The organism is Variovorax paradoxus NBRC 15149 (genome assembly GCF_001591365.1).
Classification (GTDB): Bacteria; Pseudomonadota; Gammaproteobacteria; order Burkholderiales; family Burkholderiaceae_C; genus Variovorax; species Variovorax paradoxus.
This window is the reverse complement of the sequence record NZ_BCUT01000001.1, coordinates 2,229,847-2,286,699: the sequence shown is the minus strand read 5'-3', so window position 1 is coordinate 2,286,699 and position 56,853 is coordinate 2,229,847. Positions and strand designations below refer to the sequence as shown.

Here is a 56,853-nt window from a genome sequence, read left to right as displayed (position 1 = left end):
CGCGCCCGATGTGGCGCTCCAGCTCGCTGGTCATCTCGCTGGCGTTCCAGTCGGCGACGCGCTCCTCGATGTAGCGGCGGATGTCCTCGCGGTAGCGCTCGATGGCCAGCGGCGCGGCCGCCTCGATCTGCTCGTTGATCCAGCGGCGGATCGCGTCGTCGGCCTGCAGCCGCGTGCCGAGCGCGCCCGCCATCGCTGCGATGCGCTGGCGGATGGTGGAGTCGCCGCGGCCCAGGTCGTCGTGCAGCCAGGCCAGCAGCTCGCCCCAGATGCCGTGCAGGTAGTCGCCGAGCGCCGGATGCGCGATCAGCTCGGCGCGGATCTGCTCGCCGCGCTGCTGGAACTCGGGGTCGAGCTTGAGCCGCACCACGAAGTCGTCCACGAAGTGGTCGAAGCGCCGGCGCATCGGATGCTCGGGCTCGGCCGCGAGTTCGGCGATGGTGCGCGCCACGGCCGCCACGATCTTGCGCGTGGCGAGCTTGGCCGCCACCTGGTCCAAGCCCACGTAGCGCAGCGTCTTGATCTCGCGCGCAATGGCTTCGGTGATGTGCGCCTGCACCTCCTCGCCTTCGAGCAGGCCAGCCACCTGCTGCAGCACGTCGTCCAGCAGCGCCTGGTGGCGCCCGCCCGCCGTGAGCGCGTCCAGCGCCTGGCCCATCAGCCGCGAGAGGTCGATCTTCTGCAGGCCGGCCGCGGCGGCGCGGCCCATGAAGGCGCGCACGCGCTCGTCGTCGAAGGCCGCAAGCCCGTAGCGGGTGGCCGCTACGCCCCATTCGCCGAGCTTCTGGCCGCTCGCGGGCCGCGCCAGCCAGTCGGCGATGCGACCGGCCGCGTCGAACTCGCGCAGCTTGGCGAGCACTTGCCCGGTGCCGAGGAAGTTGTTGCAGATGAAGCCGGCCAGCTTGGCGCCGATGCGGTCCTTGTTGCTCGGGATGATCGCGGTGTGCGGGATCGGCAGGCCGAGCGGATGCCGGAACAGCGCCACCACCGCGAACCAGTCGGCAATGGCGCCGACCATCGCGGCCTCGGCAAAGGCCGCCGCGTAGCCCCAGGCCGGATGCTCGCCGTCCAGCGCACTGGCCAGCGCATAGAGCAGCGCCGCCGCGCACAGCAGGCCGAGCGCGACGCGCTTCATGCGCTGCAGCGCGCCGCTGCCGTGGCTGTCTTCAGCCAATGGTCGGCGTGGCGGCAAGGCGCTGCATGAACAGTTCGCAGCGCGCCAGCTGCTCCAGGCTCACGAACTCGTCGGGCTGGTGCGCCTGCTCGATGCTGCCCGGGCCGCACACCACGGTGGGGATGCCGGCGTTCTTGAACAGGCCCGCCTCGGTGCCGAAGGCCACCAGCGTGGTGCGGTCCTCGCCCGCGAGGCGCTGCGCGAGCAGCGTGACCGGATCCGTAGCCGCACCGAGGAAGCTCGGGATCTCGCAGATGGTCTCGAAGCGGAAGCCCGCATCGGGCGCCACCTTCTTCATCGACGCCTCGAGGCTGCCGGCATAGGAGACGACCTCGTCCTGCATCTTTTTTGCGTCGGCGGTCGGCAGGTCGCGGAATTCGTAGCGGAACTCGGCGTCGCGCGGCACCACGTTGTCGGCAATGCCGCCGTGGAACTGGCCCACGCTCGCGGTGCTGAAGGGCACGTCGAAGCCCTCGTAGCGCGGTTCGCTGCGCTCGAAGCCTTCGGCCATGTCGCGCACCTTGCCGACCACGCGCGCGGCCATCTCGATGGCATTGACCGACTTGGGCGTGAGCGAGGAATGCGCCTCCTTGCCGCGCACGCAGCAGCGGTAGCGGTACACGCCCTTGTGCGCGATGGCCGGCACCATGCTGGTGGGCTCGCCCACGATGCAGGCGAGCGGCTTGATGCCGGCGTCGCGCATGTCGGCGATGAGTTCCTTCACGCCGAAGCAGCCGATCTCTTCCTCGTAGCTGAAGGCAAAGTGCACCGCGAAGGGCGAGTCGCTTTCGAGGAAGCGCCGGGCATTGGACAGCGCGATGGCGATGAAGCTCTTCATGTCGGCCGAGCCGCGGCCGTAGAGGCGTTCGTTCTGCACCGCGGCGGAGAGCGGGTCGACGCTCCAGTCCTGCCCGTCCCACGGTACCGTGTCGGTGTGGCCCGAGATGATCACGCCGGCCGGCTTGCCCTCGCCGAGGGTGGCGAACAGGTTGGCCTTGGTGCGCTCGGCGTTGTAGGTGATGCGGCTCTTCACGCCCAGCGCGGCCAGGTGGCTTTGCGCGAGGTCGATCAGCTGCAGGTTGCTGTTTTCGCTGACGGTGTTCATGCGCACCAGCGTCTGGGCCAGCGCGAGGCTCTGGGGGGAAAGCGTAGGGGACATGCAACACATTGTCCAAGAAGTCGGCGCCGCGCGCCCGCGGGCGCCCCGGCTGTCATGCGCAGCGGGTACCCTGCGCCTCTTTTGGATGGAGAAAAAGACGATGCGCACCGTTCACTTCGCCCTTGCCGCGACCGCCGTCCTTGGCCTGGCGGCCTGCAGCACCACCGGTCCCGCCAACAAGCTGCTCACGCTCGACGGCAACCCGCCGCTGGTCATTGCGCACCGCGGCGCCTCGGGCTACCTACCCGAAGAAACGCTCGAAGCCTATGCGCGCGCCATCGAACTGGGTGCCGACGTGATCGAGATGGACCTGGTCTCCACCAAGGACGGCGTGCTCATTGCCCGCCACGACCCCAACCTGGCCATCAGCACCGACGTGGCCAAACACCCGCGCTTCGCCTCGCGCAAGAAGACCATCAAGGTCGACGGCGAAACCCAGACCGGCTGGTTCAGCAACGACTTCACGCTGGCCGAGATCAAGACGCTGGGCGGCATCTCCACCGACCCCGAGCGCCCGCAGGAATTCAACGGCAAGTTCAAGATCCCCACCTTCCAGGAGATCATCGACTTTGCCAAGGCCAAGTCGAAGGAAACCGGCCGCACCATCGCGATCTACCCCGAGACCAAGAACCCGACCTACTTCCGCGAGCTGGGGCTGCCGCTGGAAGACAAGGTGATCGCCGCCATCAACGCCGCCGGCTGGAACAGCAAGACCGCGCCCATCTACGTGCAGTCCTTCGAGCCCGGCAGCCTCAAGTACATGAAGGCCAAGGGCCTGAACACCCGGCTCATCCAGCTGATCGACGGCGACAGCGTCGACCTGAAGACCGGCGCCGTGACCTTCGCCGTGCCGAGCGACCGCCCCTACGACTGGACCAAGGCCGGCGACAAGCGCAACTTCGACGCCATGGTCACGCCCGCGGGCCTGGCCGAGATCAAGACCTATGCCGACGGCATCGGTCCGTGGAAGCGCTACATCGTGAGCATCAAGGGCAGCATCGGCGCCGACGGCAAGCCGCTGGACGTCAACAAGGACGGCAAGATCAACGACGCCGACGCCACCTCGGTCTCGCCCACCACGCTGATTGCCGATGCGCACAAGGCCGGCCTCTTCGTGCACCCGTTCACCTTCCGCAACGAATCGCGCCGGCTCGCGGCCGACTACAACAAGGACGGCAGGAACGAGTACGCGGTCTACTACAAGCTGGGCGTGGACGGCGTGTTCACCGACTTCACCGACACCGCGATCGCCGCGCGCGCCGACTACCTGAAGAGCATGGGGCGCTGAGCGCGACCTGGGGGTTTGCCCGGCACGGTCTTTGCGGAGGTTTCCGCAAAGCCTAGACTGTGCTCCATGAAACTCATCGACTCGCTCGTCACGCAGGCGGCCGGCATCGCCGCCGTGCGGCGTGACCTCCACGCCCATCCCGAACTCTGCTTCGAAGAAGTCCGCACCGCCGACGTGGTGGCAGGCAAGCTCACCGAATGGGGCATTCCCATCCACCGGGGCCTGGGCACCACCGGCGTGGTTGGCATCGTCAAGAACGGCACCAGCACTCGCGCCGTGGGCCTGCGCGCCGACATGGACGCGCTGCCCGTCACCGAGCTCAACACCTTCGCGCATGCCAGCAAGCACCACGGCAAGATGCACGCCTGCGGGCACGACGGCCACACGGCCATGCTGCTCGCGGCCGCGCAGCATCTTGCGAAGAACCGCAATTTCGACGGCACCGTCTACCTGATCTTCCAGCCGGCCGAAGAGGGCGGCGGCGGCGCGCGCGAGATGATCAAGGAGGGGCTGTTCGAACAGTTCCCGATGGACGCCGTCTTCGGCATGCACAACTGGCCCGGCATGAAGGCCGGCCAGTTCGCGGTGAGCCCGGGGCCGGTGATGGCGTCGGGCAACAAGTTCTACGTTAACGTGATCGGCAAGGGCGGCCATGCCGCGCTGCCGCAGACCGGCATCGACCCGGTGCCGATCGCCTGCGAGATCGTGCAGGCCTTCCAGACCATCCTCACGCGCAAGATGAAGCCGACCGACTCGGCCGTGATCTCGGTCACCACCATCCATGCCGGCGAAACCAACAACGTGATCCCCGACAACTGCGAGCTGACGGGCACGGTGCGCACCTTCTCGATCGAGGTGCTCGACATGATCGAGTCGCGCATGCGCCAGATCGCCGAGCACATCTGCGCCGCGCACGACGCGACGTGCGACTTCCGCTTCGAGCGCTACTACCCGCCCACCATCAACACCGAGGCCGAGGCCAACTTCGCGCGCCGCGTGATGGGCGGGATCGTCGGCCCCGAGAACGTGCTGCGGCAGGAAGCCGCCATGACCTCCGAAGACTTCGCCTTCATGCTGCAGGCCAAGCCCGGCGCCTATGCCTTCATCGGCAACGGCGACGGCACGCACCGCGACGTGCACCACGGCGAAGGGCCCTGCACGCTGCACAACGCGAGCTACGACTTCAACGACGAGCTCATTCCGCTGGGCGCCACCTGCTGGGTGCAACTGGCCGAGCAGTTCCTCGGCAAGCCCGGGGGAGCTGCGCCTTGATCGGCATCGGCGAGGCGTTTTCGCCGCGCTATGCCCAGGCCCGCCAGAAGTTCCTGCAGGCCTGCGTGAGCGCGGGCCTCGCGGCGCTGCCGCATGCGCATCCGGGCAAGGGGCGGGACGGCGAGGAGCTCTCGATGGACGTGGCGCTCGACGGCGCCGCGGACGCCGAGCGCCTGCTGATCGTCTCCAGCGGCTGCCACGGCGTGGAGGGCCACTGCGGCAGCGGCGTGCAGGTGTTCGCGCTGCACGACGCCGAATGGCGCGAGAAGGCCAGGGCGCAGGGCGTGGCGGTGCTCTACGTGCATGCGCTCAATCCGCACGGCTTTTCGTACGGCCGGCGCGTCACGCAGGAGAAGGTCGACCTGAACCGCAACTTCGTCGATTTCTCGAAGCCGCTGCCGGCCAACGAGCCCTACGCCAAGCTGCATCCGCTGCTGGTGCCCGAGAGCTGGCCGCCCACGCCCGAGAACGAGGCCGCCATCGAGAAATGGATAGCCAAGCATGGCGCCGAGGCCTACCAGGCGGCCGTCACCAGCGGGCAGTACCAGTTCGAGGACGGCCTGTTCTTCGGCGGCAAGGCGCCGGCCTGGAGCAACAAGACCTTGCGCGGCGTGCTGCGCCGGCATGCCGCCAGCGCGCGCCGGCTGGCCTGGATCGACCTGCACACGGGGCTCGGGCCCAATGGCCTGGGCGAGCGCATCTTCGCTGGCCGCGACGACAAGGCCGCCTACGCGCGCGCCAATGCCTGGTGGGGCACGCCCGCGGCGCCCGTCACCTCGATCTACGACGGTTCATCGAGCGCGGCGCTGCTGCGCGGCCTGATGTGGGACACCGCGCACCAGGAGTGCCCGCAGGCCGAATACACCGGCATTGCGCTCGAATACGGCACGCTGCCCATGCTCGAAGTGCTGGCCGCGCTGCGCGCCGACCATTGGCTGCACAAGCACCCCGAGGCGCCGGCCGACCTGGCCGACGGCATCCGCGCGCGCATGCTCGAGGCCTTCTATACCGACACCGACGCCTGGCGCGGCCAGGTCGTGAGCCAGGCCAGGCAGGCGATGTTCCAGGCCGTGGACGGCCTCTGCAGCTAGGTCCGGACCCGCCCGTCGCCCGTCAGCATCGACAGCTCGACGAACTTCGATGCCACGTGGTTCTTGGCCGAGAACGACACCTCGAAACCGCCGAACTGCTGCCGGTCGATGCTTTCGAGGCCAGTGATGAGGCCGTCGCGCGAGGCCTTGCCCGGCGCGCGGCGCAGGCCCTCGGTCAGCACCTTGGCGGCAAGGTAGCCTTCCAGGCTCGAGAAATTGGCGCTCGCGCCGGCGCCGGCCTTCTTCACCGCCTCGCTGAATTCGCGCGTGATCGCATTGGCCGCGTTGTAGGGCGAAGGCACCACCTGCGTCACCATCACGCCCGCGCCCTCCTTGCCGAGTTCGTCGGCCAGCGCCTGGGTGCCCACGAAGGACACGTTGAAGAAGGTGCCGCCGTAGCCCGCCTTGCGCGCCTGGCGGATGAAGGCCGCGCAGGCCTTGTAGGCGCCCACCTGGACCACCGCGTCGGGCCGCGCCGCCGTGATGCTCTTCACCGCCGCGGCCACGTCGACCGAATTGCGCTCCACCGTGGCCAGCGCCACCGGCTTGAGCTCCTGCTGCGACAGCGCGAGCGTGACGCCGTCCAGGCCCGCCTTGCCGTAGGCGTCGTTCTGGTAGAAGACCGCGATCTTCTTCAGGCCCAGGTGCGTGAGCTGCTTCACGATCAGCGCGGTCTCGTCGTTGTACGAGGCGCGCAGGTGGAACACGTTCCTGTGGAAGGGTTCGCGCAGCGACATCGCGCCGGTGAAGGGCGCGATGAAAGGCACCTTCTCCTTCACCGCGAGCGGCAGCGCCGCCATGCTGGTGGGCGTGCCGATGTAGCCGAAGAGCGCGAACACGTCTTCTTCGATCAGCTTTTGCGTGTTGGCGGCGCAGCGGTCGGGCTCGTAGCCGTCGTCCAGGTTCTTGATGACCACGTTGCGCCGGCCGGCCTGGGCGTTGTACTGGTCCAGGAACAGCTTGGCGCCCTGGTGGAACTGGATGCCCAATTGCGCGGCCGGGCCGGTGAACGGTGCCGATTGGCCCAGCACCAGCGGCACGTCGCCCTGCGCCCGCGCCAACTGGAAGCCGCCGAGCGCGGCCGCGCCGGCGCCCAGGGAAAAATGTCTGCGATTGATCATGTGAAACCTCCTTTGCGCCTTGCCGCGCCTCTGCCTGGAAAACTTTAGACTTGCCGGATGGTCGATGCCCCGGTCTCTACAACTGCTGTTCTCCCCACCAACACTTCCACGGTCCTGGGCGCCTGTCCGCACGACTGTCCGGACACCTGCGCCCTGGTCACCACCGTCAAGGACGGCGTGGCCGTGAAGCTGCAGGGCAATCCGGCCCACTCGCACACCGCTGGCGTTCTCTGCACCAAGGTTTCGCGCTACATCGAACGCAACGACCACGCCGAAAGGCTCGTCCAGCCGCTTCGGCGGACCGGTCCCAAGGGCAGCGGCCAGTTCGAACCCGTCAGCTGGGACGCCGCTCTTGACGACATCGCCGCGCATCTCCGTGCATTACAGACAGATCCGGAAACAATTGTGCCTTATAGTTACGCAGGCACGATGGGCCTGGTGCAGGGCGAGTCGATGGATCGGCGTTTTTTCCACAAACTGGGCGCCACGCTGCTGGACCGCACGATCTGCTCCATGGCCGGCGGCGAGGCCATGGTCCATACCCTGGGCGCCAAGGCCGGCATGCGGATCGAGTTCTTCGCCGAGGCGAAGCTGATCCTGATCTGGGGCAGCAACTCCATTGCCAGCAACCTGCATTTCTGGCGCCACGCCCAGGCCGCCCGGCGCGCTGGTGCGCGGCTGGTGTGCATCGACCCGCGCAAGACCGAAACCGCCGACAAGTGCGACGAGCACATCGCCCTGCTGCCCGGTACCGACGCTGCGCTGGCCCTGGCGCTGATGCACGAACTCATCGTGCACGGCTGGCTCGACCACGACTTCATTGCCAACCACACGCTCGGCTGGGAGCCGCTGAAAGAGCGCGCACTGCAATGGCCACCCTCGCGCGCGGCCGCCGTGTGCGGCGTGCCCGAGGCGCAGATCGCGGCGCTGGCGCAGGCCTACGGCACCACCCGGCCGGCCGCGATCCGCCTGAACTACGGCATGCAGCGCGTGCGCGGCGGCGGCAACGCGGCGCGCGCCGTCGCCTGCCTGCCCGCACTGGTGGGGGCCTGGCGCGACCGCGCGGGCGGGCTCCTCCTGAGCAGCTCGGGCCACTTTCCGGTCGACCGCGCCGCGCTGCAGCGCCCCGACCTGCTCGCGGGCCGCCAGCCGCGCACCATCAACATGAGCACCATCGGCGACGCGCTGCTCGACCAGGCAAGGCCGGTGAAGGCCATCGTGGTCTACAACAGCAACCCGGTCGCGGTGGCGCCCGAGTCGGGCAAGGTGGTGGCGGGCTTTGCGCGCGAGGACCTTTTCACCGTGGTGCTCGAGCAGTTCCGCACCGACACCGCCGACTACGCCGACTACCTGCTGCCCGCCACCACCCAGCTCGAGCACTGGGACATCCACACCAGCTACGGCCACACCGACGTGCTGCTGAACCGGCCCGCGGTGGCGCCGCGCGGCGAGGCGCGCAGCAATGCCTGGGTGTTCCGCGAGCTCGCGCGCCGCATGGGCTTCGACGAGCCCTGCTTCTCGGACGACGACGAGGCACTGTGCCGCAGCGCCTTTGCGCCGGGCGCCATCGACTACGCGCAGCTGCTGGAACAAGGCTTCACCAGCCTCGCGCTGCCCGAGGCGCCCTTTGCCGAAGGCCGCTTCCCGACGCCTTCGGGCCGCTGCGAATTCTTCAGCGCGCGCCTGCAGGCGCAGGGCATGGACGGCCTGCCCGACCATGTGCCCAACTACGAGGCGGCCGGCAGTTCCACCGAATTTCCGCTGGCCATGATCTCGCCGCCGGCGCGCAATTTCCTCAACTCGACCTTCGTCAACGTGACCAGCCTGCGCGCCATCGAGGGCGAGCCGCTGCTCGAGATCCACGAGGCCGACGCGGCCGCCCGCGGCATCGAGGACGGCGCCATCGTCCGCGTCTTCAACAGGCGCGGCGAGCACCGCTGCCGCGCCGAGGTGTCGCGCCGCGCGCGGCCGGGCGTGGTGCACGGCATGGGCATCTGGTGGCGCAAGCTCGGCCTGGACGGCACCAACGTCAACCAGCTCACCAGCCAGCGCCTGACCGACATCGGCCGCGGGCCCACGTTCTACGACTGCCTGGTCGAAGTGGAGCGTGTCGCTCCCTCTTCCTCTGGGAGAGAGCCGGGGTGAGGGCGGCCCCCGCATTCGCCCTGGCCGGCGCACTGCTGCTGCTCGGCGGCTGCGCCGACCTCGGCTACTACTGGCAGTCGGCCAGCGGGCACCTCGGCATCCTGCGGGTGGCCAAGCCGGTGCCCGAATGGCTTGCGGATCCCGCGGTTTCCGCGCCGCTGAAGGCCAAGCTCGAACTCGCGCAGCGCATCCGCCGCTTCGCCGTGACCGAACTGGCGCTGCCCGACAACGCCAGCTACACCTCGTACGCCGATCTGCACCGCCCCGCGGCGGTGTGGAACGTGGTGGCCGCGCCGCCCTATTCGCTCACGCTCAAGAGCTGGTGCTTTCCGGTGGCCGGCTGCGTGGGCTACCGCGGCTACTACGACGAGGCCGCCGCCCGGGCCGAGGCCGAGGCGCTGCGCGCCAAGGGCCTTGAAGCCGCGGTCTACCCCGTGCCGGCGTACTCCACGCTGGGCTGGATGAACTGGGCCGGCGGCGATCCGCTGCTTTCCACCTTCATCGGCTACCCCGAAGGCGAACTGGCGCGCATCGTGTTCCACGAGCTCGCGCACCAGGTGCTCTATGTGCCCGGCGACATCGTCTTCAACGAGTCGTACGCCACCGCGGTGGAGCGCATCGGCGGCGCGATGTGGCTGCAGCGCGAGGCCAGCGAGGCGGCACGCGGCGAGTACGCGCGCTTCGACGGGCAGCGCCAGCAGTTCCGCGCGCTGGCCCTCGAGACGCGCCGCGCGCTCAACCAGGTGTACGAATCCGCCCAGGCCAAGGCCGGCGACTGGCCCGCGGTCGACGCCATGAAGAAGGCCGCGATGGATGCCTTTCGCGAGCACTACGCGATGCTGCGCGCGCAATGGCAGGGGCCGCGGCAGGGCGCCTACGACCTGTGGGTGGCGCGCGCCAACAATGCGGCTTTCGGCGCCCAGGGTGCCTACGACGACCTGGTGCCGGGCTTCGAGGCCCTGTTTGCGCGCGAGAATCGCAACTGGCCGCGCTTCTACAAGGCGGTGCGCCGCATTGCCGCGCTACCGACCATGGAAGAGCGGCGCAACGCATTGCAGACGGCCACGGGAATGCTGCAGACGCATTCCGGCCATGGCGGCAACAACGACAACAACAGCAGCAGCAGAAGCAACGGAGGCCACGGTGCCTGACATCCATATCGAAAGAAACCATGCACTCGGCATTGCCGGCGCCCGCGAAGTCGCACGCCAGTGGATCGAGCAGGTCGGGCAGGACTACGGCCTGGAATGCACCTACACCGAGGGCGAGGCCTGCGACGTCGCGCAGTTCAGCCGCGCAGGCATCGACGGCACGGTGGAGGTCACGGCCGACACGCTGACGCTGGAGGCGACGCTGGGTTTCCTGTTCAGCAGCTTCAGCGACCAGATCGAGCAGAAGATCTCGCGCAAGCTCGATGCTTTGCTGGCGTCGCCCGGCGGCGGCGGTGCCCGCTTCGCCTGAGCGGCCGTCAAGTCACACGATGGTGTAGCCGCCGTCCACCGGCAGCGCCGCGCCGCTGACCATCGAGGCGCCATCGGAGAGCAGGAACAGGATCGGCGCCACCACTTCGTCGACCTGCGCGAAGCGTCCCAGCGGAATGTTCCGGAGCGCCGCCGCGCTCTTGGCCGGATCGGCCCAGGCCTGCTCGGCCATGGGCGTGAGCGTGACGGTGGGGTTCACGCTGTTGACGCGGATGCCGTGCGGTCCGAGTTCAAGACACAGCGAGCGCGTGATGGCGTCCATGGCGGCCTTGGATGCGCAATAGCAAAGATGCGCATCGAGCGCGACCAGTGCCGCCTGGCTCGACACATTGACGATGCTGCCGCGCACGCCGGCCGCGATCATCGCCTTGGCGCAGCGCGAGGCGACCAGGGCTGCTGCGCGCGCGTTGACGGCCATCACGGCGTCGAAGCTCTCGGCCTGGACGTCGAGCGCCGGTTCGAGCAGTGCGATGCCGGCGCAGTTCACGACGAGGTCGAAGGCTGGCAGTGCTGCGAGTGCCCGTTCCAGTTCGGCTGGGTTGGCCACGTCGACGGTCAATGGGGTGCAGCCGGCTTCTGCGTGCAGTGTGTCGAGCGCGGCGGCGTTGCGGCCCACGGCGGTCACGGCTGCGCCTGATTGCGCGAGCCGCACGGCGACTGCACGGCCGATGCCGCTGCTTGCGCCGGTGACCAGTGCGCGCTGGCCTGAAAAATCGAAAGTTGTTGTCATGGTGTTGCTGTCATGGGTTTTGGCGACTTGTGTTCGGGGCGCGTGCACAGATCACCGGGTACTCCCCTCCGCGAATGTCCCCCGGCCTGCGGCCTCCTCCTTGATTTCGCTGCGGGGAGCACCCGATGCTCTGTGCACCAGGGCACGCCGCTGGTGTATCGCTGATCAACGACTGCTCTGATCACGCTCCCGCTGATGGGGTGCCTTGCGCAGCGAAATCAAGGGGGAGGCCGAAGGCCGGAGGACATTCGCGGAGCAAGGTACCCCGTCGGCGGGAGCGCACCCCGAACGCACGACGCGGCGATCGAAAAGCAAGGATTCATTTCAGCCGATGCATCGCATCACGCAATGCCGGATAAAGCGACTTGTAGATCTCGAAGCGCTCGCGATAAACAGCTTGCGCCGCAGCCCCGGGCCGCGCGCGTTCCACCAGCGTGACCCAGCCGCGTTCGGCACTGGCTGCATCGACCAGCCCCGCGCCGAGCGCCGCGAGCATCGCCGCACCCAATGCCGCCTCGACCTCTTCCTCGATGGTGAACACCGGGTAGCCCGTGACGTCCGCCACGATCTGCATCCACAGGTCCGAATGCGCCGCGCCCCCGACCACGATCAGCCGGTCGTCCAGCGGCTGGCCGCTTTGCCGTCCGGCCTCGATGTTGTGCTGCAGCGCAAAGCTCACGCCTTCGAGCACTGCGCGGTACAGATGGGCGCGGCTGTGCGCGAGCGAGAGGCCGATGAAGGCGCCCTTGGCCTGCGCGTCCCAGATCGGGCTGCGCTCGCCCATCAGGTAGGGCAGGAAGACCAGGCCCTCGGCGCCGGGTGGCACCTCGATGGCCTTGCGCTCGATCAGTGCGTGCGCATCCTCGCCGGTGCGCGCGGCCTCGGCCACCTCGGCCTGGCAGAAGGCCTCGCGGAACCAGGTGACGGCCGCGCCCGCGGTGATCGCGCCGCCGAACACATAACTGCGGTCGGCGCCGCGGTAGACGTGCGGCATCGTGATGAGTTTGTGGCGCGCATCCACCGTGGGGCTCACGAAGCCCCAGCACATGCTGGTGCCGATCATCGCCACGTGGTCGCCGCTGCCGGTGACGCCCGCACAGAAGGTGGCCACGGCCGCATCGACGCCGCCGCCCATCAGCGGCATGCCTTCGGCGAGGCCGAGCTTCGCGGCCCATTCGGCGCTCAGGCCGCCCACCACCTCGCTCGATTCGACCAGGCGCGGCGGCATCATGCGCGCCGGAATGCCCAGCATGCCGAGTGCCTCGTGGGACCAGCTGCGCTGCGCCGCGTCGTACACGCCGCCGATGTTGCCGGCCGAACTGTGGTCCACCGCGAGCTCGCCGCTCAGGCGCCAGTTGACGTAGCTGTTGGGCGGCAGGAACCAGCGCGTCTTCGCCCACACCTCGGGCAGGTGCTCGCGGATCCACAGCATCTTGGTGAAGCCGTAGTAGCTGTCGACGCCGTTGCCGGTGATCGCCTGCAGGCGCGCGACGTCGACGTTCGCGTTCACCGCATCGACCTCGGCGGTGGCGCGGCGGTCCATCCAGATCAGGCAGGGGTGCAGCGGCTGCATCGCCTCGTCGACCGGGACGCCCGCGCCGCCGTACAGGCTGCTCACGCACATCGCGGCGATCTCCGTTGCCGCGATGCCGCTCTTCGCCACGCAGGCGCGCACGCTCTCGCACACCGCGTCGAACCACACATCGCAGTCCTGCTGCGCCCACAGCGGCTTCGGCGTGTCGGGCTGGTAGGCCACGCTCGCCTGCGCATGCACCTTGCCGTCGGTGCCGGCCAGCAGGCACTTGGTGCTCTGCGTGCCGATGTCGACGCCGATCACGTATTTCATGATGTTGTTGCCCGCGGCTGCGGCTTGAGCAGCACCTTGATGGAATCGAGCGAGTTGGCCAGTGTGAAGGCGCGCTCCCACTCGGTCAACGGGAAGTCGTGCGTCACGATGCCCTTCGAGGTGACGAGCCCGCGCGCCAGCAGGTCGATGGCAATCGGGTAGCAGTAGGGCCCCAGGTGCGCGCCGCGCACGTCGAGTTCCTTGCGGTCCCCGATGATCGACCAGTCGGCGCTGGTCTCCGAGCCGAACACGCTGAACTCGACGAAGCGGCCGAGCTTGCGGATCATCTCCAGCCCCTGCGTCACGCCGATGGGCGCGCCCGTGGTCTCGATGTACACGTCGCAGCCGTAGCCCTCGGTCAGGCCCTTGACGATGGCGTCGGCGTTCTCGGTCCTGGCATCGATCGTCACGTCGGCGCCAAACTTCTTGGCCAGTGCGAGGCGCTCGGGCACGAGGTCGATCACGATCAGCTTCTTCGGCGTCTTCAGGTGCGCGGCCTGCACCATCATCAGCCCGAGCGGGCCGGCGCCGGCGATCACCACCACGTCGTCCAACTGGATGTCGCCCCGGTTCACCGTGTGGATCGCGCACGAGAGCGGCTCGATGATGGCGGCGTCTTCCAGCGAGATGCCGTCCGGGATCCTGTGCACGCGCGAGGTCGGCGGCAGCCGCATGTAGTCGGCCATGCCGCCGTCGGCCACGATGCGCTGGAAGCCGAAGATGTTGTGCACCTCGCACATCCAGTACTTGCCCGAGGTGCAGAAGCGGCACTTGCCGCAGGGCACGATCTGCTCGGCGATCACGCGGTCGCCTTTTTCCACGCCGAAGTGCTCGGCCGCGCCTTCGCCGAGCGCTTCGACATAACCGAAGAATTCATGGCCGGGAATCACCGGCGCCTTGACCCACGAAGGCTGGCCGTCGCCGCCCCAGAACATCTTCGCGCCCGAGTGGCACTTGCAGTCGGAAGCGCAGATGCCGCAGGCCGCAATGGAGATCAGCAGCTCGTTCGGGCCGATGCCGGGCATCGCGACGGTTTCGAGCCGGTAGTCCTTGGGGCCGTGGCAGACGACGGCCTGCATGGCGGCGAGTTGGCCGATGGCGCCCGATGCGCCGGGCTGGAGCTTTTGATAAGACATGGGTTCCTTGTGGTCAGGGGGTGTTGGAAATTTCTCCCTCCCCTTCCGGGGGAGGGCCGGGGTGGGGGCAAGCGGCGCTTCCAGGCACGCTCTGCCTGCCCCCATCCCAGCCTTCCCCCGGAAGGGGAAGGAGCAAGGCAGAAGAGGGTCAGCGTTTGGCTTCGCGGCTGATGAAGATGGCGAGCAAGACAATGCCGCCCTTGATGATCAATTGCAGGTACGGTGACACGCCGATCATGTTGAGCCCGTTGTTCAGCACGCCCAGCAGCAGCGCACCGACCAGCGTGCCGACGATTGCGCCCCGCCCGCCGGCAATGGACGTGCCGCCCATCACCACCGCCGCGATCGCGTCGAGCTCGAAGCCCACGCCCACGCCGGGCTGCCCGCTGGTCACGCGCGCCGCCTGCACGATGCCTGCGACGGCGGCGGTGAAGCCGCTCAGCGCATACACGAGCAGCTTGTAGCGCGACACGCGCACGCCCGAGAGCCGCGTCGCTTCCTCGTTGCCGCCGATGGCATACACGTAGCGGCCGAAGGGCGCCATGTTGAGCAGCACATACGCCACGAGGTAGGTCGCGAGCATGATGAGGATCGGCACCTTGATGCCCGCGAGCACGCCGCCGCCGAGGAAGGCGAACGAATCGGGCAATCCATCGATCGGATAGCCGCCGGTGTAGATGAGCGCAATGCCGCGCGCGATGCCCATGGTGGCGAGCGTCACGATGATGGGCGGCATGCGCAGGTAGGCCACGCAGTAACCGTTGAAGAGGCCGATCACCACGCCGACGGCGAGGCCGAGCGGCACGGCGAGCACCGGCGGCAGCCCGAACTGCACCATCATTCCCGAGGCCAGCGTGCCGGAGAGCGCCACCACCGCGCCCACCGAAAGATCGATGCCGCCGGTGAGGATGGCTGCGGTCATGCCGACCGCGATGATGGCGTTGATCGACGACTGCAGCGCGATGTTCTGCAGGTTGCCCCAGGACAGGAAGTTGTCGGTCGCGGCGATCATGAAGACCGAGATCGCTACCAGTCCGACCAGTGGGAGGAAGGCGGTCGAGCGGCGCAATTGGGTGAAGAGTCCTCCATCGGGTGCTGGCGGTGTCGGGTGGGTGGCGGTTGCGTTCATTTCAGGTGCTCCATGGCGCATTGCTGGAAGACAGGGGCGCTGTTGTTCTTGGCGCTGTTGTTCAGGGCGTGTGCACAGATCACCGGGTACTCCCCTCCGCGAATGTCCCCCGGCCTGCGGCCTCCTCCTTGATTTCGCTGCGGGGAGCACCCGATGCTCTGTGCACCTGGGCACGTCGCTGGTGTACCGCTGATCGACCAGTGCTCTGTCCAACGTTCCCGTCGATGGGGTGCCTTGCGCAGCGAAATAAAGGAGGAGCGCGAAGCGCGGGGGACATTCGCGGAGCAAGGTACCCCGTCGGCGGGAACGCGCCCCGAAGCGGCAGTCATTGAAGGCTCCCGGACGAAGTGGCGTGCCGCATGATGTCCCCCGAATTGATGGCGTCGCCTTCGAGCGTGGCCACGATGGACCCGCCCGAGAACACCGCCACGCGGTCGCACATGCCCACGATCTCGGGCAGCTCGCTCGAGATCATGATGATGGCCTTGCCCTGCTGCGTGAGTTCGCGCATCAGGCCGTAGATCTCGGCCTTGGCGCCCACGTCGATGCCGCGCGTGGGCTCGTCGAAGATCAGCACCTCGCTCGCGTGGCCGAGCCAGCGCGCGATCACCACCTTCTGCTGGTTGCCGCCCGACAGCGTGGCCACGCGCGTCTCGATGCCCGGCGCCTTCACGCCCACGCGCTTCGAGAGCTCGGCGGCCGATTGCCTTTCCGACTTCTGGCTCACGAGCCCCGCGCGCCTGTGGCGGCCGAGGTTGTTCATCGAGATGTTGAAGCGGACCGTGAAGTCGGTGATCAGCCCCTCGACCTTGCGGCTCTCGGGCAACAGGCCAATGCCGTTCGCGAGCGCCTGCGTCGGATCGTTCAAGCGAACGGGCCGGCCGTTGCGCAGCACCGTCTTGCGGTGCGCGCGGTCGGCGCCCATCATGCCCAGCGCAAGCTCGGTGCGGCCCGAGCCCACCAGCCCTGCAAAGCCGAGGATCTCGCCTTCATGCAGCTCGAAGCTGTTCACGGGCCCGCCCTTGGCGAGCTGGATCTCGGGCACCTCGAGCACCTTGCGCCCGCGCGGCGCGGGCTGCGGCTTGGGCGGGAAGCTGTGCTCGATCCTGCGGCCGACCATCATCTCGACCAGCGCATCCACATCGGTCGCGCCCACCTCTGCATGCCCTGCATTGGCGCCATCGCGCAGCACGCTGATGCGGTCGCACACCTCGAAGATCTCGTCCAGGTGGTGCGAGATGAAGATCATCGCCACGCCCCTGGCACGCAGCTCGCGCATGATCCTGAACAGGTGGCCGGCCTCGTTGGGCGTGAGCGTGGCGGTGGGCTCGTCGAGCACCAGCAGCTTCGCGTCGAGCGACAGCGCCTTGCCGATCTCCACGAACTGCTGCTGCGCCACCGAGAGCCGGCAGATCGGCACGCCAAGGTCGATCTGCACGCCCAGCTCGTCGAACAGCTGCTGCGCCGAACGCTTCATCGCGGCCCTGTCCATCAGCCCGAAGCGGTTCGTCAGGTAGCGGCCCAGAAAGATGTTCTCCACCGCGTTCAGGTAGGGCACCAGGCTGAACTCCTGGAAGATGATGCCGATGCCCGCCGCGATCGCGTCGGCATAGCCCGCGAAGCTGCGCTCGCTGCCCTCGATGAAGATGCGCCCCTCGTCGGCCTGGTAGATGCCGCCGAGGATCTTCATCAGCGTCGACTTGCCCGCGCCGTTCTCGCCGAGCAGCGCATGCACCTCGCCCTTGCGGATCGAGAGGTCGATGCCCGAGAGCGCCTTCACGCCCGGAAAGCGCTTGGACACGCCTTCCAGCCGGAGCATCTCTTCTGGTGCAGAGGAGGAGGTCATGGCCGGCGCCGGTTACCAGCTGAAGGTCTTCGCGCCCTCGGCGTCGATCAGCTTCACGTCCACCGGCACCGCGGCCGGCACGTTGGCGCCCCACTTCTTGGCCAGCGCGATGCCGATCGCCAGGCGGATCTGGTCGCGCGGGTACTGCGCGGTGGTGGCGATGAACTTCGAGCCCGGCTTCTGCATCGCCTTGATGGCTTCGGGCGCGCCGTCCACGCTCGCGAGCTTCACGTCCTTGCCGCTGGCCTCGATGGCCGCGAGCGCGCCCATCGAGCCGCCGTCGTTCACGCTGAAGATGCCCTTCAGGTCCTTGTTGGCCTGCAGGATGTTCTCGGTGACCGTGAGCGCGGTGGCGCGCTCCTGCTTGCCGTTCTGCGTGCTCACCACCTTGATGCCGGGGTACTTGGCCAGCGCCTCGCGGCAGCCCTTCACGCGCTCCAGGATCGGCACCACCGGAATGCCGTCGAGGATGGCCACGTCGCCTTTCTCGCCGATGCTCTTGGCCAGGTATTCGCAGGCGAGGCGGCCCGCGTCGGTGTTCTTCGAGCCCACGAAGGAGTCGACCGGGCCCTGCGCGTTGGCATCCACCGCCACCACGATCAGCCCCGCCTTCTTGGCCGAGCGCACGGCCGACTGCACGCCGGTGGAGTCGGTCGGGTTCAGCAGCAGGATGTCGATCTTCTTCTGGATCATGTCCTCCACGTCGCCGATCTGCTTGGCCACGTCGTGCCGCGCATCGGTGGTGACCACGGTCGCGCCGATGCTGGCCGCGGCCTCTTCGAGCGCCTGCTTCATCGTCACGAAGTAGGGGTTGTTGAGCTCCTGGAAGGTCATGCCGATGCGCAGCGGCTGCTTCGGTGCCTGCGCCTGTGCGGCGGAGGCACCGAAGGCCAGTGCGGCGGCGAGGGCGGTGGCTTTGAGGATGTTCTTCATGGTGGCTGTCTCCTGGAGGTTGTCTCTGTTTGAAAAACGCTGGCAAAGGGTCGCCCCGCGCGGCGCCCGTGCGCCACGCCAGAGACGACGTGGGGGGAACTCGGGACGCGCGCTAAGGCGGACTGGCGGCGCGCGATGCCGCGGCTTGCATGCGATGGAAGTTGCGGAACTTGGTCGGCGGCATGCGCTTGTGCAGCAGGAACTGCCGGTTGAAGTTCGACACGTTGTTGAAGCCCACGTCCATGCAGACGTCGAGCACCGGCTTCTCGCTGCTGGTGAGCAGCTCGCAGGCGCGGCTGATGCGCAGCCGGTTCACGTAGCGCACGAACGACTGGCCCGTGTGCTTGCGGAAGGCGCGCGAGAACGCGCTCGGGCTCTGGCCCACCAGTTCGGCCAGCATCGGCTCGCGCAGGTCGTCGCCCAGGTTGGCCGCGATGTGCGCGAGCACGTTGTTGATCGCATGCGACATGAAGGCCTTGGGGTCGGGCTTGAACGCAGGGCTCGCGAGCCGCTGGCGGTCCTGGCTGTCCGCCAGCAGCTCGAGCAGCGAGAGCAGCAGGATCACGCGGCGCAGCCCGCGCGCCTCCAGCAGCGATTCCATCAGCGGCTTGGCGGCGGCGGCGGTCTCGGCCGGGAAGAGCAGGCCCGAACCCGATTCGGCCAGGAGCGGCGCGATGCGCTCGAACTCGGGAAAGGTGGCCGCCATGTTCTTCGCCAGCCCGGCCGGAAACTGGATCACGATGCCGCGCCGCTCCACGCTCTGGCCCGCGGGCACGTCGCTGATCCAGTTGTGCGGCAGGTCGGGGCCCATGAGCACGAGGTTGCCGGGCTCGAAGTGGCCGACGTGGTCGCCCACGAAATACACGCCCCGGGTCTCGACGATCAGCTGGATCTCGTACTCGGGGTGGAAATGCCAGCGCACCGTGCGATACGGATAGCCGTGCGCCCAGGCGGTGAACGATTCGTCACCGCGGACTTCGACGATTTCCAGATCGGGTTGCATGGACGGTTGGTTCCTTTTGCTTGTCTCGGAGCGCACTGTACGAATCGCCCCGGGCGCCAACAACCAGAGATGACGCCCGAAATTGATACTTTTTTGACCTTTGTGCAAGCCTGCCGGCCAAGGCATTGCATCGCAGCAAAGCCCTTTCTCCTCGGGAGAGAGGCCGTGCCGCGCGGCGATTGCTGCACCGCCGCAAGACCGCCGCGCGCCGCATCAAGAATTCATAGGTGTTTTCCCGCCCCGCAAAGGCCGGGCGGCGGCACGGCACACTCTGGCGCCATGACGAACACCTCTTCTTCTCCCCCGGCCGCGGGCCCGCTGGCCGGCCTCAAGGTCGTCGAGCTCGGGCAGCTGATCGCCGGGCCTTTCGCGGCGCGCACGCTGGCCGACTTCGGCGCCGAGGTCATCAAGATCGAGCCGCCGGGCGCGGGCGATCCGCTGCGCACCTGGCGGCTCTTGAAGGACGGCACCTCGGTGTGGTGGCAGGTGCAGTCGCGCAACAAGCGTTCGCTCGCGCTCGACCTGCGCCAGGCCGAGGCGCAGGCCGTGGTGCGCCAGCTGGCCGCCGAGGCCGACGTGCTGGTCGAGAACTTCCGCCCCGGCGCGATGGAAGGCTGGGGCCTCGGACCCGGCGAGCTGCTGGCCGCCAACCCCGCGCTCGTGATGCTGCGCATCAGCGGCTACGGCCAGACCGGCCCCTACCGCGACCGGCCGGGCTTCGGCGTGGTGGCCGAGGCCATGGGCGGGCTGCGCCACCTCACGGGCGAGCCCGGCCGCGTGCCGGTGCGCGTGGGCGTTTCGATCGGCGACACGCTGGCCTCGCTGCACGGCGTGATCGGCGTGCTGATGGCGATGCAGCACCGCCATGCCACCGTCAGCGCCGAGTATCCGAAGGGCCGGGGCCAGGTGGTCGACGTGGCGCTCTACGAGGCGGTCTTCAACTGCATGGAGAGCTTGCTGCCCGAGTACAGCGCGTTCGGCGCGGTGCGCGAGGCGGCCGGCAGCGCGCTGCCCGGCATCGCGCCGACCAACGCCTACCGCTGCGCCGACGGCGGCTACGCCATCGTCGCGGGCAACGGCGACAGCATCTTCCGCCGGCTGATGGCGTGCATCGGCCGGCCCGACCTCGCGGCCGATCCGTCATTGGCTGGCAACACGGGCCGGGTGGCGCAGGTGGAAATGCTCGACGCCGCCATCGGCGAGTGGACGGCAGCGCGCACGGTGGACGAGGTGCTGGCCGCGCTCGATGCGGCGCAGGTGCCGGCCGGCCGCATCTACACCATTGCCGACATCGCGGCCGACTCGCACTACGCCGCGCGCGGCATGCTGCAGCAGGTGCACATGCCGGACGGCAGCACGCTCGCGGTGCCCGGCTTCGTGCCCAAGCTCTCGCTCACGCCGGCCAGCCACCGGCGCAGCGCGCCCGCGCTGGGCGCGGACACCGATGCGGTCCTGAAGGAGATCGGCCTGAACGCCGAGCAGATCGCCGCGCTGCATGCGCGCGGGATCGTCGGCTGAGCGCTGCGGCTCAGGCGCGCAGCGATTCGATCAGGTCGATGTACTTCTGCTTCGCTTCGTCCGCGCCCAGGCCCTTTTGCGCGGTCCAGGCGTCCCACTTGGCACGCGCGACGATGTCGCTGAAGCTCGGCTTCTTGGCCGTGTTGTCGCCTTCGGTGGCCTGCTTGAAGAGGCCGTAGATCTTGAGCAGCGTGGGGTTGTCGGGGCGCTCCGGCAGCAGCTTGGAGTTGGCCTGGGCGGCTTCGAAGAGGGCGTTGAGGTCGGACATGGCGGTCGGATTGAAAAGCGGGAAACCCGCATCTTAAATTGCGCGGTACCCGCGGGTACCAAGGCGCGGCTCAGTCCGTCAGGCCGGCGCGCGCCAGTTCCACGTCGAGCCGTTCCTTGGCATCCGCCGGCTGCAGCGCGGCGGCCTTCTCGTAGAGCTGCGTGGCCTCGCCCAGGCGCGCGTCGCCGTGCAGCATGAGCAGCGCGCGGCCGTATTCCATGAGCGCGCTGGGCGAATGGGGGTGCAGCTCGAGGCCGCGCTCGAACAGCTCGACCGACATTTCGGCGCGCACGCCGTAGGTCATGCGGCCGACCAGCGCGCCCACCTTGTCGATCACCTCGGCGTGGAAGGCGGCCAGCGCGATGTGCGCGTCGGCATGCTGCGGCTGCAGTTCGATCACGCGCTCGAGCGCCCCCTTGAGCTTGCTGCCGAGGCCCTGCGCCAGCGCGCGCGCCACGCTGATGCCCTGGCTGTAGCGCCCGAGCGCATAGGCCTGCCAGTAGAGCGCGTGGCAGTTGTCGGGCTCGGCGCCGACTTGCGCGGCGGCGCGTTCGATGACCTGGCGGAACATCGAAAGCCGCACCGATTCGCGCGGCTCCAGGTAGTTGGCATAGACGGCGGTGGCCTGGTTGGCCAGCACCAGGCCCTCCGGCCCGTGCGCCAGGCCGAGCGCTGCGGCGCGCTCGAACTCGCCGTTGTGATAGAGCGCCCAGCCATCGGCCAGCGGATGCCCGCTTGGCGGCGGCGGCAGCGCGTGGCCCGCGTGCAGCCGCGGCCAGTGCGGCAGCAGGCTGTGCGCGTCGTAGCGCGGCAGGTCGGCATAGGGCAGCGGTGTCCAGGATTGCGCAGCAGCCGCCGCGGCAACCGGGCTGGCGGACATCAGCGAGAGCGGCTTGAAATCTGGATGGGACATGGCGTTAGCGGGCCTCGGCTGCCAAATCGGCGCTGGCCTGCGCAGGCCGCGCGCTTGCGGAATCATCGCCGCTGTAGGCGTTGCTCAGTGTCAGCAAATGCCGCCGCTGCTCGCCTCCGAGATACGGCGCGAGCAGGTGCAGCGTGTGCTGGCCGCCGCGCATCAGCGCGCCCTGGGCATGCGCCGGCTCGAGCGCCTCGCGCGGATTGCGCACGTACTCGTAGCTGAGCCAGTAGGTCAGCACCACCACCATGCTCTGGGCGAGGGTGTCGACCTCGTGCACGTCGATGTCCAGGTGACCGGCCCGGCTGAGCCCGGCGATCAGCATGCGGATCGCGCGGGTCTTGTTCTTGAGCACCAGCTGGAACTGCGTTTCCAGGTGCCGGTTCTTGCTCAGCAGGTCGTTCAGGTCGCGGTAGAGGAAGCGATAGCGCCAGATCAGCTCGAACAGGCTGTGCATGAAGAACCAGGCGTCTTCCACATCGTGCACGCCTTCGCTGGCATGCAGCAGCTCGTTGAGCTCGGCCTCGTAGCCTTCGTAGAGCTTGTTGATCAGCTCTTCCTTGGCGGGGTAGTGGTAGTAGAGGTTGCCGGGGCTGATGTTGAGCTCGCCCGCCACCAGCGTGGTGGAGACGTTCGGCTCGCCGAAGCGGTTGAACAGCTCGAGTGCGGCTTCGAGGATGCGTTGCGCTGTGCGGCGTGGCGCCTTCTTGGCCATGTCAGTCCCCGTTTTTTATCTCTTGGGGACACTCTAGCCTATGTGCACTGCACCATGAATGCGCCAGCGCAATGTTTTGCGGCGGCGCGTGTTGTGCACCGCCGCAAAAACGGGGCTCCAGGAGGCGTTCAGCCGGGCTTGCTGCTGCTGCCGCGCCGCACGGCCTTCTTGGCGGCGGTGGCGGGTGCCGCGCTGCGGCCCGCGGTCTTGCGGCTCGCGCTGCGCGCCGGGGCGGCGCTCTTGCCCTGGCGGCGCTGCAGCTCGGCCTCGAGCGCGGCCACGCGGGCCTGCAGCGCGGCGTGCTCGGCGGCCGAGGGCACGCCCAGCTTTTCGAGCGCGCGCGCCACGCGCTCTTCGAAGATGTTCTCGAGCTTGCCCCACTGGCCCGCGGCCTTGGTGCCGAACTCGTTCGCGAAGCCGGCCATGCGCGTCTGCGCCTGCGCAAGGGTCTCTTCGGCAGCCTGCTGGGTCTTCTTCTGCAAGCCGGCGCCGTCCTTCACCAGCGCCTCGAAGGCCTTGCTGCCTTCCTGCTGCATCTTGGCGAAGGCGCCAAGCCCGGCCAGCCAGATCTGCTGGGCCGAGTCCTTGATGCGGTCGGAGCCCTTGTTGCCGTCGTCGTCCTGGGTAGCCATGGTGCGAAATGTTCCTGTGAAACCAACGAGCGACTCTAGCCGCTCGGCCCGCTCGTTTTTAGAGCTTTGTATCTACGGTCAGGGCGAGCCTATTGCCCGGCGGCGCGGCTGGCATCGAGGTGGGTCTTGGCGCGCTCCGCCAGCGCCATTTCGCCCGGCGTGCCCGGCACGTAGGGCTGCACCGGCAGCGGCCGGCCGTGCGAGTCGACCGAGACGAAGACGATAAGGCACTCGGTGGTCTTGTCCATGGTGCCGCCCTTCATGTCGCCGCTGCGCACCTCGACCGAGATGTTCATGCTGGTGGTGCCGGTGTAGGCCAGCCGGGCCTCGACCTCGACCAGGTCTCCGATCATGATCGGATGATGGAAGCGGATGCTGCCGATGAAGGCCGTCACGCAGTAGCGCTTGGCCCAGCTGGTGGCGCAGGCGTAGCCGGCCTCGTCGATCCATTTCATGACGGTGCCGCCGTGGACCTTTCCGCCGAAGTTGACGGTGCTGGGCTCGGCCAGGAATCGAAGGGTGATGGAGGACATGCGCCGCCTTTTTGTGTGGGCCGTGGATGGGGTTCCGATTATGCGAGCGAGCGCCCACCGCGGCGCGCGCCGCCGGTCGGCGCGGCACGCACGCTCAGCCGCCGCCGCCGAACAGCTCCGCCAGCGTGCGCCGCAGCCAGGCATTGCCTGCGTCCGCATGGAAGCGCTCATGCCAGTGCTGCTTGACGGCATAGGCCGGCAGCTCGAAGGGCGGTTCCAGCAGCTTCACCGGCTCCTGCGTGGCCAGCACCTTGCCGAGGATGCTGGGCACGATCACGATCAGCTCCGTGTGCGCCACGATGCGCGCCACGCTCAGGAAGCTCGACAGGCTGGCCACCACGTTGCGCCGGAGCCCCAGCCGCGCGATGGTCTTGTCGACGATGGCATGGCCGGTGCCCGACGAAGCCACCACCGCATGCGCCTCGCTCTCGAAGCGCTTGCGCGTGAGCCGCTCGCCGATGCGCGGATGGTTGCGCGCGGCCAGGCAGACGAAGTTCTGCATGAACAGCGTCTGCTGGTAGAAGCCCGCGTCCAGCTGCGGCATGAAGCCCACCGCCAGGTCCACCGCGCCCTCCTCGAGCCGGCGCCCGCTCTCGGTGGAGATGATCTCGGTCTCGATGCGCACACCGGGCGCCGTGCGCCGCAGGTGATCGAGCAAGCTTGGCAGCAGCACCACCTCGCTGATGTCGGTCATGCAGATGCGGAAGCTGCGCGCCGCGCTGGCAGGGTCGAAGCTCGCGCGTCCGCCCTTGGCCCGGTTCAGCCGGTCGAGGATGTCGAGCACGAGCGGCTGGATCTGCCGCGCATAGGGCGTGGGCTCCATGCCGCGCGAGGTGCGCACGAACAGCTTGTCGCCGAAATGCGTGCGCAGCCGCGCCAGCGCGGTGCTAGCCGCCGACTGCGAAAGCCCGAGCCGCTCGGCCGCGCTCGACACGTTGGCCGTCTTGTAGACCTCGTCGAACACCAGCAGCCATTCGAGATCGAGCTGGGCCATGAAACATCTCCTTTTGCAGCCACCACTATCAAGAAACCAGATCGGGCCTATCGCCACGGCCCCATTGCGCCAATAGTAGTACCGGCGGAAGATCAGCGTTCCCCCGGAGACAACCGCCGCACGACGGCCGGAACTGCTGCTGCCCATGAACCCCACCGCCCAGAAATCCGCCGCCCCGGCGCCCGCCAATGCCGCGGAGCGCCGCAACTACTACGAGCGCATCCGCCCGCTGCACCTCACGCCGCTGTGGGAGTCGCTGCATGCGCTGGTGCCGCGCGAGCCCGCCACGCCCTGCGTGCCGGCGCTCTGGCGCTACGACGAGATCCGCCCGCTGCTGATGGAATCGGCCGCGCTCATCACCGCCGAGGAAGCGGTGCGCCGCGTGCTCGTGCTCGAGAACCCGGCGCTGCCCGGCAACTCGTCGATCACGCAGTCGATCTACGCGGGCCTGCAGCTCATCATGCCGGGCGAGGTGGCGCCCTCGCACCGCCACGTGCAGTCGGCGCTGCGCTTCATCGTCGACGGCAAGGGCGCCTACACCACGGTGGGCGGCGAGCGCACCACCATGTACCCGGGCGACTTCATCATCACGCCGTCGTGGGCCTGGCACGACCACGGCAACGAGGGCATTGGCGGCACCGTGGAGCCGGTGGTCTGGCTCGACGGGCTCGACATTCCGATGCTGCGCTTCTTCGACGCCGGCTTTGCCGAGAACGACGACGCCAAGGTGCAGCACGTGGCGCGCCCCGAGGGCAACAGCCTCGCGCGCTTCGGCCACAACATGGTGCCGGTGCGCCACGACCACGCATCGCCCACCTCGCCGATCTTCAACTACCCCTATGCGCGCAGCCGCGAGGCGCTGGCCCTGCTGCAGAAGCAGGAAGCGCCCGATGCCTGGCTGGGCCACAAGCTGCGCTACATCAACCCGCTGACGGGCGGCGCGCCGATGCCCACCATCGGCACCCAGCTGCAGCTGCTGCCCCGGGGCTTCGCGGGCAAGGCGCACCGCGCCACCGACGGCACCGTCTACAGCGTGGTCGAAGGCCGCGGCATCGCGGAGATCGCGGGCCGGCGCTTCGAGTTCGGCCCGCGTGACACCTTCGTGGTGCCTTCGTGGGCGCCGCTGCGCCTTTCGGCGCCCGGCGAGGACGTGGTGCTCTTCAGCTTTTCGGACCGTCCCGTGCAGCAGGCCATGGGCATCCTGCGCGAAGCCTTTCTCGACGAAGACGCCTGAAAACCGTCCGCATTTTTTCTTTCTTTCTTCTCTTGTTGTCTTGACCCTGTGCCGCCGCGCGCGGCAGGAGCCCACATGTCCTTCGTCTTCACGCCTCCTTCCATCGTCGGCCTGCCCATCGTGGGTTCGAGCGAGCTGTTCCCGGTGCGCCGGGTCTACTGCGTGGGCCGCAATTACGCGGCGCATGCGCGCGAGATGGGCTTCGACCCCGACCGCGAACCGCCGTTCTTCTTCTGCAAGCCGAACGACGACGCCTCGGTGGTGCCGGTGGCCGAAGGCGAGACCGGCGCCATTCCGTATCCGCCGCTCACGAGCAACTACCACTACGAAGCCGAGCTGGTCGTGGCCATCGGCAAGGGCGGCAAGGACATCGCGGTGGAGCAGGCGGCCAGCCACATCCACAGCTACGCCGTGGGCCTGGACATGACGCGGCGCGACCTGCAGATGAAGATGCGCGAAGCCGGCCGGCCATGGGAAATCGGCAAGGCCTTCGATTTCTCGGCGCCCATGGCGCCGCTGCGCACGCTGGCCGACGTGGGCGAGATCAATGCCGGCGCCATCCGGCTCGAAGTGGATGGCCAGGTGCGCCAGAACAGCGACATCACGCACCTGATCTGGTCGGTCAACGAGGTGATCGCCAATCTCTCGACGCTCTTCACGCTGCAGCCCGGCGACCTGATCTTCACGGGCACGCCCGAAGGCGTGGGCGCGGTGAAGCCTGGCCAGACCCTCAAGGTGAGCATCGACAAGCTGCCTTCGCTCACTGTCCGCATCGACTGAGCAAACGCAGCGCAGAGGCCACGCGATGAGCACATTCCCCCCGAAGAACCCTCCCACCGTGCTGCTCGTCGGCGGCGGCATCGGCGGCATGGCCGCCGCGCTGGCACTGGCGCGGCTCGGCGTTTCCATCGACCTGCTCGAGCAGAGCGCGACCATCGGCGAGATCGGCGCCGGCCTGCAGCTCGGCCCCAATGCCTTTGCGGCGCTCGACGCGCTCGGCGTGGGCGAGGCGGTGCGCCGCAACTCGGTCTTCACCGACCGGCTCGTGATGATGGACGCGGTCGACTGCGGCGAAGTGGCTTCCGTGCCCGTGGGCGAAGCCTTCCGCGCGCGCTTCAGGAACCCCTATGCGGTGAGCCACCGCGCCGACCTGCACGGCGCCATCCACGAGGCCGTGAAGCAGCATCCGCTGATCCGCTTCCACACCTCGGCGCAGGTCGAATCGCTCGACTTCGGCACAGGCGGCACGAAGGGCGTGGTCGCCACCACGCGCGACGGCCGGCGCTTCAAGGCCGACGCGATCGTGGGCTGCGACGGCGTCAAATCGGTGGTGCGCGCCAGGCTCGTGGGCGACGAGGCGCGCGTCTCGGGCCACGTGGTGTACCGCGCGGTGGTGCCGGTGGCCGACATGCCGGCCGACCTGCGCTGGAATGCGCCCGTGGTCTGGGCCGGCCCCAACTGCCACCTGGTGCACTATCCGCTGCGCCATGGCGAGCAATACAACTTGGTCGTCACCTTCCACAGCCGCGAGCAGGAGGAGTGGGGCGTTTCCGAAGGCAGCAAGGAAGAAGTGCTGTCCTACTTCGAGGGCGTGCATGCGCGCCCGCGCCAGCTGCTCGACCGGCCCAGCTCGTGGCGGCGCTGGAGCACGGCCGACCGCGATCCGGTGGCGCGCTGGAGCGACGGCCCGGCCACGCTGCTGGGCGACGCTGCGCATCCGATGATGCAGTACCTCGCGCAGGGCGCCTGCATGGCGCTGGAGGACGCGGTCACGCTAGGCGCCGCGGTGCAGGCCTGCGATTTCGACATGCCGGCCGCCTTCAAGCTCTACGAGGCCGCGCGCATTCCGCGCACCGCCCGCGTGGTGCTGTCGGTGCGCGAGATGGGGCGGCTCTATCACGCCAAGGGCGTGGAGCGGCTGGTGCGCAACAGCCTCTGGGTGGGCCGCACGCCCGAACGCTTCTACGATGCGGTCGAGTGGCTCTATGCCTGGCGGCCCGAGCATTGCCTGGACGACGCGCCGCAGCCGCTGCGGTGCTCTGTCGCAGTGCCCGACACCGAGGCGGCCGCCTTGCTTTCGCCACACTGACCGGACGGGTTTCTTTCATCATCACCATTCGAGGCCACAGGCCCAGGAGACAAGACAACATGAGCTTTTCACCACGCGCATTGCGGGCGGGCATCCTGGCCCTGGCGTCGCTGGCCGCCGCCAACGGCGCGCTGGCGCAGGCCGGCGACTATCCGAACAAGCCGGTCACGCTGGTCACGCCCTTCGCGGCCGGCAGCGGGCCCGACGCGGTGCTGCGGCTGGTCTCCGACAAGCTCTCGCGCCTGTGGAACCAGCGCGTGCTGATCGACAACCGGCCGGGCGGCGGCGGCTTCATCGCGATCGACCAGGCGCGCCGCGCGGCGCCCGACGGCTATACGCTGCTGCAGCTCGACAGCGAGCACATCGCGGCGCTGCCGCACCTGTACAAGTCGCGCAACTTCGTGACGCTGCAGCACTTCGACCCCGTGGCCTCGCTGTTCCGCACGCCCTTCTTCGTGGCGGTGTCGAGCGAGTCGAAGTGGAAGAACATGGGCGACCTGATCGCGGCCGCCAAGGCCAACCCCGACGCCATCGTCTACGGCTCCTGGGGCGTGGGCAGCCCGGGCCACCTGGGCGCGCAGCAGCTGGAGGCGCTCACCGGCATCCGCATGCGGCATGCGCCGTTCCGCGAGGTGTCGCAGCTGTTCTCCAACGTGGGCACGGGCGAAGTGCCGTGGAGCTTTGCCAGCATTCCGTCGAGCCAGGGCATCTACAAGGCCGGCAAGCTGCGCTACCTGGCCATTGCCGCGCCCAAGCGTATTCCGCAGATGCCCGACGTGCCGACCATGGCCGAGGCCGGCGGGCCGGCCTCGCTGGAGGTCAACTCCTTTGTCTCGCTGCTCGCGCCCAAGGGCGTGCCGGCGGCGGTCAAGGCAAAGATCAACGCCGACGTGGCCAAGGTCATTGCCGACCCCGAGATCCGCGCGCGCTTCGACACCTTCGCCTTCGAGCCGCTGGCCTGGTCGCCCGAGGAGATCGAGCGCAACGCCGAGGCCAAGTCCAAGGTCTATGGCGAGCTGGTGCGCCGCGGCAACATCAGCCTCGACTAGCGGCCCTCATTACCATTACGTTTTTTCACATTTCCTTTTCACTTTCCATGCACGCCACCAAGAGAGCCCTCCTGATCGCCTGCGGCTTGGCCGCCGCCGCCGCGCTGCCGCTCGCGGCCAGCGCACAGAGCAATGCCTGGCCGACCAAGCCCATCCGCCTGCTCGTGGGTTTTCCGGGCGGCTCCACGCCCGACATCGCCGCCCGCACCATCGCCGAGCCGCTCGCCAAGGCGCTCGGCCAGCCCGTGGTGGTGGACAACAAGCCCGGCGCCTCGGGCAACATTGCCGCCGACATGGTGGCCAAGGCCACCGACGACCACACGCTGGGCATCGTGATCAACGGCAATCTCACCTCGTCGAAGATGCTGTACCCGCGGCTGCCCTACGACCCGGCGAAAGACTTCACCTACCTCTCGCTGATTGCCACGGCCCCGCTGGTGCTGGTGGCGCAGAACAACCTGCCCTCGGGCACCGCCTTCTTCGACGCGGCGCGCAAGGGTGGCGACAAGTGGAACTACGGCTCGGTGGGCGTGGGCTCGGTCGGGCACCTGGGCATGGAACTGCTCAAGAGCCGCGTGGCCGGCTTCAATCCCGAGCACGTGCCCTACCAGGGCAACCCGCAGGTCGTGACCGCGATGCTCGGCGACCAGGTGCAGATGGGCCTCATCCCGCCGGGCGTGGCCATGCCGCAGGTGCGCGCCGGCAAGCTCAAGGCGATCGGCCTCACGGGTGGCCGCAGCGCGCTGGTGCCCGAGCTGCCGCCGCTGGCCGACGCCGGCGTGCGCGACTTCAACCTCGAGGTGTGGGTGGCGCTGCTCGGCCCGGCCAACCTCTCGAAGACCGCGCAGGCGCGCATCAGCCGCGAGATCGAGGTCATCATGAAGCAGCCCGAAGTGCGCCAGAAGCTCTTCGACCAGGGCTGGCAGGCGGTGGGCACCTCGCCCGACGGCATGCGCCTGCGCGTGAAGGAAGAGGCGGCGATCATGACCCGCATCATCTCGGCCCGCGGCATCAAGATCCAGTGATGGCCGCCGTCCCACACAAGACCCTGAGCGAACCGGCGCGCGAGCTGCCGGTGTTCGGCGAATACGACGTGGTGGTGGTCGGTGGCGGCCCCGCCGGCATTGCCGCCGCCGTGAGCGCGGCGCGCCATGGCGCCAGCACGCTGCTGGTGGAGCGCTACGGCTTCCTCGGCGGCATGGGCACCGCGGGCGGCGTGACCAACTTCGCGGGCCTCTACGGCAAGCGCAACGGCGAGATGACGCTGCTGGTGCGCGGCGTGGCCGACGACCTGCTTGCGCGCATCGATGCGCTGGGCGGCCTCAACACGCCGCAGGATGGCATGCAGGGCCGCATCCGCGTGCGCTCCTACGACACCTCGGCCTACAAGATCGCGGCCGACCACCTGCTGCTCGACGCGGGCGTGAAGCTGCTGTTCCATGCCTGGGCCGCCGCGGTGGTGCGCGAGGGCGAGCGCATCGCGGCGCTGGTGGTCGAGACCAAGTCGGGCCGGCAGGCGATCCGCGCCAATGCCTTTGTCGATGCCAGCGGCGACGCCGACGTGGCGGCCTTTGCGGGCGTGCCCTTCGAAGTGGGCGATGGCCACGGCAGCGGCCTGTTCCCGACCACCATGTTCCGCGTCGGCCAAGTCGATGCGCAGCCGGCACTCACGGCCGTCGGCGAATTCAAGGCCATCAACGACCTGATGGCGCAGGTGCAGGCACAGAAGCCGGGCGCCTACCGGTTTCCGCGCGAAGGCGCGATCCTGCGGCCCAACATCGACCCGCGCGAGTGGCGCGCCAACGTCACGCAGATCCGCAACGCGGCCGGCCGCGCGATGAACGGCGTCGATGCGCGCGAACTCACCGAAGGCGAGCTCGAAGGCCGGCGCCAGATCGCCGAGTACTTCAGGTTCATGAAGGCCGAGGTGCCGGGCTTCGCGCACTCGGCCATCGTCGAGATCGCGCCGCAGGTCGGCATCCGCGAAACGCGCCGCATCGAGGGCCTCTATGCGCTCACGGGCGAGGACATCCTGTCGTCGGCCAGCTTCGACGACAGCATCGGCATCAACGCCTGGCCCATGGAGATGCATGCCGACGGCCGCATCGAGTGGGCCTTTCCGCGCGACGAGAGCCGCACCTACAACCAGCTGCCCTGGCGCATGCTGGTGCCGCGCAGCGTCGACAACCTGCTGGTGGCCGGCCGCTGCGCTGCCATGACGCACGAAGGCCAGTCGGCCGCGCGCGCGAGCGGCGGCTGCTTCGTGATGGGGCAGGCGGCAGGCACGGCCGCGGCGTCGCTGGGTGCCAGCGCGAAGTTCGCGGATGTCGACGTGCCCGCGCTCCAGAAGAAGCTGGCCGCCGACGGCGCCGATCTCGACCGCTGAGCCGCCGGCGAAGCACTGACCGCCCCGCGACAGCCCGCGGGCGCGGCCTTTGCTATGGTCTGGGGTTGCTTCCTTCGCATTGACGCTCTTCCTCCGATGACCACCGATCCCGCCACCGCCGCCCGCCTTGTCGCCGAACTCGTCGCGCTCATGCAGCTCGAGCCGCTCGGAGGCGACAAATTCCTGGCCCAGAGCGAAGACATCGGCACGCCCGCCGTGTTCGGCGGCCAGGTGCTCGGCCAGTCGCTCGCGGCCGCGAGCCTCACGGTGGGCGCCGACCGGCCGGTGCATTCGATGCACGCCTACTTCCTGCTGCCGGGCGAGCATGCACCCATCGAATACAGCGTGGACCGCGTGCGCGACGGCCGCAGCTTCACCACGCGGCACGTGGTGGCGCGCCAGCAGGAGCGCATCATCTTCGAGATGTCGGCCTCGTTCCAGACGGTGGACGACGGCGTCGAGCACCAGTTCGCCATGCCCGCAGTGGAGGGCCCCGAGGGCCTCGCGAGCGAACTCGACCAGCGCCTCGCGCTCGGCGAGCGGCTGCCCGAACGCTGGCGCATCAAGGGCCTGGAGCCGCACGGCATCGAATACCGCGGTGTCGAGGCCGACGACCTGCTGGCGCCGGCGGTGCGCTCGTCCGAAAGCGCGATCTGGATGCGCGCCATCGCGCCGCTGCCCGACGACCCGGTGGTGCACCGCGCGCTGCTGGCCTACGCCTCCGACCACGGCCTGCTGCGCGCCGCGATGCTGCCGCACGGCCTGAGCTTCATGAGCGGCCAGGTGCGCCCCGCGAGCCTCGACCACGCGATGTGGTTCCACCGCGATTTCCGCATGGACGACTGGCTGCTCTACGTGCTCGATTCGCCCAGCGCGAGCGGCGCGCGCGGCCTGTGCCGCGGCAGCCTGTTCACGCGCGACGGGCGGTTGGTGGCTTCTACGGCGCAAGAGGGAATGCTGCGGGTCAAGCGCTGAGGAAGTATTCGATGCTGCTGTTCAGGGCGGCGCTCCCGCCGACGGGGTACCTTGCTCCGCGAATGTCCCCCGCGCTTCGCGCTCCTCCTTGATTTCGCTGCGCAAGGCACCCCATCGACGGGAGCGTGATCAGAGCACTAGTTGATCAGCGATACACCAGCGGCGTGCCCAGGTGCACAGAGCATCGGGTGCTCCCCGCAGCGAAATCAAGGAGGAGGCCGCAGGCCGGGGGACATTCGCGGAGGGGAGTACCCGGTGATCTGTGCACGCGCCCTGAACAACGGCGCCCGAGCCCAGCCCGTGCAAGCCCTCCGAATCCTTGGCTAAATGCGGGTCTCGCATGAAATGAACCAAGGACCCACATGTCTTCCGAAGCACAGAAAAAAGTAGCCATCGTCACCGCCGGTGGCAGCGGCATGGGCGCGGCTGCGGCGCGCAAGCTCGCGGATGACGGTTTTCGCGTCGCCATCCTTTCGTCATCGGGCAAGGGCGAGGCGCTCGCCGCCGAGCTTGGCGGCATCGGCGTGACCGGCTCCAACCAATCGAACGACGACATCAAACGGCTGGTCGACAAGGTGACCGACACATGGGGCCGCGTCGACGTGCTCGTCAACAGCGCGGGCCATGGTCCGCGCGCGCCGATCCTCGACATCACCGACGAAGACTGGCACCGCGGCATGGACGTCTACCTGCTGAGCGCGGTGCGCCCCGCGCGGCTGGTGGCACCGCTCATGGTCAAGCAGGGCGGCGGCTCGATCATCAACATCTCGACCTTCGCCGCCTTCGAGCCCGACCCCGTGTTCCCGACCTCGGGCGTGTTCCGCGCCGGCCTCGCGGCCTTCACCAAGCTCTTCGCCGACAAATACGCCGCGCAGAACATGCGCATGAACAACGTGCTGCCCGGCTTCATCGACAGCCTGCCCGAGAAGGCCGAGTTCCGCTCGCGTATTCCGATGGGCCGCTACGGCAAGAGCAGCGAGATCGCGGCCGTGATCGGCTTTCTCGCATCCGAAGGCGCGGGCTACATCACGGGGCAGAACCTGCGCGTGGATGGCGGCATCACGCGCTCGGTGTAGTGTGGAGCGCATAGGTAACTTTCCTCAGAAACTGGAAAGGCTCCCATGAACATTCCCGACCCGGCGCGGGAGAACATGCGCCGCACCATCGAGTCCTACGAAGCGTCCGCCCGCGAATACAACGCGATCGTGGCGGGCCACCGGCCGGCCGAAATCGAGGATGCGCTGCGCCGGATGATGCAGCTCGTGCCGGCCGGTGGCAGCGTGCTCGAGATCGGCTCCGGAACGGGGCAGGACGCCGACTTCGTCGAGGCCCTGGGCGGGGCCGTGAGGCGCACCGATGCGGTCCAGGCCTTTCTCGACCTGCAGGCGGAGCGCGGCAAGAAGGGCGAGCTGCTCAACGTCGTCACGGATGCGCTGGGCGGGCCCTACAACGCGATCGTCGCGATGTGCGTGCTGATCCATGTCGATCGCGCGCAGATCGCGCCGGTCCTGCGCAAGGTGTTCGATGCGCTCGCGCCCGGCGGGGTCTTCCTGGCGGCGATGCGCATCGGCGAAGGCGAGACCCACGGCGACTACCAGACCGTCTACTGGGCGAAGGACCGCTTCGCCGAGCAGCTCGAGGCGGCGGGCCTGCGCATGCACTGGGAGAGCCAGTGGATCGGCCGCGGCAACGTGGCGTGGGCCAACTTCCTGGCACGCCGTCCGCGGTAGCGAGCCGGGATCTACACGCCCAGGTAGCGCGCCCACAGCGACCGGTCGGCATCGAGCGCGGCCGAATCGCCCTGCCACACCACGCGTCCGCGTTCCAGGATCACGTGGCGGTCGGCCAGCGGCAGCAGGCGCTGCACGTATTTGTCGACCACCAGGATCGCCTCGCCCTCGGCCTTGAGCGTGGCGATGCAATGCCAGATCTCCTCGCGGATCACCGGGGCCAGGCCCTCGGTGGCTTCGTCGAGGATCAGCAAGCGCGGATGCGTCGACAGCGCGCGCGCAATCGCCAGCATCTGCTGCTCGCCGCCCGAGAGCTGGTTGCCCGCGTTGGCCTTGCGCTCCGCGAGGCGCGGGAACAGGCCGTACAGCGCCTCGACCGTCCAGCGCGGCGCGCTGCCGGGGCGCGGCCGTGCGAAGGCGCGCAGGTGCTCGTCGACGCTGAGGTTCGGAAACACATGGCGGCCCTCGGGCACGATGGCCACGCCGCGCCGTGCAATGGCGTCGGGCCTCATTGTCTTGTGTGGGCCGCCGATCGCATCGCCGCCGAAATGCACGCTGCCGCGCATTGGTGCCAGCGTGCCGGTCAGCACCTTCAGCAGCGTGCTCTTGCCCATGCCGTTGCGGCCGAGCAGCGCGAGCACTTCGCCTGCGCCGATCTTCAGGTCGATGCCGAACAGCACCTGGCTCGCGCCGTAGCCGGCCTCGACGGATTTCGCGTCGAGCAATGTGGTGGCTGCGTTCATGCGTGTCCTTCCGCTTCGGTACCGAGGTACACCGCCTGCACATCGGGATGCCCGCGCACTTCGTCGGCCGTGCCGCTCATCAGCACGCGCCCCTGCACCAGCACCGTGAGCCGGTCGGCCAGGCGGAACACCGCGTCCATGTCGTGCTCGATCAAGAGGATGGCCATTGATTCGCGCAGCGACTCGATCAGCTCCACAATGCGCGCCGATTCGTCGGGCCCCATGCCGGCCATCGGCTCGTCGAGCAGCAGCAGCTTGGGTTCGGCCGCAAGCGCCAGTGCCACGTCGAGCGCGCGCTGCGCGCCGTGCGGCAGGGTGCCCGCGATGCGGTGGCGTTCGCTGCCGAGGCCCACGCGGTCGGCCAGCGCCACGGCGCGTTCCACCAGGCCGCGTTCCGCCGCGCGCGGCGCCATGAAGCGCAGGCTGCTGCCCGCATGGGCCTGCGCCGCGAGCATGAGGTTGTCGTGCACCGTTTCCTTGGCAAACACGCGCGTCACCTGGAAGCAGCGCGACATGCCGGCCGCCACGCGCTGGTGGTCCTTGAAGCCGGTGATGTCCTTCTCGTCGAGCAGGATGCGCCCGGCATCCGCCTTGAGCAGCCCGGTGATCAGGTTCACGAGCGTGGTCTTGCCCGCGCCGTTCGGGCCGATCAGCGCATGCACTTCGCCGCGCTCCACGGTGAGGTTCACATGGTCGGTTGCGAGCAAGCCGCCGAAGCGCTTGACCAACCCTTCGATTCTGAAGAGGCTCATGCTTTACTCCCTCGCCCCTCTGGGGAGAGGGTGGGGGTGAGGGGCAAGCGGCGCTTGTACAAAGCTGCGAGCCCTTTAGGCGCCCACAACGCAACAGCAATCAACAGCAACCCGAGCGGCATGTGCCAATGCTCCGTGTGCTGCTTCAACGCTTCCTCGAGCACCAGCCAGACCACGGCGCCTACCGGCCCGCCCCAGCTGCGTCCCAGTCCACCGATCACCACCATCACCAGCAGCGTGGCCGACTGCGTCCAGTGCATCGTCGCCGGGCTCACGAAGCCATTGCCGCCCGCGAGCAGCGCGCCGGCCAGCCCCGCGATGGCACCAGCGATGGCAAAGGCGACGAGCTGCAGCTTGAACACCGGGTAGCCCAGTGCCCGCATGCGCGTCTCGTTGTCGCGGATGCCCATCAGCGCATGGCCGAAGCGCGATTGCGTCGCGCGGTGCAGCCACCAGAGCGCGAGCGCCACGATGGCCAGCACCACCCAGTAGAAGTTCGATTCGTTGCCCAGGTCGAGGCCTGGCAGCAGCGTGGGCCGGCTCATCAGCGTGTAGCCGTCGTCGCCGCCATAGCGGCGCAGCGAAACCACCACGAAGTACAGCATCTGCGCAACGGCCAGCGTGGTCATGATGAAGTAGACGCCGCGCGTGCGCAGCGCCACCGTGCCGATCAGCGCCGCGACGAGGCCGGCCACCAGCGCGGCCAGCGGCCACATCACCCATGCGGACACCACGCCCGCATCGCTGAGCGCCACCACCGTGTAGGCGCCCATGCCGATGAAGCCCGCATGCCCGAGCGCCACCATGCCGCCGAAGCCCAGGATGAAGTTGAGGCTGGCAGCCGCCAGCGCCACCACGAGCACGCGCCGCACGAAGCCGATGTAGAACTCGAGCCCGAACAGCGGCGCGACCAGCGGAAAGGCCGCGAGCAGCAGGAGGAGGAGCAGCCCGAGGCCGAGAGAGCGTGAGGACAACTTCATGACCGGGCGGAGAAAAGGCCGGAGGGCCGGAAGATCAAAACGACGACCATCAGCGCGTACATCGCGACTTCGGCGAACAGCGGGCCCAAGTCGGCGGCCGTGGCCGGCGGCAGCGTGGCGCGCAGCAGCATTGGCACGAAGGCGCGTCCGACCGTGTCGACCACGCCCACCATCAGTGCGGCCACGAAGGCGCCGCGCACCGAACCGATGCCGCCGATCACCAGCACCACCAGCGCCGGAATCAGGATCGCCTCGCCCATGCCGACCTGCACCGCGACGATCGGCCCCATCAGCGCGCCGGCCAGCGCGGCCAGCGCCGCGCCGAGCAAAAACACGCCGTTGAAGATGCGGCCCACGCGCACGCCCATCAGCTCCGCCATCGGCCGGTCGGACGCGCCCGCGCGCACCCGCATGCCGATGCGCGTGTGGTTGACCAGGAGGTAGAGCGCAAGCGCCACCAGCAGCCCGCCCGCGAGGATCACGAGGCGGTAGGACGGGTAGGGCAGGCCGTCCACCAGATCGATGGGCCCCGACAGCGCGGCCGGCGTCGGCGCCATCACCGGCGACGGGCCCCAGGCCATCTTGACGATGTCGTCGGCCACCAGGATCACGCCGAAGGTGGCCAGCACCTGCGCCAGGTGGTCGCGCGTGTAGAGGCGGCGCATCAGCAGCACCTCGAGCAGCAGCGCCACCACCACCGTGACCGCCACCGCGATCACGATGGCTGCCGTGAACGAACCGGTGCGCGTGTGCGCCTCGGCCGCCACGTACGCGCCCGACATGAAGAGCGAGCCATGCGCGAGGTTCAGCACGTCCATGATGCCGAACACCAGCGTGAGCCCCGCTGCCAGCAGGAACAGCATCAGCCCATAGCCGAGGCCGTTGAGCAGCTGCTCGAGAACGAGGATGCCGCTCACTTGAGGGGACACTTGTCGGCGTACGAGTCGCCGTAGTTCGTGAGAACCGTGTTGATCAGCTTGTTCGTGACCTTGCCCTGTGCGTCCTTGCCGATCACGCGCAGGTAGAAGTTCTCGACCGGATAGTGGTTGTTCGCGTACTTGAAGCTGCCGCGCGTGGATGCGTAGTTGGCCTTCTTGAGCGCGGCCACCACGGCCTCGCGGTTCTGCGCGTTGCCGCCCGATTGCTTCACGGCCGCATCCATCGCCAGGATCGCGTCATAGGCCTGCGCCGCGTACACGGAAGGGTAGCGGCCGTTGTATTCCTTGCGGAACGCGGCCACGAAGGCCTTGTTGGCGGCGTTGTCGAGGTCGTGTGCCCAGTGCGAGGTGTTGAACAGGCCCAGCATCGGTTCGCCCACCGCGCCGATCACGTCCTCGTCGGCCGAGAAGCCGCTGGTCACGAGCGTGATGTCCTTCGACAGGCCCGCGCCCACGAACTGCTTGATGAAGTTGATGCCCATCGCGCCGGGCAGGAAGAAGTAGATGGAGTCGGGCTTGGCCGCGCGCAGCTGCGCGAGCTCTGCGGCGTAGTCGATCTGGCCGAGCTTGGTGTAGAGCTCGTCGGCCACCTGGCCCTTGAACTGGCGCTTGAAGCCGCCCAGTGCATCCTTGCCCGCGGGATAGTTGGGCGCGATCAGCACGGTCTTCTTGAAGCCGCGGTCCTGCGCGAACTTGCCGGCGGCCTCGTGGAACTGGTCGTTCTGGTAGGCGGTGCCGAAGAAATACGCATTGCACTGCGCGCCCGCGAACTGGCTCGGGCCGGCATTGGCCGAGAGGTACGGCACCTTGGCATTGAACAGCGTCGGGCCCACGGCCAGCGCCACGTTGGAGCCGATCGGGCCGCTGAAGAGGTCGATCTTGTCGCGCTGGATCATGCGGTCGACCAGCTGCTTGGCCTGGTCGGGGCTGCCGGCCATGTCGGCCTGCACGAACTCCACGTCCTGCCCGCCGAGCTTGCCGCCCAGCTGCTTGATGCCGAGCGCGAAGCCGTCGCGCGCCTCGGCGCCCAATGCCGCGAACGGGCCCGAGATGTCGAGCGCCAGGCCCACCTTCACGGGCGCGGCCATGGCCGATGCCGCGCCACCAAGGGCCGCGCCACAGAGCAGCAGCGAAAGCAGGGTGCGCGGCAGCGCGGGCGACTTCGGGGACGGGTGGCTCATGGATTCTCCGGCAGAGGAAGGGTGAAACGACGTCCCGGCGCCGCGCCATGCAGCACCGAAGATGTCGAACCGTTGATAGCTAAATACTTTAACCATAAACAATTCGCTGTCAACGGTACTAGCACGAATGGTGCCAATGGTCCGTGCCGCTTCCTGGTGCGCGGGGCCCGTTTCGGTGGGCCTTTTCGCCGGCTTCAGCCGAAGGGATTGGCCGTTGCAAACCACAGGCCGATGCCGGTGGCGATGATGAATGCGCCGTCGGTCACGCCCGCCACCAGGAAGAACTTGGTCTGCAGCGTGTCGACCAGTTCGGGCTGGCGCGCCGTGCTTTCGAGGAACTTCTGCCCGACCAGCCCGATGCCCAGGCAGGAGCCGAGCGCTGCCACGCCGATGAGCAGGGCGACTGCGAGGGGAAGGATGTTGAAGCCGGTCATGGTTGTTTTCTCCTGTGGTTGATCGATGGAGGTACTTTCCCAGAGCGGGTGCGTGCCGTCGATGACGTGGGAGGTCATGTTTGGGATGAATCGGGAGCGTTATGCGGAGCGGTCGTTGATCGGCCAGCACCACGGCAGCGCCCATCGTGCACAGGGCATCGGGTGCTCCCCGCAGCGAAATCAAGGAGGAGGCCGCAGGCCGGGGGACATTCGCGGAGGGGAGTACCCGGTGGCCTGTGCACGCGCCCTGGACAACAGCGCCCTGAACAAGAGCGCCCCGAAACAAAAGCAAGCCCTAAGGCAGCTGCGTCCAGTTCTGGTTGTTCCCCCCATTGCAGGTCCACGTGATCAGCGCCGTGTCCTGCGTCGTCGAGCCATTCGGCACGTCGAGGCACGAGCCCGAGGCGCGGTTGCGCAGCGTGCCGACGGCCAGACTCCACTGCGCCGTGTTGCCCACCGTGCATGCCAGCTGCACCACCGGCGCGTTGGTCGTCGCGGTGCCGTTCTGCGCCAGGCACAGGCCGCTGTGCTCGGCCACCAGCTGCACATAGCCGCCCGTGACCGACGTCACCGTGAACTTCTCGTGGCTCGCCGTGCCGCAGGGCCACTGCACCGCCACCGTGCCGCTCGCCGTCGCCCCGCCCTTGATGTTCACGCACATCGTCGGATTGAGGTCCGAGCGCAGCCGCGTCACCACCGCCGGGGCCGTGTCCAGCGAGCGCACGTACTCGCGCAGCGCCACCACGTCCGCTGGCGGCAGGCTCGAGGCATTGCCGTGGCCGCTGTTCAGCACGTCCTGCAGCGTCGCGGCTTGCCCGTTGTGGAAGAAGGCCGCCGTGTTCCAGGTGCCCGAGAGCGTCGGCGTGTCGAAGCCCAGCCCCGCGAGGGGCTGGTTGTGGCCCTTGCCCGACGAGAGCTGGATCGTGCCCACGTCGTGCCGCAGGCCGTCGCGGAAAGTACCGCCGGTGTGGCAGGTGGCGCACTGCGCGGTGTTGAACACCGTCTGGCCGCGCGCCGCCTCCACGCTCAAGCTGCCGTCCGCCGCACGCGCCGGGCTGCGCATGTACTTGTTCAGCGAACTCAGGTAGGCCGCAAGATCGTCGAGCTGCGCACTCTTGCCGGCCTTGGGCGCGCCCAAGGGGTCGACCGTGGCGGCGAAATCCGCATTCGTCAGAAAGCCCGTGCCGCCGAACTCGTTGCGGATGTCGTTCTCGAAGTCCTGCACCTCGTCGAAGTTGGCGGTCCAGTGCATCTTGCCGTGGCCCGCGCCGCGCCGGCCCATGAGGCTGATGGTGCGTCGGAGGCCCTCGCCGCGCTGCGTGAAGTCCCACACCATGCCGTCATCGCCGCCGTCCGCATGGCAGCTCGCGCAGGAGATGTAGTTGTCCTTGCTCATGCGCCGGTCGGAGGCGTTGTAGAACACCTGCTTGCCGCGCAGCGCCGCGGCCGCCATCGGCTCCTGCGCGACCGTCGCCACGTTCTGCAGGAAGGTCGCCGCCGCCGATTCCGACGATAGCACCAGCGACACGTCGTGCACCGACACCGAGCGCGCAAGGAAGTTGTTGACGAACAGCCGCTTGCGCGCCGCGTCCAGGTACAGGCCGTGCGGCGCACTGCTCGCGTTGATCTCTCCGCGCACGGCCCGGCTGTACGGGTCGACGATGGCGACGCGGTTGCCTTCCATCTGCGCCACGAAGAGGTAGTCGCCGGGCGGAGAGAACAGCGCCGCACGCGCCGGTGCGCGGTCGTCGAAGTCGATCTGCTCGCCGAACACTTCCGCCGCCGCCTGCAGGTCGACCTGCGAGAGGATGGAACGCACGCTCTGGTCGTGCGTCAGGTCCACGCCGTCGCGGAAGCGGCCGCGCACGATGTTGTCCTTCTTCGAAGGCAGCACCGCGCGCCGGCCGTCGGGCGAGATCACCACCTGGCTCAGGTAGTTGGCCACGCCGCGCGCGCGGCTCTCGGTGTCCACCGTGGTGGTGTCCACCGGCAGCGCGATCGTGGGCATCGCGCTCATGCTCTGCAGGTTCACCTTGTGCAGCTGGCCGCCCGTCAGCTTCGACTTGAAGCGGGTGACGTAGGCCACCTGCGCATCGGAGCTCACGGCAATGCCGCGCAGGCTGCCTTCGAGCGCAACCGCGCCGGTGGTGGCGCCGTTGCTCGGGTCGAAGCTCATCAGCACCGACTTGCTCTCCAGCGTCAGCAAGCCCTTCGCGCCGTCGGGCGTGAAGGCCACGCCGTAGGGGCCGCTGCCGTAGGCCAGCGGCACGGTGGCCGAGAGGCTGCCGTCGGCCGCGCTGAGCGCCACCAGCTTGTCCTCGCCCTGCACCGCGACCCAGATGCGCCCATCCGGTCCCACGGCCAGCGTCTTCGGCTCGTCGCCCACGCGCACTTCCCAGCGCTTGGCCAGGGTCTGCGCGTCGACGGCGGCGACCGTGCCGCTGTCGGGGTTGAGCGAGTAGACCGAATTCGCATCGCCTGCGATGTTGGTCGTGTGCGTGGGCGCCCGCGCCGTGACCGGCACGATCACGGTGAGGTTGTAGGTGTAGAAAGTCTCGCGGCCGCTTGCGTCGCGCACCGTCAGCGTCACGGTGTAGTGCCCCGGTCGCGTGTAGGTATAGGTGTAGCGCGGCTGGGTGGAGTAGGCCGTCCGCGTGCCGTCGCCGAAGTTCCAGCGGAACTGCGCGCCGCTGCTGCCGAGCGTGGCCGGGTCGAACACCAGTTGGCCGTTGACGATCTTCGGACCGCCGCCGATGCCGGGGTCGCCGATGATCGCCTGCCCGCGCAGCGTGGCCACCTCGCCGTCGGTGAGCACGCGGCTGTACACGCGCACTTCCGCCAGCGTGCCCTTGAACAGGTCGGCGTTGCCCTGGATCTGGCCCATGACCTGGAACTTGTTCGCGAGCCCCTTGGTGCCGGTGAGGCCCGTGGAGCTGGTCTTCACGCCGTCCACGTACATGGCCTGCGCGCCCGAGGCCGCGTCGCGCGTCATCACCACGTGGTGCCAGTTGCCGTCGTTCACGGCCGCCAGCGAGCGGGTGCCGGGGTTGTTGGCGGCCTTGTTCGCGACCGAGAGGTTCATGAAGCCGCTGCCGTCGATCCAGCCCCAGAACACGTCGTCCGCTCCGCTGGCCTGGTCGCGCCCGAAGATGCCCGGTGCGGTCCATGGGTTCGCGCTGCCGGCCTGCGTGGTCTTCATGTAGAAGCTCAGCGACGCGGTGCCGCCGAGCACGGTGGCGACGCTGTCGTTCTTCAGCGGCACGCCGGCGGTGCGGTTCGCGAAGCTCATGCCGATGCTTTCAAAGGTATCGCCCGACGCCGGCGTGCCGTTGTTGCTGCCGATCGGGTCGGACAGGTTGCCGGCCAGCGTCCAGTAGTGCTGCAGGTTGATGTCGGTCGCGTTGCCGGTGTTGAAGGTCGACTTGAAGTCGGCGCCGATGGCATTGCCCGCATAGTCCTTCACCCCGTTGGCGGGCAGGAACACTTCATAGCTGGTGCCCGGAGAAAGCGGCAGCTCCGGGTGGAAATTGATGATGCCCAGCTGCACGCTGTAGGTGCCCGCGAGCGTGTTGCCGCCCACCGGCCGCACGATGAAGGTGTTGGCGTTCACGCTCTCGGGGCGGATGTTGTCCGTCATGCCCAGGCCGATGCGCGAGCTCAGGGCCTGCTGCTTCGCGCCGTTGGCCGGCGAGACCTGCTTCACCTCGGGCCGGGTGGTGTCCGGGTCCACCGCATGCACGACGAAGCCGCTGCCCGAGCCGTGGTCGTTGCCCACGAAGACCAGGTTGCCGAACATCGCGACCTGGCCGTTGTCCGAATGCGAGTAGTTCGGGTCGTCCTCGCGCAGGATGCTGCCGCGGCCCACCTCCACGTGATTGAGCGGATTGCTCACGTCGACCTTGTGGATGCGCGTTTGCGCGCCCTGGATCACGTAGTTGTCCTGCGTGGCGCAGTACAGCTGTTCGTCGATGACCAGCCGGTTGTCCTCGGCCACGAAGCGCGAGCGGTCGGAGAGGTCGTAGCTGTACATCTTCGCGCCGCTGCCGCGCGTCGAGACGTGCAGGTTCCTGCCGTCGAAGCAGGTGGCGTAGTAGAACGGCGTGGTGCCCACGATGGAATCGAGCACCTTGGGGTTGAGCGGGTCGGAGATGTCGAGGCTCGCGAAGCCGCCATTGCTTTCCATCGCGGTCAGCACCATGTGGTTGCCCATGGTGAAGATCGGTCCGATCCGGAAGTTGCCGAGTTCGCCCGTGGGCACCGGGTTGGGCTTGCCGGCGCCGCGGTTCGCCACCACGGCGTTCGCGGGGTCCGCAGCATCGACGATGAAGATGCCGCGGCCCGCCGAGGCCACGTACAGGTAGGGCGCCTGCCACCAGAGCTGCCAGGCGACGTTCTCGTAGTCGCCCGCGTTGACGCCGGGCAGCGCCAGCTTCTTCACCTGTTTGATGTCGTTGACGTCGGTGAAGTCCCAGAACTCCACGCCGTTGATGCTGGGCAGCACCACGTACGTCTTGCCGCCGATCTTCGCGGTGCCGAAGGAGTGCGTTTCGCGGAACTCCTTGGTGCGGCCACCTGTCGCGTCATCGGGTTCGTAGATCTTCTTGACCAGCCGGATCTGGCGCGGGTTCGACACGTCGTACAGCAGGAAGCCGCCCGGGCCCAGGCCGCTGTCCGGCGCGAAGGAGGTCAGGAAGTAGCCGTTGACCATGATGCCCGCGTTCATGCCGTAGTCCTTGCGGCCCGGGTAGGTGGCGGGCACCTCTCGCGACTCGTAGGCACTGCTGTGCGCCGGGTCGAGCGGGTGCGCGAGGCTCGTGATCATCGACACCGGCTTGAACAGTTCCGCCGATGTGTAGCTGAGGTTGCCCAGGCCCGGCCCCTGCAGCGGGAGCGGGTCGGCAACGGCCTCGGAAACCGCCGTGGCCATGTTGCCGAGGGTGGTCATCGGGCTGACCCCGGTGATGGCCGCATGCGTCAGCAATGTGACGAGCGGGGCCAGGAACGCCATCAGGAAATACCGGATCTTCATCGTCGCCTCCAGGTTGTTGGAAAGTCGCAGGGCAACCCATTGCTCGATCCCTCTCCAGTGCGCGCGCAGGACGCACCCCGGCTGGCGACGGGTGCATCGCCTGCCGTGCTGATTTCTTGTTTGTCTTACTTCGCGCCGTCCGATTCGTAGAGGGCCCAGGCCGCCTCGGCGCTCGCGCCGCGGTGGATCATGGCCATCAGCGCACTCACCACGGCCGAGGGGTTGGCGTGCTGGTAGACGTTGCGCCCGTACACCATGCCGACGGCGCCCTGGTCCAGCAGCACGCGAGAGCGCGCGAACACCTGCTGCAGGTCTTCGCGCCCGCCGCCGCGCACGAGCACGGGGCAGCGCGCGGCCTGCACCACGCGGTGGAAGTCCTTCGGGTCGCTGGTCGGGTCGGCCTTGACGATGTCGGCGCCCATCTCGCGCGCAAGGCGCACCAGCGTGACGATCTTCTCGGCGTCGCCGTCGACCTGGTAGCGGCTGCCGGGCGTGGGCGACTGCATCACCAGCGGCTCGATCATCAGCGGCATGCCGTAGCGGTCGCAGTCGGCGCGCACGCGCGCGATGTTCTGCACGCACTGGCGGAACAGGTCGGGCTCGTTGGGCAGCATGAAGAGGTTGACCACCACGCAGGCCGCGTCGCGCTGCACGGCCGGCAGCACCGGGTCATGCTCGTTCTGCAGCTGGGCCCACATCACGCGGTGCAGCGTGGCGTTGTAGGGGTTGCCCATGTCGATGCGCATCACCAGCGCGGGCTTGTTGCGCCCCGGGCGGTCCTGCAGCAGGTCGGACTGGCCGTAGTTGAGCTGGATCGCGTCGGGGCCGGCGGCCAGGAGCTTCTCCATGACCTGGGGCATGTCTTCCAGGCCGTCGAGGAAGGAGGGCTCGTTGCACACGCCGTGATCCAGGGCGATGTCCAGGCAGCGGCCGTTGGTGAGCAAGCGGTTGAGCCGCGCTGTCTTGTCTTTCGACATCGGAAAGAACTCCTTGTTTTGGGGATCGGAAAAAAGAAGCGAAGCTCAGGCGAGCGCGCCCAGGTGGCGCTTGGCCGCGGCATCGATCAGCCGCAGCGCGTCGCCGCCCAGCGCGACCGCACCGGCGCCGGCGTTCTCGATGGCCTGCTGGCGCACGCGTGCGCCGCACAGCGCGACAGCCACGGTGCCGCGCGCGACGGTCCACGCGATCATCATCTGGCCGAAGGAGCAGCCCAGCTGTTCGCGAAGCGGCTCGAGCGCCTCGAAGAAGGCCTTGAGCCTGGAACGGTTGGCTTCGCTGAAGCGCGGATTGCTTGCGCGCTGGTCGTCGCCCTTGAACTCGCGTGCCGGATCGATGGGCCCCGCGAGCAGGCCGAGCGCCAGCGACGAATAGCCGAGCACCGCCACGTTGTGCTCGCTGCACAGGGGCGCGAGCGTCTGCTCGATCTCGCGGTCGATCAGGCTGTAGCGCTCCTGCGCCGCATCGACCGGGCCGTGGCGCAGGTATTCGGCGAGCGTCTCGGGGCTCACGTTGCTCACGCCGATGGCGCGGATCTTTCCCTCTTTCTTGAGCGCGAGCAGCGCATCCATGGTCTCGGCCACGGGCGTGGTGCTGTCCTGCCAGTGCGTGATGTAGAGATCGATGTAGTCGGTCTGCAGGCGCTTCAGGCTCTCTTCGCATTCATGGAAGATCGATTCGCGGCCGAGGTAGCGGTACACGGGATGTCCGTCTTCCTCGAAGAAGTGCGTGCCCTTCTGCGTGTGCCACACCAGCCCGCACTTGGTGGCGATCACGGCCTCGTGGCGGCGCCCCTTGAGCGCGGTGCCCACGATGCTTTCGGAGCGCCCCAGGCCGTAGGCCGGCGCGGTGTCGATCAGGGTCACGCCCGCATCCAGCGAGGCCTGGATCGCCGCCTCGGCCGCCGCGTTGTCGCCGCCGCCCCACATCCATCCGCCCATCGCCCAGGTGCCCAGGCCAATGGCCGAGCATTCGATGCCCGAGGGGCCCAGCGTGGTCTTCTTCATCTTCATCGCGTCGTCTTTCTCGTGTTCAGGAGGTGGTCGATGGTCACGGCCGCGAGCAAGATGAGGCCCTTGATCACGTCCTGCCAGTAGGGCGACACGTCGAGCAGGATCAGCGAACTGGTCACCACCGAGAGCAGCGCCAGGCCCAGCACCGCGCCCAGCACGGTGCCGGAGCCGCCCTTGAGACTCGCGCCGCCGATCACCGCGGCGGCAATCACGTTGAGCTCCATGCCCACGCCGAAGGTGGGCGTGGCCGCGCCGAAGCGCGCCGTGTAGATCACGCCGGCCAGGCCCGCCGATGCGGAACACAGCACCGTGACCCAGAACTTCACGCGCCCCACGCGGATGCCCGAGTACAGCGCGGCCTTCTCGTTGCTGCCGGTGTAGAACACGCGCCGCAGCAAGGTCGAGCGGCGCAGCACGAAGTCGCTCACCACGACGATCGCCACGAAGATCAGGATCACGGCCGGAACGCCGAACAGCGTGCCCTGCCCGATGAACTTGAACTCCGCCGGCAGCGAGAACAGCGACTGCGGCGTGCCCTGCGTGAGCGCCAGGCACAGCCCGCGCACGATCACCATGAAGGCCAGCGAGGCGATGAAGTGGTTGAGCCCGATGCGCGTGACGCAGCCGCCGATCATCGCGCCGACCAGTCCGCTCGCACCGATGGCCACCAGGCTCGCGATCCATGGGTCCACGCCCATCAGGAACAGCTTGCCCGTGACCACCATCGCGAAGCAGACCACCGAGCCCACCGACAAGTCGATGCCGCCGACGATCAGCAAAATGGTCATGCCCACCACCACGATGCCTTCGATCGAGAAGGACAGCAGCATGGCGCGCACGTTGTCCCAGGTGAGGAAGTAGGGCGATGCGAAGCTCATCGCCACGCACAGCACCGCAATGATCAGCAGCAGGCCCATCTCGCGCATGCTGGTGAGCTTGCTGGCGGGCTTCACGGGGCCGCCTCCCGATGGGCGCGGTGCCAGGCCCGCATCGAGTTGTGCCGGGTAGTTCATGCCATCTCCTCCTGTTCGCAGAGTCCGGAGGCAAGCCGCAAGAGGGCCTCCTCCGTCATGTCGTTGGAATTCAATTCGCCGGCCAGCCGGCCGTCGCGGATCACCAGCGCCCGGTCGCACAGGCCGATGATCTCGGGCAGCTCCGAAGAGATCACGATCACGCCCACGCCCTGGTTCGCGAGCTCGCGCAGGATGTGGTGGATCTCCGACTTGGCGCCCACGTCCACCCCGCGCGTGGGCTCGTCCATCAGCAGCACCACGGGGTTGGTGGCCAGCAGCTTGGCAATCGCCACCTTCTGCTGGTTGCCGCCCGACAGGCTCGACACCTCGATGGCCACGCCGTCCGACTTGAGCTTGAGCCTGGCGCCCAGCTCGCGGGCCAGGCGGTGTTCGGCCGCGCGCTGCAACAGGCCCCAGCCGGAGCTCACGCGCCGCAGCGCCATCGACGAGATGTTCTGCGCGATCGGCAGGTCCAGGTACACGCCTGCCGCCTTGCGGTCTTCGCTGAGGTAGGCGATGCCTTCGCGCAGCGCATCGCTGTACTTGCGGATCGCAAGCGCCCTGCCGTGCAGGCGCAGCGTGCCGCGCGTGGCGGGGCGCAGGCCGCAAATGGTCTCGGCCAGTTCGCTGCGGCCGGCACCCATGAGCCCGGCAATGCCGAGGATCTCGCCGCGCTGGAGCGCAAACGAGATGCCGTGCACGCGCTCGCCATCGGCGATGTCCACCGCCTCGAGCACCGGCCCGGACGATTCGGTGGCCTCTTGCTTGGGCGGGTAGTAGTTGCCGAGGTCGCGCCCCACCATGCGGCGCACCAGCTCGTCGGCGCTCAGGCCGGCGAGCGGTCCGCAATGCACGTTGCGCCCGTCGCGCAGCACCGTGACGCGGTCGCAGTGCGTGAATATTTCAGCCATGCGGTGGCTGATGTAGATGATGCCGATGCCCTGCGCCTTCAGGTCGTGCAGCACGCGAAAGAGCGCGGCCGATTCGTTGTCGGTGAGCGCCGCCGTGGGCTCGTCGAGGATCAGCACCTTGCAGTCCAGCGTGAGCGCCTTGGCAATCTCCACCAGCTGCTGGCTCGAGATGCTCAGCTCTCGCACCGGCGTGGCGGGAGCGATGTCCTGCCCGAGCCGCGCCAGCACCTGGGCGGCGCGCGCGTTCAGGCTGGCGTAGTTCATCCAGGCCTGCCGGCCGGCGTTGATCTCCGGCATGAAGATGTTCTCGGCCACAGTGGCGTCGGCGCACAGCGCGATCTCCTGGTGCACCAGGCCGATGCCCAGGCGCATCGCGTGCGCCGGGCCGTCGATCACCACCTTCTGGCCGTTCAGCAGGATGTCGCCTTCGTCGGGGCGGTGGATGCCGTCGATGATGTTCATCAGCGTCGACTTGCCCGCGCCGTTCTCGCCGCACAGGGCGTGGATCTCGCCCGCATGCAGCGAGAAGTCCACGCCCGAGAGTGCGCGCGAAGCGCCGAAGCGCTTGCTGATGCCGCGCAGTTCGAGCAATGCAGAAGAGCCCACAGCGCTCACTCGCCGATTCCCTTGGTGCCGCGGCGCGCGAGGTACTTGTCCCAGTAGAAGTCGTCGGCATTGGCCTTGCTGACCACCGACAGGCCGTTGTCCAGGAACGGCACCGACATCGGATTGGTGCCGTTGCGCTTGGCGTCGTTCATCGGATCGATGAGCGAGGGGTTCTTGGCCAGGAACAGCATCATCATGCCCATGTAGCCCTGCATGCCCTGGTTCGGATTGATGGCGCCGAACACGTCGCCGGCCTTGATCATGTCGAGGATCTTGGCGTTCACGTCGCAGCACATCACGCGGATGTTCTTCTTCGACTCGATCTTGGCCTGCGCGGCGCCCAGCGCCGAGTTGGCCTCGGGCATGAACAGCGCACCCAGGTTCGGGTTGGCCTGCGCCAGGCTCAGCACCGCCTGGTAGGCCTTGCTCGGGTCCTGGTTGCTGGCGGCGCGGCCGACCAGCTTCATGCCCGCGTGCTTGGTCTTCATGCGGTTGACGAAGGCCGCGATGCGGCGGTCGTGGTTGTCCTGGCCCGGGTTCTCGAGCACCGCGTATTCGCCCTTGCCGCCCAGCGCCGCGGCAATCGCGTCGGCCGCCTGCGTGCCCTCGCGGTCGTTGTCAGACGTGACGAAGGAAGCGCGCTTGGAGTTGGGCGAGTCGGCCGCGAAGGTCACGACCGGGATGCCCATGGCCACCGCCCGGTTGATCGGCTCGATGAACGGATCGGGGTTCATCGGGTGCAGCAGGATGCCCGCGGGCTTGCGCGCCAGCTCCTGCTCGAAGGAGGCCAGCTGCTTGTTCACGTCGTACTCGGGCGTACCGGTGTAGCGCGTGCGCACGCCCAGCGTGCGGCCCAGCTGCTTCATCATCTCGTAGACCGGAAACCAGTATTCGACGCCCGACACCATCACGTTCATCACGTAGACGTCGCTCGCGTTGCCGCGCAATCCGGTGGCGGCGGGCGTGGGGGTGGATTGCGCAAATGCGCTGGTGCCGGCCAGGCCGATACCGGCGGCCGCAGCGGACTTCAGGAAATTTCGCCTCATCTTGTGTCTCCTCGCGTTGACTGGCAGAGCTTGCGACCTGCCTTGGGGGCGCAGATCTTCGGACCTCATTGTCACGACAGTTGTTATGACAGGTAGAATGTAATCGCGGGTTGTTCGCCGCGATAACTAGGGGAAACGCTACTGGCAAGCTGCTTTCAACTCGCCGAAGCTGTTATGACATGAAGTCCAACATATTGATCGGCGTCGACATGGGCTCGAGCAGCCTGAAGGCGCTAGCCCTCGAAGCCGCGAGCGGCCGCACCGTCGCCTTGTCCCGCATGCCCCTGCCGCACGACCGGCTGCCCGGCGGAGGCTGCGAAGTGGGCGCGCCTGCCATCCGCGCCGCGCTGACCTGCGTGCTGCAGGACGTGGCCCGCCAGCTCGGCCCGCGCGCAGCCGAAGTCCGCGCCATGGCCTGCACCGGCCACGGCGCCGGCCTCTATGCGCTCGATGCCGGCAACCAGCTCATCGGCGGCCGCGCCGTCGCCTCCACCGACCAGCGCGCCGATGCCCGGGCGCGCGCGCTGGCCGCGAGCCACGGCGCGCAGCTGTTCGAGGAGGTGGGCTGCAGCCCCTGGCCCGGGCAGCCCACGGTGATCGCGGCCGAGCTGCTGGGTGCGGATGCGGTGCAGCGCGGCGAACTGCAGCGCCTGCTGTTCGCCAAGGACTACCTCGGCTTTCTGCTCACCGGCCAGATCGCCACCGACGCCAGCGATGCGAGCACCGCCGGCCTGGTGTCGCTTGCCACCGGCAGCTGGTCGCGCACGGCCCTCGAGGCCTCGGGCATCGCGGAGCTCGGCGCGGGCGCCTTCGGCCCCATCGTGCCGAGCGGCACCACGATCGGAAAGCTCCTGCGCGCCGAGGCCGCGCTGTGCGGCCTGCCCGCTGGCATCCCGGTGGCCATGGGCGCGATCGACCTGCTGGCCTCGATGACCGCGATCCGCGCGGAAGGGCGCGGCCGCGCGGTGTCGGTGCTCGGCACCTGGTGCGTGAACGCGGTCGTCGGCCCGGTGATGGCGCCCAAGCCCGCCGTCGCGGCCATCGTGAATTTCGGCCGCGGCAACGCGCGGCTCTACATGGAGAACAGCCCGTCCTCGATGGCCAACATCGCCTGGCTGGCCGGCGTGCTCGCGCTGCCCGATGCGCGCGCGGTGGTCGACCTGGCCATGACGGTGCCGCTGGGCGCTGGCGGCCTGCGCTTCCTGCCCTTCGTCAATGGCGGAGGCGGCGTGACGGCCGGCTTCGTGGGCCTCAAGAGCCATCACGCGCGCGCCGACATGGCCCGTGCCGTGGTCGATGCCGTGGCGGCGCTGCATGCGCGGCACACGGCGCGCCTGGCCGCGGCCGGCCTCGCGGTGGACCAGACGACGGTGCTCGGCGGCGGCGCGGGCGACGCGCACCTCGTGCGGCTGCTCGCGGCCTTCCTCGGGCGCCCGGTCGAGCGCTGCGCCGACGACGAGACCGGCGCACGCGGTGCCGCGATCTACGCCGCCATGTCGCAAGGGCTGGGCGACGCGGCGCAGGGCAGCGCCTTGCTCGCGCCTTGCGACGTGATCGAGCCCGATGCGCGCGAGGCACGCGCCCATGCGGATTTCAACGCCGGTTTCAACGAACTGATCGACAGCATGTCACCTGTATTCACCCACGTTGCGGAAAGCGTGCAATGAGCGCCTGGCAACTTCCCTTCGTGCGCCCGGCCTCGCTCGCGGGCCGCCATTTCTCTACCGTGATCGTGGGCGCCGGCATCAACGGCGTGGGCGTGTTCCGCGACCTGTCGCTGCAGCGCGTCGACTGCCTGATCGTCGACAAGGGCGACTTCGGCGCCGGCGCCAGCAGCGCGCCTTCGCGCATGATCCACGGCGGCCTGCGCTACCTGGAGAACGGCAGCTTCTCGCTGGTGGCCGAAGCCACGCGCGAGCGCAACCTGCTGCTGCGCAATGCGCCGCACCTGGTGCGGCCGCTCAAGACGGTGGTGCCGCTCGCGAGCTTCTTCGGCGGCCTGATGAGCAGCGCGCTCAAGTTCTTCGGCCGCACGCCGCCGCAGCGCACGCGCGGCCTGCTGGCCGTGGCGCTGGGCCTGCGGCTCTACGACATCCTGGGACGCCGCCAGCGCGTGATGCCGGGGCACCGCATCAGCCGCGTGCCGCTGGCCGACCGCAGCCTGTTCCGCGCGGCGATCCGCTGGACTGCCACCTTCTTCGATGCGTGGATCAGCCACCCCGAATGGCTCATCCTCGAGCTGATAGCCGACGCCTGCCGCGACCAGCCGCGCTCCGCGGCCGCCAACTACTGCCGCGTGACGGGCTGCGCGGGCAACATCCTCACCTTGCGCGACGAGATCACCGGCGCACTCGTGCGCGTGACCGCCGACACGGTGGTGAACGCCACCGGCGCCTGGCTCGACCGCAGCGCGGCCGTGCTCGGCGGCGCCGGCCCGCGCGTGATGGGAACCAAGGGTTCGCACCTCGTGCTCGACCATCCCGCGCTGCGCGACGCGCTCGACGGCCGCATGGCCTACTTCGAGGCGGTCGACGGGCGCGTGTGCATCGTCTATCCGTTCCTGGACCGCGTGCTGGTGGGCTCCACCGACATCCCGGTCGAAGACCCGGACCAGATCGTCACCGAGCCGGCCGAGGTCGACTACCTGATCGACGTGCTGCGCGAGGTCTTCCCCAACATGGCCTTCGGCCGCGGCGACGTGGTCTACACCTACGTCGGCGTGCGGCCGCTCGCGCGTTCGGAGGCCGACAAGCCGGGCCAGATCTCGCGCGACCATTCGGTGGTGGTCGATCCGCCGAACGCGACACGCGACATTGCCATCGTCGGCCTCGTCGGCGGCAAGTGGACCACCTTCCGCTCGCTGGCCGAGGAGGCCACCAATGAGGTGCTGCAGCTGCTCGGCCGCTCGCGCACCGCATCGACCGAGCTGCTGCCCATCGGCGGGGGCGCGGAACTGCCGGCCGATGCGCCGGCGGCCGATCGCTTCGTCGAGAAGATGATGGCGGCCTGCGGCATGGACCGCAGGCGCGCACTGACCCTGCTCGGCCGCTATGGCTCGAAGGCGTTGCCGCTCGCGCAGCGCCTCGCGGCCTCGGGCGATGTGCCGCTGCAGCATGCGCCCGATTACTCGGCCGCCGAGCTTTCCTACCTGTGCCTGGAGACCGGCGTGCTGCACCTGGACGACCTCGTGATCCGCCGCACGCTGCTGGCCATTCGCGGCCTCGTCACCGACGCCGCGCTTGCCGAGATCGCGGGCGTGGCGGCCGAGGCGCTGGGCTGGGACGCCACCCACGCCCACAACGAGCTGTGCGCTTGCGCCACCGCGCTGCGCGAGCGGCACAACGTGCGGCTGCACGCGGTGGCGGCCGGCGAGGCACCTTCTTTCGATGCATCATTGATGGCCAGCTCAGTCCTCGGCCAAGCCTAAAAGTGAACAGTAGTCCCAACGACATCTCGACCGTGCTCGACCGCAATTCCGAATCGCCGCTGTGGGCGCAGTTCCGCGACGCCATCCGGCTGCAGATACTGCAGGGCGCGCTGCCCATCGGCGCCAAGCTGCCTTCGGAGGCGGAGCTCGGCGAGCAGTTCGGCATCTCGCGCATCGTGGTGCGCGAGGCCTTGGCCGACCTGGTGCGCAACAACCTCATCTACAAGATCAAGGGCCGCGGCGCCTTTGTATCGGCGCGCGAACGCGACGAGGATTTTGTTTCCACCGTGCTCGGCTTCTCCGACGAGATGGAGCGCAAGGGCCGCTCGGTGCGCACGCAGATCCTCGCGCAGGAACTGCGCGCGCCCACCGAGCATGAAGCCGCAGCGCTGGGCCTGGCCGACGACGCGCAGGTGGTGGCCCTCAAGCGCCTGCGCAGCGTGGATGGCGAGCTGCGCCTCTTGGTCGAGACGGCGGTGCCGGCGGACCTGGCGCCCGGCCTGCACCGCGCACGCCTGGAAGACCGCTCGCTCTACGACGTGCTGCGCCGCCAGTACGGGCTGCGCCTGGTGCGTGCCGAACGCTGGATCGACGCGGTGCTGCCCGATGCCGAAACCTGCAGGCTGCTCGACCTGCCGCAGCCCGAGCCGCTGCTGCGCATCGAGTCGATTGCCTACGGTGCCAACGGCCGGCCGCTGGAGCACTACCGCGCGCTGCACCGCTGCAAGACCAGCCGCCTGCACGTGCAGACGACCACCTGATTTCTTCTTCAGGCCTTGGCGGCGCTGCGCGAGGGCCAGAGCACCGAGGCAATGGCCACCATCATCAGCGCGACGGCCACCCAGTCCTGCCAGTGCACCACTTCGCCGAGCCACACCGCGCCGCTGAACACGCCCAGTACCGGGATGAACATCACGCTCAGGGTCGAGGCCACCGGCGGCAGGCCGCGCGCCAGGTAGAACCATGCCGCATGCGCAAAGCCGAAGATCAGCACCGCGTTGTAGGCGATCGAGCCCCAGGTCACGGGACCGGGCCAGCGCCATGGGCCGCGCTCGAACAGCAGCGACAGCACCGTCATCACCACGGCCGTCATCGCCGTCATCCAGAACGAGAGCGTGAGCGTCGGCAGTCCGATGCGCGAGTGGCGCAGCAGCTGCGTGCCCAGCGCCCATGTCGCGGCCGCCACCAGTGCGAGCGCCACGTAGCCGGGCCGCCCCGCCAGGTCGGTGAGCTCGTGCCACAGCAAAAGCCCCACGCCGACCGCGCAGGCGCCCACGCCCACCCATGAGCGCCGCGTGAGCACGGCCGAGAACAGCAGCGCGCCGATCACCGCCGAGAACACCGGCATCGTGTAGCCCAGGATCGCCGCGCGCCCGCCCGAGAGCGCCTTCACCGCGAGGATGATGCAGGCGTGCCAGATGAACATGTTGGTGGCGCCCAGCCACACCAGTTCGGGCCATGCGCGGCGCGGCACGTGGAACGGCACCTTCATCCACGCCAGCGCAAGCCCCAGCACCGGCACGCCGAGCCAGATCGAGATCGCGCGGAAGGCCAGCGGCGGATAGTCCGCCACGCCGAGCTTCATCACGGGCCAGTTGAGGCCCCATGCAAGCGTGAGGAGAACGAGCAGGAGGAACTGGCGCGGCGTGAAGGAAGGCATGGGCCGCGATTGTGGCGCGGCCCGCGCATTCGTGCAGGAAGCGGGCGCGCGCTACAGCAGCCGCTTGAGGTAGCGCCCCGTGTGGCTCGCCTCGTTGGCCGCGATGTCCTCGGGCGTGCCTTCGCCCACCACCGTGCCGCCGCCGGCACCGCCCTCGGGGCCCATGTCGATCAGCCAGTCGGCCGTCTTGATGACGTCCAGGTTGTGCTCGATCACCACGATGGTGTTGCCCGCGTCGCGCAGCTGGTGCAGCACCTTGAGCAGCAGCTCGATGTCGGCAAAGTGCAGGCCGGTGGTCGGCTCGTCGAGGATGTAGAGCGTGCGGCCGGTGTCGCGCTTGCTGAGCTCGAGCGCCAGCTTCACGCGCTGCGCCTCGCCGCCCGACAGTGTGGTGGCCGACTGGCCGAGCTTGATGTAGCTGAGGCCCACGTCCAGCAGCGTGCGCAGCTTGCGCTCGATGGTCGGCACGGCCTTCAGGAATTCGTGCGCGGTTTCCACCGTCATCTCGAGGATCTGCGCGATGTTCTTGCCCTTGTACAGAACCTCGAGCGTCTCGCGGTTGTAGCGCTGGCCGTGGCACACCTCGCAGGGCACGTACACGTCGGGCAAAAAGTGCATCTCGACCTTCACCACGCCGTCGCCCTGGCAGGCCTCGCAGCGCCCGCCCGCCACGTTGAAGCTGAAGCGGCCCGGGCCGTAGCCGCGCTCGCGCGCGGTGTTGGTCTCGGCCATCAGCTCGCGGATCGGCGTGAACAGGCCCGTGTAGGTGGCCGGGTTGCTGCGCGGCGTGCGGCCGATGGGACTCTGGTCGACGTTGATGACCTTGTCGAAATACTCGATGCCCTCGACCGATTCATGCGCCGCCGGCTCCTCGTGCGCGCGGTAGAGCGTGCGCGCCACGGCGGTGTAGAGCGTGTCGTTCACCAGCGTCGACTTGCCCGAGCCCGAGACGCCCGTCACGCAGGTCAGCAGGCCGACCGGGAAGGCGACGCTCACGTTCTTGAGGTTGTTGCCGGTGGCACCCACCACGCGGATTTCCTGCAGGTCGGTTTGCGAGGCCAGGTGCGCCGCTTCGCGCGCAGCGCGCCGCTCGGCCGCGGGGCTCGGCGGAAAGCGCGAGGCCTTCTTGCCTTCGTTGAAGGCCGGCTTCTTCACGACCGGCAGCCAGGCGGTGCGGCGCTTGGGCACTTCGATCTTCTTCGTGCCGGAAAGATATTGGCCGGTCAGCGAATCGGGGTTGGCCGCCACCTGGGCGTAGCTGCCCTGCGCCATCACGCGGCCGCCGTGGATGCCCGCGCCCGGGCCCATGTCGATCACGTGGTCGGCGGCGTGGATCATGTCCTCGTCGTGCTCGACCACGATCACGCTGTTGCCGATGTCGCGCAGATGCTTGAGCGTGCCGATCAGCCGGTCGTTGTCGCGCTGGTGCAGGCCGATGCTGGGCTCGTCGAGCACGTACATCACGCCCGTCAGGCCCGAGCCGATCTGCGAGGCCAGCCGGATGCGCTGCGCCTCGCCGCCCGAGAGCGTCTCGGCGCTGCGGTCCAGGCTCAGGTAGTTCAGGCCCACGTCGTTCAGGAACTTGAGGCGCAGGCCGATCTCGCGCACCACCTTGTCGGCGATGTCGGCCTTGGCGCCGCGCAGCTTGAGCGTCTGGAACCAGGCGAGCGAATCGCGCAACGTGAGATGGCTGAGCTCGAAGATCGCCATGCGCGGCGGCTCGCCGCCGTC

At 68.6% G+C, this 56,853-nt stretch carries 49 protein-coding genes (2 of these 49 cut by a window edge); 19 read left to right on the top strand and 30 right to left on the bottom strand.

What is annotated here, in order from left to right; genetic code table 11:
* Window positions 1-1,174 carry the 5' portion of a DUF445 domain-containing protein gene (locus tag VPA02S_RS10640; RefSeq protein ID WP_244883439.1) on the bottom strand. The gene continues 89 nt to the left of window position 1, outside the view, so 1,174 of the gene's 1,263 nt are visible here — the first part of the coding sequence; the start codon lies at window positions 1,172-1,174; the stop codon falls past the left edge of the window.
* Window positions 1,167-2,333: an acetylornithine deacetylase gene (gene argE / locus VPA02S_RS10635; RefSeq protein ID WP_012745494.1), complete on the bottom strand. Its 1,167-nt coding sequence runs from the start codon at window positions 2,331-2,333 to the stop codon at window positions 1,167-1,169. Before argE ends, VPA02S_RS10640 begins: the two co-directional genes overlap by 8 nt.
* 100 nt (window positions 2,334-2,433) lie before the next feature.
* Here argE and VPA02S_RS10630 point away from each other — a divergent pair, with 100 nt between their 5' ends.
* The 3 genes from VPA02S_RS10630 (at window position 2,434) to VPA02S_RS10620 (ending at window position 5,984) form a co-directional block, all read left to right on the top strand.
* The gene (locus tag VPA02S_RS10630; RefSeq protein WP_012745495.1) at window positions 2,434-3,621 is read left to right on the top strand and encodes a glycerophosphodiester phosphodiesterase; all 1,188 of its coding nucleotides are present in this window, start codon (window positions 2,434-2,436) and stop codon (window positions 3,619-3,621) included.
* Between the two features lie 66 nt (window positions 3,622-3,687).
* Entirely contained in the window at window positions 3,688-4,893 is a 1,206-nt protein-coding gene (locus VPA02S_RS10625) for a M20 aminoacylase family protein (protein ID WP_012745496.1), read from the top strand.
* Window positions 4,890-5,984: a M14 family metallopeptidase gene (locus VPA02S_RS10620; RefSeq protein WP_012745497.1), complete on the top strand. Its 1,095-nt coding sequence runs from the start codon at window positions 4,890-4,892 to the stop codon at window positions 5,982-5,984. The genes VPA02S_RS10625 and VPA02S_RS10620 overlap by 4 nt, the downstream gene beginning before the upstream one ends.
* Here the strand turns inward: VPA02S_RS10620 and VPA02S_RS10615 are convergent.
* Window positions 5,981-7,105, bottom strand: a complete 1,125-nt coding sequence (locus tag VPA02S_RS10615; protein ID WP_012745498.1) for an ABC transporter substrate-binding protein — start codon at window positions 7,103-7,105, stop codon at window positions 5,981-5,983. The two genes, VPA02S_RS10620 and VPA02S_RS10615, sit on opposite strands and share 4 nt — an antisense overlap.
* A 57-nt stretch (window positions 7,106-7,162) precedes the next feature.
* Here VPA02S_RS10615 and VPA02S_RS10610 point away from each other — a divergent pair, with 57 nt between their 5' ends.
* The 3 genes from VPA02S_RS10610 to VPA02S_RS10600 are packed head-to-tail and all read left to right on the top strand — an operon-like array spanning window position 7,163 to window position 10,711.
* Entirely contained in the window at window positions 7,163-9,250 is a 2,088-nt protein-coding gene (locus VPA02S_RS10610; RefSeq protein WP_012745499.1) for a molybdopterin-containing oxidoreductase family protein, read from the top strand.
* Complete coding sequence (locus VPA02S_RS10605; protein WP_012745500.1) at window positions 9,247-10,401, top strand: aminopeptidase; 1,155 nt, start codon at window positions 9,247-9,249, stop codon at window positions 10,399-10,401. Before VPA02S_RS10610 ends, VPA02S_RS10605 begins: the two co-directional genes overlap by 4 nt.
* On the top strand, window positions 10,394-10,711 hold the full coding sequence (locus VPA02S_RS10600) for a polyhydroxyalkanoic acid system family protein (protein ID WP_012745501.1): 318 nt from the start codon (window positions 10,394-10,396) through the stop codon (window positions 10,709-10,711). The genes VPA02S_RS10605 and VPA02S_RS10600 overlap by 8 nt, the downstream gene beginning before the upstream one ends.
* Window positions 10,712-10,723: 12 nt before the next feature.
* Here VPA02S_RS10600 and VPA02S_RS10595 read toward each other — a convergent pair whose 3' ends face one another.
* The 7 genes from VPA02S_RS10595 to VPA02S_RS10565 form a co-directional block, all read right to left on the bottom strand.
* The gene (locus VPA02S_RS10595; protein ID WP_012745502.1) at window positions 10,724-11,461 is read right to left on the bottom strand and encodes an SDR family oxidoreductase; all 738 of its coding nucleotides are present in this window, start codon (window positions 11,459-11,461) and stop codon (window positions 10,724-10,726) included.
* Between the two features lie 319 nt (window positions 11,462-11,780).
* Window positions 11,781-13,307, bottom strand: a complete 1,527-nt coding sequence (locus VPA02S_RS10590) for an FGGY-family carbohydrate kinase (protein WP_012745503.1) — start codon at window positions 13,305-13,307, stop codon at window positions 11,781-11,783.
* Entirely contained in the window at window positions 13,304-14,443 is a 1,140-nt protein-coding gene (locus VPA02S_RS10585) for an erythritol/L-threitol dehydrogenase (protein WP_012745504.1), read from the bottom strand. The genes VPA02S_RS10590 and VPA02S_RS10585 overlap by 4 nt, the downstream gene beginning before the upstream one ends.
* A 148-nt stretch (window positions 14,444-14,591) precedes the next feature.
* The gene (locus VPA02S_RS10580; RefSeq protein ID WP_012745505.1) at window positions 14,592-15,572 is read right to left on the bottom strand and encodes an ABC transporter permease; all 981 of its coding nucleotides are present in this window, start codon (window positions 15,570-15,572) and stop codon (window positions 14,592-14,594) included.
* A gap of 325 nt (window positions 15,573-15,897) precedes the next feature.
* Window positions 15,898-17,418: a sugar ABC transporter ATP-binding protein gene (locus tag VPA02S_RS10575; RefSeq protein WP_041945422.1), complete on the bottom strand. Its 1,521-nt coding sequence runs from the start codon at window positions 17,416-17,418 to the stop codon at window positions 15,898-15,900.
* A gap of 12 nt (window positions 17,419-17,430) precedes the next feature.
* Window positions 17,431-18,351: an ABC transporter substrate-binding protein gene (locus VPA02S_RS10570; RefSeq protein ID WP_012745507.1), complete on the bottom strand. Its 921-nt coding sequence runs from the start codon at window positions 18,349-18,351 to the stop codon at window positions 17,431-17,433.
* A 112-nt stretch (window positions 18,352-18,463) separates the two neighbouring features.
* Window positions 18,464-19,354: a helix-turn-helix domain-containing protein gene (locus VPA02S_RS10565; RefSeq protein ID WP_012745508.1), complete on the bottom strand. Its 891-nt coding sequence runs from the start codon at window positions 19,352-19,354 to the stop codon at window positions 18,464-18,466.
* Window positions 19,355-19,633: 279 nt separating this feature from the next.
* Here VPA02S_RS10565 and VPA02S_RS10560 point away from each other — a divergent pair, with 279 nt between their 5' ends.
* A complete protein-coding gene (locus VPA02S_RS10560) occupies window positions 19,634-20,872 on the top strand; it encodes a CaiB/BaiF CoA transferase family protein (protein ID WP_012745509.1) in 1,239 nt (412 codons plus the stop codon).
* 10 nt (window positions 20,873-20,882) lie between these two features.
* Here VPA02S_RS10560 and VPA02S_RS10555 read toward each other — a convergent pair whose 3' ends face one another.
* The 6 genes from VPA02S_RS10555 to VPA02S_RS10530 form a co-directional block, all read right to left on the bottom strand.
* A complete protein-coding gene (locus tag VPA02S_RS10555) occupies window positions 20,883-21,140 on the bottom strand; it encodes an acyl-CoA-binding protein (protein ID WP_012745510.1) in 258 nt (85 codons plus the stop codon).
* 70 nt (window positions 21,141-21,210) lie between these two features.
* Window positions 21,211-22,053 carry a tetratricopeptide repeat protein gene (locus tag VPA02S_RS10550; protein WP_012745511.1) on the bottom strand — a complete coding sequence of 281 codons (843 nt, stop codon included), beginning with the start codon at window positions 22,051-22,053 and terminating at the stop codon, window positions 21,211-21,213.
* Window positions 22,054-22,057: 4 nt separating this feature from the next.
* A complete protein-coding gene (locus VPA02S_RS10545) occupies window positions 22,058-22,771 on the bottom strand; it encodes a TetR/AcrR family transcriptional regulator (RefSeq protein WP_012745512.1) in 714 nt (237 codons plus the stop codon).
* 128 nt (window positions 22,772-22,899) lie between these two features.
* Window positions 22,900-23,403, bottom strand: coding sequence for a phasin family protein (locus VPA02S_RS10540; protein ID WP_012745513.1), 504 nt, complete (start codon window positions 23,401-23,403; stop codon window positions 22,900-22,902).
* Between the two features lie 89 nt (window positions 23,404-23,492).
* Complete coding sequence (locus VPA02S_RS10535; RefSeq protein WP_012745514.1) at window positions 23,493-23,936, bottom strand: acyl-CoA thioesterase; 444 nt, start codon at window positions 23,934-23,936, stop codon at window positions 23,493-23,495.
* Window positions 23,937-24,030: 94 nt separating this feature from the next.
* Window positions 24,031-24,930: a LysR family transcriptional regulator gene (locus VPA02S_RS10530; protein WP_012745515.1), complete on the bottom strand. Its 900-nt coding sequence runs from the start codon at window positions 24,928-24,930 to the stop codon at window positions 24,031-24,033.
* A gap of 145 nt (window positions 24,931-25,075) precedes the next feature.
* Between VPA02S_RS10530 and gtdA the strand changes: the two genes are divergently transcribed.
* From gtdA to VPA02S_RS10485, 9 genes are all read left to right on the top strand, one after another.
* Window positions 25,076-26,164 carry a gentisate 1,2-dioxygenase gene (gene gtdA / locus VPA02S_RS10525; protein ID WP_012745516.1) on the top strand — a complete coding sequence of 363 codons (1,089 nt, stop codon included), beginning with the start codon at window positions 25,076-25,078 and terminating at the stop codon, window positions 26,162-26,164.
* Window positions 26,165-26,239: 75 nt separating this feature from the next.
* Window positions 26,240-26,944: a fumarylacetoacetate hydrolase family protein gene (locus VPA02S_RS10520; RefSeq protein ID WP_012745517.1), complete on the top strand. Its 705-nt coding sequence runs from the start codon at window positions 26,240-26,242 to the stop codon at window positions 26,942-26,944.
* 25 nt (window positions 26,945-26,969) lie between these two features.
* The gene (locus VPA02S_RS10515) at window positions 26,970-28,253 is read left to right on the top strand and encodes a 3-hydroxybenzoate 6-monooxygenase (protein ID WP_012745518.1); all 1,284 of its coding nucleotides are present in this window, start codon (window positions 26,970-26,972) and stop codon (window positions 28,251-28,253) included.
* A 59-nt stretch (window positions 28,254-28,312) separates the two neighbouring features.
* Entirely contained in the window at window positions 28,313-29,302 is a 990-nt protein-coding gene (locus VPA02S_RS10510) for a Bug family tripartite tricarboxylate transporter substrate binding protein (protein WP_012745519.1), read from the top strand.
* A 47-nt stretch (window positions 29,303-29,349) separates the two neighbouring features.
* Window positions 29,350-30,327: a Bug family tripartite tricarboxylate transporter substrate binding protein gene (locus VPA02S_RS10505; protein ID WP_012745520.1), complete on the top strand. Its 978-nt coding sequence runs from the start codon at window positions 29,350-29,352 to the stop codon at window positions 30,325-30,327.
* On the top strand, window positions 30,327-31,688 hold the full coding sequence (locus VPA02S_RS10500; protein WP_062363771.1) for an FAD-dependent oxidoreductase: 1,362 nt from the start codon (window positions 30,327-30,329) through the stop codon (window positions 31,686-31,688). Before VPA02S_RS10505 ends, VPA02S_RS10500 begins: the two co-directional genes overlap by 1 nt.
* A gap of 96 nt (window positions 31,689-31,784) precedes the next feature.
* The gene (locus tag VPA02S_RS10495; RefSeq protein WP_012745522.1) at window positions 31,785-32,663 is read left to right on the top strand and encodes an acyl-CoA thioesterase; all 879 of its coding nucleotides are present in this window, start codon (window positions 31,785-31,787) and stop codon (window positions 32,661-32,663) included.
* 362 nt (window positions 32,664-33,025) lie between these two features.
* Window positions 33,026-33,739, top strand: a complete 714-nt coding sequence (locus VPA02S_RS10490) for an SDR family oxidoreductase (protein ID WP_062363769.1) — start codon at window positions 33,026-33,028, stop codon at window positions 33,737-33,739.
* A 45-nt stretch (window positions 33,740-33,784) separates the two neighbouring features.
* On the top strand, window positions 33,785-34,393 hold the full coding sequence (locus VPA02S_RS10485; RefSeq protein ID WP_012745524.1) for a class I SAM-dependent DNA methyltransferase: 609 nt from the start codon (window positions 33,785-33,787) through the stop codon (window positions 34,391-34,393).
* A gap of 11 nt (window positions 34,394-34,404) precedes the next feature.
* Here VPA02S_RS10485 and VPA02S_RS10480 read toward each other — a convergent pair whose 3' ends face one another.
* The 12 genes from VPA02S_RS10480 to VPA02S_RS10425 form a co-directional block, all read right to left on the bottom strand.
* A complete protein-coding gene (locus tag VPA02S_RS10480) occupies window positions 34,405-35,136 on the bottom strand; it encodes an ABC transporter ATP-binding protein (protein WP_012745525.1) in 732 nt (243 codons plus the stop codon).
* A complete protein-coding gene (locus VPA02S_RS10475) occupies window positions 35,133-35,888 on the bottom strand; it encodes an ABC transporter ATP-binding protein (RefSeq protein ID WP_012745526.1) in 756 nt (251 codons plus the stop codon). The genes VPA02S_RS10480 and VPA02S_RS10475 overlap by 4 nt, the downstream gene beginning before the upstream one ends.
* Window positions 35,885-36,868, bottom strand: coding sequence for a branched-chain amino acid ABC transporter permease (locus tag VPA02S_RS10470; RefSeq protein WP_012745527.1), 984 nt, complete (start codon window positions 36,866-36,868; stop codon window positions 35,885-35,887). The genes VPA02S_RS10475 and VPA02S_RS10470 overlap by 4 nt, the downstream gene beginning before the upstream one ends.
* A complete protein-coding gene (locus VPA02S_RS10465) occupies window positions 36,865-37,785 on the bottom strand; it encodes a branched-chain amino acid ABC transporter permease (protein WP_012745528.1) in 921 nt (306 codons plus the stop codon). The genes VPA02S_RS10470 and VPA02S_RS10465 overlap by 4 nt, the downstream gene beginning before the upstream one ends.
* Complete coding sequence (locus VPA02S_RS10460) at window positions 37,782-38,987, bottom strand: ABC transporter substrate-binding protein (RefSeq protein WP_012745529.1); 1,206 nt, start codon at window positions 38,985-38,987, stop codon at window positions 37,782-37,784. The genes VPA02S_RS10465 and VPA02S_RS10460 overlap by 4 nt, the downstream gene beginning before the upstream one ends.
* A gap of 194 nt (window positions 38,988-39,181) precedes the next feature.
* Entirely contained in the window at window positions 39,182-39,421 is a 240-nt protein-coding gene (gene atpE / locus VPA02S_RS10455; protein WP_012745530.1) for a F0F1 ATP synthase subunit C, read from the bottom strand.
* Window positions 39,422-39,716: 295 nt separating this feature from the next.
* Complete coding sequence (locus VPA02S_RS10450) at window positions 39,717-44,450, bottom strand: LamG-like jellyroll fold domain-containing protein (RefSeq protein ID WP_012745531.1); 4,734 nt, start codon at window positions 44,448-44,450, stop codon at window positions 39,717-39,719.
* A 125-nt stretch (window positions 44,451-44,575) separates the two neighbouring features.
* Window positions 44,576-45,427 carry a class I fructose-bisphosphate aldolase gene (locus tag VPA02S_RS10445; protein WP_012745532.1) on the bottom strand — a complete coding sequence of 284 codons (852 nt, stop codon included), beginning with the start codon at window positions 45,425-45,427 and terminating at the stop codon, window positions 44,576-44,578.
* Window positions 45,428-45,472: 45 nt separating this feature from the next.
* The gene (locus VPA02S_RS10440; RefSeq protein ID WP_012745533.1) at window positions 45,473-46,459 is read right to left on the bottom strand and encodes an aldo/keto reductase; all 987 of its coding nucleotides are present in this window, start codon (window positions 46,457-46,459) and stop codon (window positions 45,473-45,475) included.
* Window positions 46,456-47,472: an ABC transporter permease gene (locus VPA02S_RS10435; protein WP_012745534.1), complete on the bottom strand. Its 1,017-nt coding sequence runs from the start codon at window positions 47,470-47,472 to the stop codon at window positions 46,456-46,458. Before VPA02S_RS10435 ends, VPA02S_RS10440 begins: the two co-directional genes overlap by 4 nt.
* Window positions 47,469-48,998, bottom strand: a complete 1,530-nt coding sequence (locus tag VPA02S_RS10430) for a sugar ABC transporter ATP-binding protein (protein ID WP_012745535.1) — start codon at window positions 48,996-48,998, stop codon at window positions 47,469-47,471. The genes VPA02S_RS10435 and VPA02S_RS10430 overlap by 4 nt, the downstream gene beginning before the upstream one ends.
* Window positions 48,995-50,035, bottom strand: coding sequence for a substrate-binding domain-containing protein (locus VPA02S_RS10425; RefSeq protein WP_012745536.1), 1,041 nt, complete (start codon window positions 50,033-50,035; stop codon window positions 48,995-48,997). The genes VPA02S_RS10430 and VPA02S_RS10425 overlap by 4 nt, the downstream gene beginning before the upstream one ends.
* A 179-nt stretch (window positions 50,036-50,214) precedes the next feature.
* On the opposite strand from VPA02S_RS10425, the gene VPA02S_RS10420 reads away from it, so the two are divergent.
* Genes VPA02S_RS10420 through VPA02S_RS10410 form a run of 3 tightly spaced genes read left to right on the top strand, consistent with a single transcriptional unit; the run spans window position 50,215 to window position 54,223 of the window.
* The gene (locus VPA02S_RS10420) at window positions 50,215-51,702 is read left to right on the top strand and encodes an FGGY family carbohydrate kinase (protein ID WP_012745537.1); all 1,488 of its coding nucleotides are present in this window, start codon (window positions 50,215-50,217) and stop codon (window positions 51,700-51,702) included.
* Window positions 51,699-53,462, top strand: a complete 1,764-nt coding sequence (locus VPA02S_RS10415; RefSeq protein WP_012745538.1) for a glycerol-3-phosphate dehydrogenase/oxidase — start codon at window positions 51,699-51,701, stop codon at window positions 53,460-53,462. Before VPA02S_RS10420 ends, VPA02S_RS10415 begins: the two co-directional genes overlap by 4 nt.
* 2 nt (window positions 53,463-53,464) lie before the next feature.
* Complete coding sequence (locus tag VPA02S_RS10410; protein WP_012745539.1) at window positions 53,465-54,223, top strand: GntR family transcriptional regulator; 759 nt, start codon at window positions 53,465-53,467, stop codon at window positions 54,221-54,223.
* Window positions 54,224-54,231: 8 nt separating this feature from the next.
* Here VPA02S_RS10410 and VPA02S_RS10405 read toward each other — a convergent pair whose 3' ends face one another.
* Window positions 54,232-55,122, bottom strand: a complete 891-nt coding sequence (locus VPA02S_RS10405; protein WP_012745540.1) for a DMT family transporter — start codon at window positions 55,120-55,122, stop codon at window positions 54,232-54,234.
* A 51-nt stretch (window positions 55,123-55,173) separates the two neighbouring features.
* Window positions 55,174-56,853: the 3' portion of an excinuclease ABC subunit UvrA gene (gene uvrA, locus VPA02S_RS10400; RefSeq protein ID WP_012745541.1), read on the bottom strand. 1,464 nt of this gene lie beyond the right edge of the window; only the last 1,680 of its 3,144 coding nucleotides appear in the window; its start codon lies off the right edge, out of view — the gene reads right to left on this strand; it ends in the stop codon at window positions 55,174-55,176.

Bases quoted from the DNA above. Each gene is read 5' to 3' on its own strand.
- VPA02S_RS10425 (WP_012745536.1), bottom strand. From the start codon at position 50,035: ATGAGGCGAAATTTCCTGAAGTCCGCTGCGGCCGCCGGTATCGGCCTG.
- VPA02S_RS10560 (WP_012745509.1), top strand. From the start codon at position 19,634: ATGACGAACACCTCTTCTTCTCCCCCGGCCGCGGGCCCGCTGGCCGGC.
- VPA02S_RS10535 (WP_012745514.1), bottom strand. From the start codon at position 23,936: ATGTCCTCCATCACCCTTCGATTCCTGGCCGAGCCCAGCACCGTCAAC.
- VPA02S_RS10570 (WP_012745507.1), bottom strand. From the start codon at position 18,351: ATGAAGAACATCCTCAAAGCCACCGCCCTCGCCGCCGCACTGGCCTTC.
- VPA02S_RS10485 (WP_012745524.1), top strand. From the start codon at position 33,785: ATGAACATTCCCGACCCGGCGCGGGAGAACATGCGCCGCACCATCGAG.
- VPA02S_RS10615 (WP_012745498.1), bottom strand. From the start codon at position 7,105: ATGATCAATCGCAGACATTTTTCCCTGGGCGCCGGCGCGGCCGCGCTC.
- VPA02S_RS10585 (WP_012745504.1), bottom strand. From the start codon at position 14,443: ATGTCTTATCAAAAGCTCCAGCCCGGCGCATCGGGCGCCATCGGCCAA.
- VPA02S_RS10590 (WP_012745503.1), bottom strand. From the start codon at position 13,307: ATGAAATACGTGATCGGCGTCGACATCGGCACGCAGAGCACCAAGTGC.
- VPA02S_RS10460 (WP_012745529.1), bottom strand. From the start codon at position 38,987: ATGAGCCACCCGTCCCCGAAGTCGCCCGCGCTGCCGCGCACCCTGCTT.
- VPA02S_RS10565 (WP_012745508.1), bottom strand. From the start codon at position 19,354: ATGCAACCCGATCTGGAAATCGTCGAAGTCCGCGGTGACGAATCGTTC.
- VPA02S_RS10555 (WP_012745510.1), bottom strand. From the start codon at position 21,140: ATGTCCGACCTCAACGCCCTCTTCGAAGCCGCCCAGGCCAACTCCAAG.
- VPA02S_RS10490 (WP_062363769.1), top strand. From the start codon at position 33,026: ATGTCTTCCGAAGCACAGAAAAAAGTAGCCATCGTCACCGCCGGTGGC.
- VPA02S_RS10510 (WP_012745519.1), top strand. From the start codon at position 28,313: ATGAGCTTTTCACCACGCGCATTGCGGGCGGGCATCCTGGCCCTGGCG.
- VPA02S_RS10405 (WP_012745540.1), bottom strand. From the start codon at position 55,122: ATGCCTTCCTTCACGCCGCGCCAGTTCCTCCTGCTCGTTCTCCTCACG.
- VPA02S_RS10480 (WP_012745525.1), bottom strand. From the start codon at position 35,136: ATGAACGCAGCCACCACATTGCTCGACGCGAAATCCGTCGAGGCCGGC.
- VPA02S_RS10580 (WP_012745505.1), bottom strand. From the start codon at position 15,572: ATGAACGCAACCGCCACCCACCCGACACCGCCAGCACCCGATGGAGGA.
- VPA02S_RS10505 (WP_012745520.1), top strand. From the start codon at position 29,350: ATGCACGCCACCAAGAGAGCCCTCCTGATCGCCTGCGGCTTGGCCGCC.
- VPA02S_RS10530 (WP_012745515.1), bottom strand. From the start codon at position 24,930: ATGGCCCAGCTCGATCTCGAATGGCTGCTGGTGTTCGACGAGGTCTAC.
- VPA02S_RS10475 (WP_012745526.1), bottom strand. From the start codon at position 35,888: ATGAGCCTCTTCAGAATCGAAGGGTTGGTCAAGCGCTTCGGCGGCTTG.
- VPA02S_RS10450 (WP_012745531.1), bottom strand. From the start codon at position 44,450: ATGAAGATCCGGTATTTCCTGATGGCGTTCCTGGCCCCGCTCGTCACA.
- VPA02S_RS10415 (WP_012745538.1), top strand. From the start codon at position 51,699: ATGAGCGCCTGGCAACTTCCCTTCGTGCGCCCGGCCTCGCTCGCGGGC.
- VPA02S_RS10545 (WP_012745512.1), bottom strand. From the start codon at position 22,771: ATGGCCAAGAAGGCGCCACGCCGCACAGCGCAACGCATCCTCGAAGCC.
- VPA02S_RS10495 (WP_012745522.1), top strand. From the start codon at position 31,785: ATGACCACCGATCCCGCCACCGCCGCCCGCCTTGTCGCCGAACTCGTC.
- VPA02S_RS10630 (WP_012745495.1), top strand. From the start codon at position 2,434: ATGCGCACCGTTCACTTCGCCCTTGCCGCGACCGCCGTCCTTGGCCTG.
- VPA02S_RS10610 (WP_012745499.1), top strand. From the start codon at position 7,163: ATGGTCGATGCCCCGGTCTCTACAACTGCTGTTCTCCCCACCAACACT.
- atpE (WP_012745530.1), bottom strand. From the start codon at position 39,421: ATGACCGGCTTCAACATCCTTCCCCTCGCAGTCGCCCTGCTCATCGGC.
- VPA02S_RS10470 (WP_012745527.1), bottom strand. From the start codon at position 36,868: ATGAAGTTGTCCTCACGCTCTCTCGGCCTCGGGCTGCTCCTCCTCCTG.
- VPA02S_RS10520 (WP_012745517.1), top strand. From the start codon at position 26,240: ATGTCCTTCGTCTTCACGCCTCCTTCCATCGTCGGCCTGCCCATCGTG.
- VPA02S_RS10515 (WP_012745518.1), top strand. From the start codon at position 26,970: ATGAGCACATTCCCCCCGAAGAACCCTCCCACCGTGCTGCTCGTCGGC.
- VPA02S_RS10625 (WP_012745496.1), top strand. From the start codon at position 3,688: ATGAAACTCATCGACTCGCTCGTCACGCAGGCGGCCGGCATCGCCGCC.
- argE (WP_012745494.1), bottom strand. From the start codon at position 2,333: ATGTCCCCTACGCTTTCCCCCCAGAGCCTCGCGCTGGCCCAGACGCTG.
- VPA02S_RS10445 (WP_012745532.1), bottom strand. From the start codon at position 45,427: ATGTCGAAAGACAAGACAGCGCGGCTCAACCGCTTGCTCACCAACGGC.
- VPA02S_RS10550 (WP_012745511.1), bottom strand. From the start codon at position 22,053: ATGTCCCATCCAGATTTCAAGCCGCTCTCGCTGATGTCCGCCAGCCCG.
- VPA02S_RS10435 (WP_012745534.1), bottom strand. From the start codon at position 47,472: ATGAACTACCCGGCACAACTCGATGCGGGCCTGGCACCGCGCCCATCG.
- VPA02S_RS10595 (WP_012745502.1), bottom strand. From the start codon at position 11,461: ATGACAACAACTTTCGATTTTTCAGGCCAGCGCGCACTGGTCACCGGC.
- VPA02S_RS10440 (WP_012745533.1), bottom strand. From the start codon at position 46,459: ATGAAGATGAAGAAGACCACGCTGGGCCCCTCGGGCATCGAATGCTCG.
- gtdA (WP_012745516.1), top strand. From the start codon at position 25,076: ATGAACCCCACCGCCCAGAAATCCGCCGCCCCGGCGCCCGCCAATGCC.
- VPA02S_RS10575 (WP_041945422.1), bottom strand. From the start codon at position 17,418: ATGACCTCCTCCTCTGCACCAGAAGAGATGCTCCGGCTGGAAGGCGTG.
- VPA02S_RS10540 (WP_012745513.1), bottom strand. From the start codon at position 23,403: ATGGCTACCCAGGACGACGACGGCAACAAGGGCTCCGACCGCATCAAG.
- VPA02S_RS10500 (WP_062363771.1), top strand. From the start codon at position 30,327: ATGGCCGCCGTCCCACACAAGACCCTGAGCGAACCGGCGCGCGAGCTG.
- VPA02S_RS10420 (WP_012745537.1), top strand. From the start codon at position 50,215: ATGAAGTCCAACATATTGATCGGCGTCGACATGGGCTCGAGCAGCCTG.